The sequence below is a fragment of the Desulfitobacterium sp. genome, from assembly GCF_982384815.1.
The window spans coordinates 1-47,535 of record NZ_CEVWNY010000011.1 but is presented as its reverse complement, the minus strand read 5'-3'; the positions used below and the strand labels follow the sequence as shown (position 1 = coordinate 47,535).

Annotated in this window: 48 protein-coding genes, 2 pseudogenes, 1 CRISPR repeat array and 2 riboswitches; of the genes and pseudogenes, 43 read left to right on the top strand and 7 right to left on the bottom strand. The window is 43.2% G+C overall.

The genetic code is table 11. From position 1 onward, the window contains the following. From AC1U9U_RS03660 to AC1U9U_RS03630, 7 genes are all read left to right on the top strand, one after another. The coding region (locus tag AC1U9U_RS03660; RefSeq protein WP_479959193.1) for a NosD domain-containing protein at positions 1-1,044 on the top strand (1,044 nt) is incomplete at its 5' end. A gap of 43 nt (positions 1,045-1,087) precedes the next feature. Then, the gene (locus AC1U9U_RS03655) at positions 1,088-1,627 is read left to right on the top strand and encodes a nitrous oxide reductase accessory protein NosL (protein ID WP_479959192.1); all 540 of its coding nucleotides are present in this window, start codon (positions 1,088-1,090) and stop codon (positions 1,625-1,627) included. Further along, a complete protein-coding gene (locus AC1U9U_RS03650) occupies positions 1,624-2,460 on the top strand; it encodes an ABC transporter permease (RefSeq protein WP_479959191.1) in 837 nt (278 codons plus the stop codon). The genes AC1U9U_RS03655 and AC1U9U_RS03650 overlap by 4 nt, the downstream gene beginning before the upstream one ends. A gap of 11 nt (positions 2,461-2,471) precedes the next feature. Next, positions 2,472-3,431: a heme ABC exporter ATP-binding protein CcmA gene (gene ccmA / locus AC1U9U_RS03645; RefSeq protein WP_479959190.1), complete on the top strand. Its 960-nt coding sequence runs from the start codon at positions 2,472-2,474 to the stop codon at positions 3,429-3,431. A 690-nt stretch (positions 3,432-4,121) separates the two neighbouring features. Continuing rightward, on the top strand, positions 4,122-5,456 hold the full coding sequence (locus AC1U9U_RS03640; RefSeq protein ID WP_479959189.1) for a metallophosphoesterase family protein: 1,335 nt from the start codon (positions 4,122-4,124) through the stop codon (positions 5,454-5,456). A gap of 56 nt (positions 5,457-5,512) precedes the next feature. Beyond that, a complete protein-coding gene (locus AC1U9U_RS03635; RefSeq protein WP_479959188.1) occupies positions 5,513-5,737 on the top strand; it encodes a DedA family protein in 225 nt (74 codons plus the stop codon). 19 nt (positions 5,738-5,756) lie between these two features. Next, positions 5,757-5,948 (top strand): anti sigma factor C-terminal domain-containing protein, encoded by a 192-nt coding sequence (locus tag AC1U9U_RS03630; RefSeq protein WP_479959187.1) that lies wholly within the window; start codon positions 5,757-5,759, stop codon positions 5,946-5,948. A 34-nt stretch (positions 5,949-5,982) separates the two neighbouring features. Here AC1U9U_RS03630 and AC1U9U_RS03625 read toward each other — a convergent pair whose 3' ends face one another. Further along, entirely contained in the window at positions 5,983-6,117 is a 135-nt protein-coding gene (locus AC1U9U_RS03625) for a hypothetical protein (protein WP_479959186.1), read from the bottom strand. 196 nt (positions 6,118-6,313) lie between these two features. On the opposite strand from AC1U9U_RS03625, the gene cshA reads away from it, so the two are divergent. The 7 genes from cshA (at position 6,314) to AC1U9U_RS03590 (ending at position 13,189) form a co-directional block, all read left to right on the top strand. Beyond that, entirely contained in the window at positions 6,314-7,792 is a 1,479-nt protein-coding gene (cshA, locus tag AC1U9U_RS03620; protein ID WP_479959185.1) for a degradosome RNA helicase CshA, read from the top strand. 209 nt (positions 7,793-8,001) lie between these two features. Then, positions 8,002-9,207, top strand: coding sequence for an MFS transporter (locus tag AC1U9U_RS03615; RefSeq protein WP_479959184.1), 1,206 nt, complete (start codon positions 8,002-8,004; stop codon positions 9,205-9,207). A gap of 148 nt (positions 9,208-9,355) precedes the next feature. Continuing rightward, a riboswitch (cobalamin riboswitch) is annotated at positions 9,356-9,542 on the top strand. A 118-nt stretch (positions 9,543-9,660) separates the two neighbouring features. After that, positions 9,661-10,392 (top strand): precorrin-6A/cobalt-precorrin-6A reductase, encoded by a 732-nt coding sequence (locus tag AC1U9U_RS03610; RefSeq protein ID WP_479959183.1) that lies wholly within the window; start codon positions 9,661-9,663, stop codon positions 10,390-10,392. Beyond that, positions 10,389-11,186, top strand: coding sequence for a cobalt ECF transporter T component CbiQ (cbiQ, locus tag AC1U9U_RS03605; RefSeq protein WP_479959182.1), 798 nt, complete (start codon positions 10,389-10,391; stop codon positions 11,184-11,186). The genes AC1U9U_RS03610 and cbiQ overlap by 4 nt, the downstream gene beginning before the upstream one ends. Positions 11,187-11,198: 12 nt before the next feature. Next, a complete protein-coding gene (locus AC1U9U_RS03600) occupies positions 11,199-12,029 on the top strand; it encodes an energy-coupling factor ABC transporter ATP-binding protein (protein WP_479959181.1) in 831 nt (276 codons plus the stop codon). A gap of 72 nt (positions 12,030-12,101) precedes the next feature. Next, positions 12,102-12,854, top strand: coding sequence for an energy-coupling factor ABC transporter permease (locus AC1U9U_RS03595; RefSeq protein ID WP_479959180.1), 753 nt, complete (start codon positions 12,102-12,104; stop codon positions 12,852-12,854). Continuing rightward, entirely contained in the window at positions 12,854-13,189 is a 336-nt protein-coding gene (locus tag AC1U9U_RS03590; protein ID WP_479959179.1) for an energy-coupling factor ABC transporter substrate-binding protein, read from the top strand. Before AC1U9U_RS03595 ends, AC1U9U_RS03590 begins: the two co-directional genes overlap by 1 nt. Here the strand turns inward: AC1U9U_RS03590 and AC1U9U_RS03585 are convergent. Next, positions 13,182-13,541, bottom strand: a complete 360-nt coding sequence (locus tag AC1U9U_RS03585; RefSeq protein WP_479959178.1) for a YopX family protein — start codon at positions 13,539-13,541, stop codon at positions 13,182-13,184. The genes AC1U9U_RS03590 and AC1U9U_RS03585 overlap by 8 nt on opposite strands. Positions 13,542-13,789: 248 nt before the next feature. Continuing rightward, positions 13,790-14,698 carry a hypothetical protein gene (locus tag AC1U9U_RS03580; RefSeq protein WP_479959177.1) on the bottom strand — a complete coding sequence of 303 codons (909 nt, stop codon included), beginning with the start codon at positions 14,696-14,698 and terminating at the stop codon, positions 13,790-13,792. Positions 14,699-14,961: 263 nt separating this feature from the next. Here AC1U9U_RS03580 and AC1U9U_RS03575 point away from each other — a divergent pair. The 4 genes and pseudogenes from AC1U9U_RS03575 to AC1U9U_RS03560 form a co-directional block, all read left to right on the top strand. After that, positions 14,962-15,333, top strand: a pseudogene (locus tag AC1U9U_RS03575) (GntR family transcriptional regulator); the annotation flags it as partial. An 89-nt stretch (positions 15,334-15,422) separates the two neighbouring features. After that, positions 15,423-16,337 (top strand): ATP-binding cassette domain-containing protein, encoded by a 915-nt coding sequence (locus tag AC1U9U_RS03570; protein ID WP_479959176.1) that lies wholly within the window; start codon positions 15,423-15,425, stop codon positions 16,335-16,337. Then, positions 16,318-17,079, top strand: coding sequence for a hypothetical protein (locus tag AC1U9U_RS03565; protein ID WP_479959175.1), 762 nt, complete (start codon positions 16,318-16,320; stop codon positions 17,077-17,079). The genes AC1U9U_RS03570 and AC1U9U_RS03565 overlap by 20 nt, the downstream gene beginning before the upstream one ends. A gap of 131 nt (positions 17,080-17,210) precedes the next feature. Next, the gene (locus tag AC1U9U_RS03560) at positions 17,211-17,831 is read left to right on the top strand and encodes a hypothetical protein (RefSeq protein WP_479959174.1); all 621 of its coding nucleotides are present in this window, start codon (positions 17,211-17,213) and stop codon (positions 17,829-17,831) included. 2 nt (positions 17,832-17,833) lie between these two features. Here the strand turns inward: AC1U9U_RS03560 and AC1U9U_RS03555 are convergent, their stop codons facing one another. Both AC1U9U_RS03555 and AC1U9U_RS03550 read right to left on the bottom strand, forming a co-directional pair. Next, the gene (locus tag AC1U9U_RS03555) at positions 17,834-18,052 is read right to left on the bottom strand and encodes a hypothetical protein (protein ID WP_479959173.1); all 219 of its coding nucleotides are present in this window, start codon (positions 18,050-18,052) and stop codon (positions 17,834-17,836) included. A 23-nt stretch (positions 18,053-18,075) separates the two neighbouring features. After that, on the bottom strand, positions 18,076-19,092 hold the full coding sequence (locus tag AC1U9U_RS03550) for a putative RNA methyltransferase (protein WP_479959172.1): 1,017 nt from the start codon (positions 19,090-19,092) through the stop codon (positions 18,076-18,078). Positions 19,093-19,331: 239 nt separating this feature from the next. Between AC1U9U_RS03550 and AC1U9U_RS03545 the strand changes: the two genes are divergently transcribed. From AC1U9U_RS03545 to AC1U9U_RS03465, 17 genes and pseudogenes are all read left to right on the top strand, one after another. Beyond that, positions 19,332-20,045 (top strand): hypothetical protein, encoded by a 714-nt coding sequence (locus AC1U9U_RS03545; protein ID WP_479959171.1) that lies wholly within the window; start codon positions 19,332-19,334, stop codon positions 20,043-20,045. 174 nt (positions 20,046-20,219) lie between these two features. After that, on the top strand, positions 20,220-21,815 hold the full coding sequence (locus tag AC1U9U_RS03540; protein ID WP_479959170.1) for a methyl-accepting chemotaxis protein: 1,596 nt from the start codon (positions 20,220-20,222) through the stop codon (positions 21,813-21,815). A gap of 69 nt (positions 21,816-21,884) precedes the next feature. Continuing rightward, complete coding sequence (locus AC1U9U_RS03535; RefSeq protein ID WP_479959169.1) at positions 21,885-22,979, top strand: acetylxylan esterase; 1,095 nt, start codon at positions 21,885-21,887, stop codon at positions 22,977-22,979. A gap of 126 nt (positions 22,980-23,105) precedes the next feature. Continuing rightward, positions 23,106-23,336, top strand: coding sequence for a helix-turn-helix transcriptional regulator (locus AC1U9U_RS03530; RefSeq protein ID WP_479959168.1), 231 nt, complete (start codon positions 23,106-23,108; stop codon positions 23,334-23,336). A gap of 54 nt (positions 23,337-23,390) precedes the next feature. Beyond that, positions 23,391-24,740 carry a DnaD domain-containing protein gene (locus tag AC1U9U_RS03525; protein ID WP_479959167.1) on the top strand — a complete coding sequence of 450 codons (1,350 nt, stop codon included), beginning with the start codon at positions 23,391-23,393 and terminating at the stop codon, positions 24,738-24,740. A 215-nt stretch (positions 24,741-24,955) separates the two neighbouring features. Further along, the gene (locus tag AC1U9U_RS03520) at positions 24,956-25,180 is read left to right on the top strand and encodes a DUF1659 domain-containing protein (RefSeq protein WP_479959166.1); all 225 of its coding nucleotides are present in this window, start codon (positions 24,956-24,958) and stop codon (positions 25,178-25,180) included. 126 nt (positions 25,181-25,306) lie between these two features. Further along, complete coding sequence (locus tag AC1U9U_RS03515) at positions 25,307-25,537, top strand: DUF2922 domain-containing protein (RefSeq protein ID WP_479959165.1); 231 nt, start codon at positions 25,307-25,309, stop codon at positions 25,535-25,537. 172 nt (positions 25,538-25,709) lie between these two features. Then, entirely contained in the window at positions 25,710-25,874 is a 165-nt protein-coding gene (locus AC1U9U_RS03510; RefSeq protein WP_479959164.1) for a YvrJ family protein, read from the top strand. Further along, positions 25,871-26,326, top strand: a complete 456-nt coding sequence (locus AC1U9U_RS03505; RefSeq protein ID WP_479959163.1) for a peptidoglycan recognition protein family protein — start codon at positions 25,871-25,873, stop codon at positions 26,324-26,326. Before AC1U9U_RS03510 ends, AC1U9U_RS03505 begins: the two co-directional genes overlap by 4 nt. 192 nt (positions 26,327-26,518) lie before the next feature. Then, on the top strand, positions 26,519-26,809 hold the full coding sequence (locus tag AC1U9U_RS03500) for a metal-sensing transcriptional repressor (protein WP_479959162.1): 291 nt from the start codon (positions 26,519-26,521) through the stop codon (positions 26,807-26,809). A 382-nt stretch (positions 26,810-27,191) separates the two neighbouring features. Then, the gene (locus AC1U9U_RS03495; RefSeq protein WP_479959161.1) at positions 27,192-28,298 is read left to right on the top strand and encodes an iron ABC transporter substrate-binding protein; all 1,107 of its coding nucleotides are present in this window, start codon (positions 27,192-27,194) and stop codon (positions 28,296-28,298) included. Beyond that, positions 28,273-29,361 (top strand): FecCD family ABC transporter permease, encoded by a 1,089-nt coding sequence (locus tag AC1U9U_RS03490; RefSeq protein ID WP_479959160.1) that lies wholly within the window; start codon positions 28,273-28,275, stop codon positions 29,359-29,361. The genes AC1U9U_RS03495 and AC1U9U_RS03490 overlap by 26 nt, the downstream gene beginning before the upstream one ends. Before the next feature lies 1 nt (position 29,362). Then, positions 29,363-30,142: an ABC transporter ATP-binding protein gene (locus AC1U9U_RS03485; RefSeq protein WP_479959159.1), complete on the top strand. Its 780-nt coding sequence runs from the start codon at positions 29,363-29,365 to the stop codon at positions 30,140-30,142. Positions 30,143-30,190: 48 nt separating this feature from the next. After that, positions 30,191-30,715: pseudogene (locus AC1U9U_RS03480) on the top strand (FmdE family protein). 324 nt (positions 30,716-31,039) lie between these two features. Continuing rightward, positions 31,040-31,414 (top strand): DUF134 domain-containing protein, encoded by a 375-nt coding sequence (locus tag AC1U9U_RS03475; protein ID WP_479959158.1) that lies wholly within the window; start codon positions 31,040-31,042, stop codon positions 31,412-31,414. Next, positions 31,311-32,228: an MBL fold metallo-hydrolase gene (locus AC1U9U_RS03470; protein ID WP_479959157.1), complete on the top strand. Its 918-nt coding sequence runs from the start codon at positions 31,311-31,313 to the stop codon at positions 32,226-32,228. Before AC1U9U_RS03475 ends, AC1U9U_RS03470 begins: the two co-directional genes overlap by 104 nt. Positions 32,229-32,945: 717 nt before the next feature. After that, positions 32,946-33,761 (top strand): hypothetical protein, encoded by an 816-nt coding sequence (locus AC1U9U_RS03465; protein ID WP_479959156.1) that lies wholly within the window; start codon positions 32,946-32,948, stop codon positions 33,759-33,761. A gap of 91 nt (positions 33,762-33,852) precedes the next feature. On the opposite strand, the gene nrdG is transcribed toward AC1U9U_RS03465, so the two are convergent. Then, positions 33,853-34,365, bottom strand: a complete 513-nt coding sequence (nrdG, locus tag AC1U9U_RS03460) for an anaerobic ribonucleoside-triphosphate reductase activating protein (protein WP_479959155.1) — start codon at positions 34,363-34,365, stop codon at positions 33,853-33,855. Continuing rightward, positions 34,365-36,734, bottom strand: coding sequence for an anaerobic ribonucleoside triphosphate reductase (locus tag AC1U9U_RS03455; RefSeq protein ID WP_479959154.1), 2,370 nt, complete (start codon positions 36,732-36,734; stop codon positions 34,365-34,367). The genes nrdG and AC1U9U_RS03455 overlap by 1 nt, the downstream gene beginning before the upstream one ends. Positions 36,735-36,935: 201 nt before the next feature. Then, positions 36,936-37,118, bottom strand: a riboswitch (cobalamin riboswitch). 399 nt (positions 37,119-37,517) lie between these two features. Between AC1U9U_RS03455 and cas6 the strand changes: the two genes are divergently transcribed. The 8 genes from cas6 to cas2 are packed head-to-tail and all read left to right on the top strand — an operon-like array spanning position 37,518 to position 45,790. Further along, positions 37,518-38,249, top strand: coding sequence for a CRISPR-associated endoribonuclease Cas6 (cas6, locus tag AC1U9U_RS03450; RefSeq protein WP_479959153.1), 732 nt, complete (start codon positions 37,518-37,520; stop codon positions 38,247-38,249). A 20-nt stretch (positions 38,250-38,269) separates the two neighbouring features. Continuing rightward, positions 38,270-39,991, top strand: coding sequence for a type I-B CRISPR-associated protein Cas8b1/Cst1 (cas8a1, locus tag AC1U9U_RS03445; RefSeq protein ID WP_479959152.1), 1,722 nt, complete (start codon positions 38,270-38,272; stop codon positions 39,989-39,991). Further along, on the top strand, positions 39,988-40,860 hold the full coding sequence (cas7i, locus tag AC1U9U_RS03440) for a type I-B CRISPR-associated protein Cas7/Cst2/DevR (protein WP_479959151.1): 873 nt from the start codon (positions 39,988-39,990) through the stop codon (positions 40,858-40,860). The genes cas8a1 and cas7i overlap by 4 nt, the downstream gene beginning before the upstream one ends. Beyond that, a complete protein-coding gene (gene cas5b, locus AC1U9U_RS03435) occupies positions 40,847-41,596 on the top strand; it encodes a type I-B CRISPR-associated protein Cas5b (RefSeq protein ID WP_479959150.1) in 750 nt (249 codons plus the stop codon). Before cas7i ends, cas5b begins: the two co-directional genes overlap by 14 nt. 14 nt (positions 41,597-41,610) lie before the next feature. After that, positions 41,611-43,974 (top strand): CRISPR-associated helicase Cas3', encoded by a 2,364-nt coding sequence (gene cas3 / locus AC1U9U_RS03430; protein WP_479959149.1) that lies wholly within the window; start codon positions 41,611-41,613, stop codon positions 43,972-43,974. Between the two features lie 38 nt (positions 43,975-44,012). Continuing rightward, positions 44,013-44,501, top strand: a complete 489-nt coding sequence (cas4, locus tag AC1U9U_RS03425; protein ID WP_479959148.1) for a CRISPR-associated protein Cas4 — start codon at positions 44,013-44,015, stop codon at positions 44,499-44,501. Between the two features lie 11 nt (positions 44,502-44,512). Then, positions 44,513-45,505 (top strand): type I-B CRISPR-associated endonuclease Cas1b, encoded by a 993-nt coding sequence (gene cas1b / locus AC1U9U_RS03420; RefSeq protein ID WP_479959147.1) that lies wholly within the window; start codon positions 44,513-44,515, stop codon positions 45,503-45,505. Positions 45,506-45,511: 6 nt separating this feature from the next. Beyond that, entirely contained in the window at positions 45,512-45,790 is a 279-nt protein-coding gene (gene cas2 / locus AC1U9U_RS03415) for a CRISPR-associated endonuclease Cas2 (RefSeq protein ID WP_479959146.1), read from the top strand. A gap of 186 nt (positions 45,791-45,976) precedes the next feature. Then, positions 45,977-47,521: direct repeats of the CRISPR family, unit length 30 nt; unit sequence CTTGGAATTTAGCCACAGTGGAATGTAAAG. Between the last annotated feature and the right edge of the window lie 14 nt (positions 47,522-47,535).

The window sequence follows — 47,535 nt, the reverse complement described above, 5'->3', positions numbered from 1 at the left end:
CTGATCCGCTATAATGAAATCATCGGCAGGCCGGCTAAGAACAAGAACGAGGATAAAAAAGAAAGATTGGCCAGAGAGGCCAAGGAAGAACTCAATGAAAATGAAGGATATGATATTAAATTTGAGGGAGAAGGCGGTGATGGGATCCATCTTTTTGCCGCATCCAATAATTTAATCGAGAACAACCGGATTCGCGACACCAGAGACGGAATTTATTTTAACTATGCCCACGCGAACCGTCTGCTAAGCAACCAAATTGATGGGGTTCGCTATGCTATTCACTATATGTATTCAGATGATAATTATTTCGAAGGTAATATCTGTACCAATAATGTGGCAGGGGCGGCGCCAATGTACTCCAAAAGAATCACCTTTCGGAAGAATGTCTTTGCGCATAACCGTGGCCATCGCTCCTTTGGGGTGTTGTTTGCTACCTGTAATGACTGCCTGGCGGAAGAAAATATCATATTCGATAATACCAGAGGGGCTATGTTTGACGTTTCTTATCATAACATTTTTCGCCATAATGTTGTTGCAGCGAACGACATTGGCATAGATTTGGTTTCAAGCTCAGGCTTCAACCAATTTGCGGCGAACAATTTCCTGGATAATTTAGAGCAGATTGCCTTTAGAGCGGGGCGTATCGGCGAAGGGAATGTCTTTTATTACGAAGGCAGGGGAAATTACTGGAATGATTATCAAGGGTTTGACCTTGACAACGATGGGATCGGCGATGTTCCCTATCTTACCGGTGATCCTTTTACCTACCTGATGAATAAGGCCCCGGCAGTGCGCCTTTTTTTAAACAGTCCTGCGGCCAAGGCTTTGGTGTTTGCCGAAAATATGTTTCCGGTGATCGCAATACCGAAAGCGAAAGATTTATACCCTTTGGTCGAACCGGTAATAGTGGAAACTACTCAATATCAATTCCAAAATAATCAGGCCTCCAGTAGGGTCTTTGGTATTTATTCTCTGGCTATGCTGTTAACCGCTTTGCTAATAATTGGGCGAACATTATTAATCCGTCACCGTGGCTTCAAATAGCAGGGACGGAACCTCCTTGGGTGCTTAGGGAAAGGGGAAAGAGATGAATAAAAAGGTATTAGTACTAATAATGTTATTTTTTTTCATGACGGGTTGCGCTACGGAGGTAGTGGATACGGCCCCCCGAAGCATTGATCCGACCTTAGATATTTGTCCTGTTTGCCGGATGAGTATCATCGATGAGCATTTTGGCGGCCAAATCATCGATACGGCTGGGGCGGCGGTGAGCTTTGATGATACCGGCTGTTTAGCAATTTATTTGCGGAGGTTGGGCTCCGAGACAAGTGAGAAAATCCTCGCTGCTTATGTTAAGGATTTCCGGACGATGGAGTGGATTGCGGCCAAAGAGGCTTATTTTGTCCAAGGGCAAATCGATACCCCCATGAGTTTTGGCATTGTAGCCTTTGCCGAGGAAAACACCGCCCGGGAATTTGCCGGGGAAGTGGGGGGTAAGCAGATGAATTGGGAACAGGTACTTAGTGAGAAATTAACCATCGGTTTGGATGTGGAGTTCGATATAGATAAGTTTGCTCCTGAGGAATTAAGCCCAGGGAAGTCTGTTCCAGGGGAGGGAGGCAAATGAAGATCACGAACCTGGTAGCAATAGCGGAAAAGGAGCTATTGGAGTCAATTCGTAGTAAGTGGCTGGGAACCTTCACTATTGTCTTTGCCCTGCTAGCACTACTAGTGTCCCTTTTTGGCATGTCAGGTCTGGGCGTCGGCGGACAACAAGGCTTTAATCGGGTTACGGCCAGTCTATTGAACCTGGTTCTTTATTTGCTGCCCTTAATCGCCTTAGTTATGGGTTCGGCAACTATCGCCGGGGAAAAGGAGGCCGGTTCCCTCCACGTCCTTTTGACTCAGCCCGTTCGCAAAAAGGAAGTAATCATCGGCAAGTTCTGCGGCCTGGCCTTAGCCCTGATGGCTTCGATTTTGGCAGGTTTTGGCGGCGCGGGGGTAGTCATAGCCTGGAAAACCGGGGCAATTAACATTACTGATTATATGTATTTTGTTGCACTTTCTATTGCGTTGGCGCTGGTTTTCCTTAGTATTGCCTTACTGATCTCCGTAATTGTTACACGAAGAGCTCAAGCCCTCGGATTGGGGATTTTTATCTGGTTCCTTCTGATTTTGGTTTATGATTTTTTAGCCATTGGGGTAGCAACGCTGCCTATGGGCGCCATGATAATTCCCTTGTTACTGGGGCTGTTATTGGCTAATCCCGCCGATATTGTGCGGGTGTTGATTATCCTGCAGCTGGGTGGAGAAGAAACCTTTGGGCCGACCTTGGCTGCCTTGACGAGAACGATTACCCAGGGCTCCGGTGAAATATTGCTGTTGGCTATGCTTATGATTTGGGTAGCCTTACCACTGCTAATAGCGATAGTATTATTCAGTCGCAAACAGGATTACTAGGAGGCCAAGCGATGGAGAAGAAAACCATTCTGGAAGTCAGGCAAGCTCGGAAAAATTACGGCAAGTTTCAGGCGCTTAAGGATGTGGACTTGGAAATTAAGGAAGGAGAAATTTACGCTTTATTGGGACATAATGGAGCGGGAAAATCGACCTTGATTAAAACGATTCTTGGCCTGGTAAAGCCTACCTCCGGAAGGATAGAGATAGAAGGTTTAACCTATAACGATAAGAATCGGGAAATAAAGCAGAAGGTCGGTTACTTGCCGGAGAAAATGAACTTTTATGATAATCTGACAGCCTGGGAGACCATTACTTTTTATGCCAAACTAAAGGGTGTTACGCGGGAAAAATGTACCGATGTTCTCGAACAAATAGGTCTGAGTGAGGCTAAACATCGCCGGGTCGGCACTTTTTCGAAGGGAATGCAGCAAAGACTGGGGTTGGCCCAAGCCGTAATTCATAACCCCAGCCTACTGGTCCTGGATGAGCCAACCACCGGCTTAGATCCGATCGGAATTCTAGAATTGAAGCAAATGATCAGAAAGTGGAATCAGGAGGGGACCACGATTTTGTTTTCCTCACATAACCTTAATGACGTAGAAGAAATCGCCCAACGAATCGGGATAATGAATCAAGGAAAACTTGTAGCCCAAGGTACTTTAGCGGAGTTGCAGGCTCAGCTGGGTCTGCCGGTGAAACTGGAAATCAGCTTGTCAAATACACCGCCAAACCTAAAAGTTAGGCTGGCATTACAAGGTATCCGGAAATTGCTCATTGAAGAAAATAAAATTATCTACTATTGCGCCGAGGAGCAAAAGGTAGCTGCTCTGCGGGTCTTTTTGAATGAAGGAATCAATATCCGGGATATTTCGCTGGAGAAGCCAAGTCTTGATCTTATTTATCAACGAGTAATGGAACAAGTACAAGCCAAAGAGGCGGATAGCTTGGAACCGGCTGCCAATTTGGGATGAGAGTGGCATCTTAGTATACCAAAAACCAAGTGCCCACGCGGATTTTTAGGTGTAGTGACAGACCTTATTACCATTTAACATGAATCTAATATCGAAAATAATTTATATCAAGGCATACCTCATCTTGCGGGGTATGCCTTTTATCATAATGTATCAATTGTTTTGTGATTAGCGAGTTCGAGAACAATATAGATTTTTTTCCTAAACTTATTTAAAACCTCGTCGTCTTATAAAGTGAGAGTTAAATGCAAAAGATTATAAGGGACGGTAGTTTTACCAAGATGGGCTGTACTGAATTTCAATATTTAGGAGGTACTGATAATGGGGCCACTGTGTGCACTAGTAGTAGACAAGTTAAATAGTCCATACTGGACTTAACCGCCCTTTGGCACCCGCCGCCTATAGAGGCGGGGGTCTTAGGGCGGATTAGTTCAGTGATAAATATAGTATAATAAGAATTATAAAGAGAACTACGAAGGTTTACAGATTATGATAAATTGTTTTTTAATTCGAATAGGAGGTATAGAAATTAAAAGGGTATTAAATTTTACAATAGTTATTATTTGCTTATGTCTTGCTATAGGTATCGGCGTATTTATCAAAAATACAATAGGTAGTTATAAAATCAGTAACGATTTTCTAAGTATTCCACTCCAATTTAACCCCGACGACTCCTCTTCGACTTATCAGATGAAAAATGCACAGGTAACCGTTTACGGCGGTTTTATCAAAGGTATTCAGAAGGGGAAAAATGGTGAAGAGAGCCTTATGGTAAGAGCGTTATCACCCCTACCGACTATCGGAGTAAAGGCTAACAAAGATACTGATATTTCGATAATGCTTGAAAATATCAACCCTGATTTTTATGCCAAAAGCATCAGTAGTGTTTATAACCAACCTATGACGAAAAAGTCGGTTAATACCTTAGGGCTAAATCTTTCAGTAAGTGCTGAGAGAACTATAAAGATTAAACCGATGCTGCCCTCTAGTGAAGACAAAACAGGAAAATATAAATATATCATCCTTGGCGATAATCGGGATGGATATGATACTTTTGAGCAGATTATAGAGCGGGTCAACGGAGAAAATCCGGTATTTGTCATTGGTAATGGTGACTTTGTTTTTAGCGGAAAACCGAACCAATATAGATTGTTTGACCAAATCGTTTCCAAAATCTCCACAACCTTTTGTACCACCCTCGGCAATCACGATATTCGCGACAGTGGGCGCAGCACCTATACAATGTTGTATGGTCCGGCATATTATTCTTTTGATTTTGCCGATAGCCATTTCGCTTTTGTGGATTCATCACCCGGATGGTCTGAAAAACAGGCTGTTTCTAACGAACAGTACATATGGCTTGAAAAGGATTTGAAAAAGGCGCAGGGTAAACGTATTTATGTTATTACCCATATTCCGCCCCATGACCCAAGAAGCAGTGTAACCCCCAATGAAATCCCAAACTATGTTAACGAAGTAAAAAGTGGTGATAACTGGGCTGAGCAAAAGTTAAATAATTACAATGAAAACAAGGATATGAAACATGGTTTCCAGGATCCACAGGAAGCGGCAAAATTCGAAAACCTCATGAGTACCTATCATGTAGATACGGTGTACTTATCCCATATTCACAGCTATTTTGATTATACAAAGGATGGTGTACGTTACCTGATAACGGGTGGTGCAGGGGCAGAGCTTTTGACTAAGAATAGCTATTACCATTATATAATCGCTAAAATTGGTGATGTTAAAACCAATACGATTGTGGAACTTCCATCACCGTTAAATAATTACCTTGCACGATATGCGGCAGCAGTACAACTATTTGCCGCTGCTATGTATGAAGAGAATCCTGTTTCAGTGATATTTGTCCTTGTAGGATTCGTGTTACTTATGCTTTTATTGATGATCAAGATTTATTTATGGAAAAAGCAAGCCTTTGACACCGTATGGAAATGGCTATATGACACTGGAAAATATGCGGCCAAGCGGTTTAAAGAACTGTTTGGAAATAGGAAGGACTAGAATACAACTACCTAAAAAAGGGAGGTCGGTTAAATTGGCTTTTCTGGAGGCTTATAATGAACTTCTTAACTGATCTGTTAAATAATTACGAATATATAGTATTATTTGTTGCCTTAATGCTTGAACTTATAGCTTTTCCGACACCAGGGCAAACCTTGATGGCCTACTGTGGGTTTCTTGTATTTCAAGGAAAGTTAAACTGGGGCATAAGTGTTATTGTAGCTACCCTGGGGGTTATATCAGGTATTACGATTTCCTACTATATCAGTCGTACTTTCTAGCTTTGACTATAATGAATTTTTGTTCGATCTAAAAACCTATCCCCAATATCAAAAAGTATATGATAGGTTTGAGGCCAAGGGATATACAGACCCGGCCAAAGTTCCTCTACTGGGAGTAGTCGTTCAGGGGACAAAGGAAGAGCTAAATTCACTAATAGAGAACCCTCATATAAAGGCTTCTTCATTCGGAGTGATAATTGATAAATACTAATATTGAAGGACAGCCTAGGCTGTCCTTTATAAGATTAGCTATTACTATGGTCTGATAAGGTGTCCGTTTTTTGAGCTATTTCATTAGTTTTTGGCGTTATTATCCCCGGCTTTGGGGCGTTTCCTTTTGGTACAAACTTTAAGTTATTTTTTTTACCTACGGTTGCCATAATTATTCTCCTTTGATGTTAATATAAATTTAGTTTCTTCAATAAACAAAGTTCTAACACGTTAATTTATTCCATTAAAGAGGTATCTCCCAACCGCTCTTCGTGGCATAATAGTTTATACTCAAGTATTTGGATTAGATTATTATACGATTGGGAAACTACTTTTAGTATCAACAATATAAGGGAGAGTCATGTAATGCCAACTTTTAAAGAACTAGGTTTATCCGAATCATTACTTAAATCTGTCATGAATATGGGCTTTGAAGAAGCCACACCGATCCAAGCCCAAACAATACCTCTGACCTTAGCCGGTAAGGATGTGATCGGGCAGGCTCAAACGGGTACAGGGAAAACAGCGGCTTATGGGATTCCTTTGATCGAAAAAATTACTCAGACATCTGAGGATATCCAAGGAATCGTGCTCGCCCCGACTCGAGAATTAGCGGTACAGGTGGCGGAGGAACTCAATAAAATCGGCCAATTTAAAAGTGTTCGTACGTTGCCGATTTACGGTGGACAAGAGATTGATCGGCAGATTAGGGCTCTAAAAAAGAGACCCCATATCATTGTGGCTACACCGGGACGTCTCATGGATCATATGCGTAGACGCACTATTCGCCTCCAAAATATTGAAATGGTTATTTTAGATGAAGCGGATGAGATGTTAAACATGGGCTTTGTTGAAGATATTGAAACCATACTCCAAGAGATCCCGGACGAAAGACAGACCTTGCTATTTTCAGCTACCATGCCTAAGCAAATTCAAAATCTAGCCCAGAAATTTATGAAGGACCCGGAGCTCGTCAGTATCAAGGCTAAGGAGGTTACGGTTGCTAATATCGAACAAAACTACATTGAAGTCACGGAAAAGATGAAATTTGATGTTCTTTGCCGCTTGCTCGATATTCAATCCCCTGACTTAGCCATTGTGTTTGGCCGGACCAAAAGCCGAGTGGATGAGTTAGCGGAAGCCTTGAATAAACGGGGGTATTCCGCAGAAGGTATTCATGGCGACTTGACCCAGAGTAAACGGGATAGCGTGATGAGAAAGTTTAAAGAGGGAACTATCGAGGTCTTAGTCGCCACGGATGTTGCGGCGAGGGGGTTAGACATAAGTGGGGTGACCCATGTTTATAACTTCGATATTCCTCAAGACCAAGAAAGTTATGTGCATCGGATCGGACGTACAGGAAGAGCAGGAAAAACAGGCTTGGCTGTAACCTTTGTGACGCCACGGGAAATAGGTCATTTAAGGCTTATCGAGCAACTGACGAAACGCAAAATAACGCGCAAAAATATCCCGACCATGATTGAAGCCATTGAGGGCCAGCAACGGATCACGGTTGAAAGGTTACTACGTGTCGTAGCAGAGGGAGACATCCAGAATTATAAGGGAATCGCCGAAGATTTATTGGAAGAATCGGATTCAGTAACTTTATTGTCGGCAGCTTTAAAAATAATGACCAAGGAACCTAATGAAACAGAAATCGAGTTAACTGGAGTAGCTCCCTTGAGAGTAAAAAGCAATCAAGGTCGGTCTGATCATAAAGGATATCGTGGAGATAGGCGTGGTGGTTATCGCAGAGAGGGCGGGCCCGGTGGTAATTATCGTGGCAGACAAGGCAAAGGGGATCACCGTGGGAGTTCGACAGGTGGACGCGGTTACAAAAAATAAATCCTACCATTGAACAAGTACCATATTATATACTAATACGGAGAGAAGACAAAAAGCCACTGGGGTAACCAGTGGCTTTTTCTAAGGTAGAGTAGGTCAAATCTTAAGGGGGTCAAAAGTGACCGCAAAAATTCTTAAAATTTCTCGATTAGAATTTATAAATATGCTACTATGTTTATCAAGTAAAAAATTTTTGGAGAAGAGAGTAGGTGGCTAAAACAATGAACCCGTTATTATGGATTTTAAGCTTGGGTCATCTGGTTGTTGATTTGGGTCAAGGGGTGCTTCCAATCTTGGCTCCCTTATTAGCCCTAAATTTTGGACTAAGCTATTTTCAAGTTGGTACCCTCGTATTGGCGTTTACTTTTAGTTCCGCGATTATCCAACCCATTTTTGGGGTTTTCAGCGATCGCTATAGTATGCCTTGGTTAATGCCTTTAGGACTTATACTCTCCGGTTTAGGTTTGGCCCTGACAGGATTCGTTAATTCTTATGAACTCCTGCTATTTGCAGTGCTCCTAAGCGGTATCGGTGTTGCGGGATACCATCCCGAGGGGTCTAAATTGGCTCACTTTATCAGCGAAGACAGGAAGGCCGGGTCTTCGATGGCGATTTTTTCTGTTGGAGGAAATCTTGGCTTTGGTTTAGGTCCGATGCTGGCCACACTTGTACTAAGCTTTGGCGGTCTGCAGTCGATTCACTGGGTAGCAATACCGGGCCTCTTAGCATCTTTGCTTTTTTTATTTGTAATGCCGAGGTTTAAGCGGATCTTAGGGGAAAGTTTGTCCAATCAGGCTAAGAAAAAGGTGCGAACGCACTCCGGTAGCAATCGGGTGGGCAGCTTAACATTATTAATGCTTTACGTAACAGTTCGTTCCTGGATCCAATCCGGACTAATTTACTTCATTCCCTTTTATTTTCCTGCCTTTAAAGGGATTGCAGAACCTCAATATCTAGTGAGCGTATTTTTAATTGCCGGAGCATTCGGCACGATTTTAGGCGGACCTTTTGCCGATCGTTTTGGCGGTCGCAGTGGGATGTTGGTTTCCATGTTAATCTCCTTAATGACAATTTTACCATTTCTAAAGTTAAACGGTCCGTTAATTCCTGTTTTCGCTTTTATTCTCGGTGCAGGATTAATTTCAACTTTTTCCACTACGGTGGTTTTTGGGCAGAGACTTTTGCCGAATAACATCGGCCTGGCTTCTGGTTTACTGCTTGGCTTTGGCGTCGGCATGGGATCCATTGGGGTTACTTTGCTTGGAGTTATCGCTGATCACTTCGGATTGCCTTTTACAATGAATCTTATCTGCCTTCTCCCGATAGTGGGGATTCTGCTTGCCTTAACCCTACCGGATATTAGAGCTCAGGAGCCGGCTGTCAGACATGAGGAGCTCATCGGGCAACAAGCATAGAAGAAAAATGTGCATAATTATGTATCAATCCGCGTTTCTTCGGCAGGAAGGATAATGCAGTGGATAATGGGGATTGGGATCCCCGGTCAACTGCCAATGTGTTAGGTACTAGACAGGGCTGCTAAGGTTATGCTAATATATAAGATAATTGAATATTTTGGGAATGAGTGTTTTTTCCTGAGGGAAAAATTTAAAAGGGAAGTCAGTAAAAGCTGACGCGGTGCCCGCCACTGTAAGAGGGAGTCGACTTACAAAGTGTCACTGGGGATTACCTGGGAAGACGTAAGTTGATGAAGATCTTGAGCCAGGAGACCTGCTTATACCAAACATTATAACTGCCTACGGGATGTTAGGGAGGTGAATGTTTGTATCTTTAACTTTGTTTTAGATGCTCATTATGACCCTAAACTCTTCCGTTGGTGAAGGGTTTTTTTATTTGGAGGCAAAAGCACTATGTTTATTCTATTGGGAGAAACTGCCGCAGCGCGTGAAGCTGGTGAAGATCTTCATAAGAGGGGAATTAAGTTTAAACAAATGTCATCATGGTCGGAAAAGGAAGTCGGTTCAATCCCTTCTGCCGTTCTTGATGCCAGTCATCCTTCCTGTGGTGTTAAATTTACTTCGTTAAGCCGGTGGTGCGAACAACGTGGGATTCCCTATCTCCGGCTGGAAAGACCTGAGACCAAGATTCCGATCAGTTCCTTGATTTCACCGGTACATAATTGGGAGGAAGCTTTGCGGCGTTTGGAACAATCCGTCGCGGAAGTATATCAAGAGGAAGGTCGACCGGCAACGGTTTTTGTGACGACAGGCAGTCATCAACTCGAAAGTATTGTGAACAGTTCCTTTGCCGGTTTTGCTCGTTTCGTTGTGCGCGTTCTTCCGGAAGGGCGGATTGTGCAGAAGTGTCAGGATATGGGCATTCACCCTAAGAATATTGTGGCCCTGCAAGGTCCATTCTCCAAAGATCTGAACCGGGTATTATTCAGGTCGTATGGGACAGATATTCTCTTAACTCGGGATAGTGGTAATGCCGGTGGAACAGATACGAAAATATCTGCCGCCTTAGAACTTGGGCTAAAAGTCATCCTTGTCAAAAAAAACCGAGTGCTCGCCGGGTTGACCGTGAATAGTGTGAAGGAATTATTAGACTGGGTAGATAAGTATGGAAGGAAAAACGAATGAGTACAATCAGACATAAGCATGGTGAAGGATCTTCCATCGACTTTTATGCTCATGCCTCCGGAATCAGACATTGGAATGCTGCATTTAAAGTCTCTCTCTCCATATCGACCCTAGTACTATGTATTGTCTTGAATAATCCTTACGTCTCCGCTGTGGTTATCCTGGCAATGGCCTATTTGTCCATCATCAAAGGTGGACTTTCCCTCCGTGCCTATTTGTCCATACTAATGATTCCAATTTCCTTTATTCTGTTGGGGACTGTCGCCATTGGCGTGGATTTTTCAACACAACCCATGGGACAGTATAATTTGAATCTTGGTTTTGGCTATGTATTTACTTCCCAAGCGAGGCTTAAGACCATGCTCTTTTTGATCATGAAGGTCTTGGCGGCGATTAGTGCCATGGAAATGATGACTTTATCGACTCCTTCTTCCGAGATTATTAGTGTAATGCGAAGGGCCCATATGCCAAAGCTTATTGTCGAACTGATGAATATTATCTATCGATACATATTCATTCTCTTGGATGTCGTTATCAAAATGAGGAATTCCGCAGACTCCCGTCTGGGCTTCCGTGATCTTAGGACTTCGTGGTTTACATTTGGCAAGATTGCCGGCAATCTGCTGGTTGTTTCGGTTAAAAAAGCTAATGCTTACTATAACGCCATGGAAGCCAGATGCTATGAGGGAGAGCTGCTATTTTTGGAGGAGGCCCGAAAAGTCACAACCATACAGATTATTGCGGCGGCAGTATTTATAATTTTACTGATTCTACTCTGGTACTTTACATGCTAGAAAGGAAAGATTATGGGAGAACCAATATTAAAGATCAGGGATCTGCACTATGCTTACGGAAACGGGACGCCCGCTTTGAGCAGAATCAATGCGGATATCTATGAAGGAGAAAAAATCGCTGTCGTTGGTTCTAATGGTGCCGGCAAATCCACGTTTTTCCTGAATGCGAATGGAGTCCTTACTCCCGACCAGGGAGAAATCAGCTACCGTGGTACGGTCATTAATAAAAAGAACATCAAAGAATTGCGTAAAAAAATCGGTATCGTCTTTCAAGATGCCGACAATCAGATCATTGCTTCCACAGTTATGGCGGAAGTGGGATTTGGCCCGATGAATTTAAAGCTTCCCAAAGAGGAAGTCTTAAGGCGTGTGGAGGAAGCCCTGACCTATATGAACATCCTTGAGTATAAGGATCGTCCCCCCCACTATCTAAGCGGCGGCGAAAAGAAGCGTGTCTGCATCGCCGATATCATCGCTATGAAATCGGAGATTATTATTTTTGATGAACCCACGGCAGGACTCGATCCCTTAAATACACAGATGCTGGAAGAGGTTTTGCACAAACTGAGTTCAGAGGGAAAGACACTGCTTATTTCCACCCATGATGTGGATTTCGTATACCGATGGGCTGAAAGAGTTATGGTCTTCTGTCAGGGGAAAATTATCGCCGATAGTACCCCCTTGGAAATCTTTCAAAAGGCCGAAGTTTTAAACCAGGCAAACCTTAAACGACCAACTTTACTGGAGATCTATGATTTGCTTGTGGAGAAACATCTCCTTGAAGATACCAAAGCCTATCCCGTAAGCGTTCAGGCCCTGAAGGAAATGCTTGAGAACCTGTAATAGGTAAGTATATTCGGTTGCGAGGGACAGCAGGCCGCTGTCCATAAGAAAAGGGCTTAAGGAGGAAGAAAAGTGAACAAGAGAGAGAAAGGGATTTTTGTTTGGGTAATAGCGGTGTCGTTGCTTTTCGGAATAGTTCCGGCAGCAAGTGCAATGCACATTATGGAAGGTTATCTACCGGTCGGACATAGTATAGCGTGGGGGGCTATCAGCATTCCCTTTTTGGTGTTAGGCTACCTAGCCATTAAAAAAACCCTTGCCGCAGATCGTAAATCCATTACTATTCTGGCTATGGCAGGTGCCTTTGTTTTCGTAATCTCATCTTTAAAGATTCCTTCGGTAACAGGAAGCTGCTCACATATGACAGGAACCGGACTCGGTGCAATTCTCTTTGGACCGCTGGCAGTCAGCGTCCTCAGTATGATTGTTTTGATTTTCCAGGCTATCCTGCTCGCTCATGGCGGGTTAACAACTCTTGGTGCCAACACTTTTTCCATGGGTGTCGCCGGTCCGTTTGTTGCTTTTAGTATCTACAAGTTATGCCGGATGCTGAAAGTTAATCGGCATGTCGGTATTTTTCTGGCAGCTTCAATCGGTGACTTATTCACTTATTGTATCACCGGTTTTCAGCTTGCAATGGCTTATCCATCTGAGACCGGCGGTTTTGCAGTATCCTTGGTCAAGTTCCTGGCCGTATTCGCACCGACCCAGTTGCCGCTGGCAATAATCGAAGGTATTCTAACCGTTGTGATCATTATGGGTCTTGAAACCTATGCTAAACCGGAATTGAAAAAACTCGGCTTTTTAAGTGGAGGTGCAAAATAATGACCAAGACGAGAAATAAAGTTATCATTTTATTGATTATTGCTGCACTGATTGCCGTTGTGCCGATATTCGCGCTAAAAGGCGCGGAATTCGGCGGCTCCGATGATGCAGGAAGCGAAGTAGTCTCAGAAGTTATAGGTACCCAGTATGTGCCTTGGTTTACCCCCGTTATGGAAACCTGGATTGGTGGAGAATTACCGGGTGAAATAGAGAGTTTGCTTTTTTGTGTACAGACAGGTATCGGGGTCGGTATTATTGCCTTTTTCCTAGGAAGATTTGTGGAGAGAACTAAGCTTGAGAATGAGAAAAAGAAAAACCAATCCTCTTTCATATGATATTTTCTCTTTGATAGATATTGCCAATAACTTTTCCCGAAGCAATAGCGCTAATCTCTTTTTTTTCGGTACTCCCCAGTCCATCAAGCTCGAAGGCGGATTGGTTCTCATTCCAATGAACCTTGTAAACCTCAGAGGAGATGAGCACCATGTCGGATTCATATACATCCCTTCCATCAGCATCCGCTAACCCTGTCCATTGCAGTAGTTCATACTTCCCGACAGGGTCCCAGGACTTCCCGGGAACACTTACGGCAAAGGGGTCACAAGTTTGAATATCAAAGCTGATAGCTTGAGGGATATGCATTTTCTTGGAAACTTTATTCCAGACGCGAAATTTTAACTGTCTCAACAGACTGCCTCCTTTTCTGCTTTAAAAATGCCTTCGTTTATTAATACGGGGAGAAGGCCGGTTTTTTAGAGATCAGGAGGCTGGTAATTATCGCCAAGAGATTAAAGCTTTATAACAATAATAAAGGGGCTGTCGCAAAACAGCCCCTTTTTCACGCGCGAAACTACATGGCCATAAGTTTTGCAACAGCCCCTTTTTCAAGGCAGAATATGTCGAATCTTTAGGGAAGCATACTACAGTCCCCAATATTAAATTTTCTTGATCATAGCACTTAAGGTGTTGGCATCTTTACTTTCACCGTAGAATTCGATTTGGAAACCATCAAAGCTATAGATCATGGTAAAGACGTTTTCAAAATCGGGATCTTGGCCAAAACTATCGGGCATTCCCAGTTTTTCGCTGATCTCATTGAAGGGGTCGCCGATTTTTACGCCCAGAATCTCCTGCTGACCTTCGAGGAAAATCTCGGAAGCAATATCTTGCTTGTTAAAAAGAATTATGACATTTTCCAAAGCGATCTCGGTAGCCATCATGCCTTTCACACCTTCAGAATCTTCCACAGGCACCTCTTTTGATTGAACTTTCGTTATTTTCTCCACTTCAGCCACAGGCTTGCCCAGTATGCTTAGGGTGGGATGATTTTCGGCATAGGCTTTTATAACGGCCTTCTTGGCTTGGTCGAGATCAGGATAGGTATTGTCGTTAACGATATAGGTTCCCCAAGTCATAACTTCCGGATCATTAACGGACTTCATCTCGATGTAATAGATATCTTTGTTTATATAGCTTTCGGTTTTATAGGGTTCCTTATTTTCAGTCAAATTGAAGATATCGAAAAGCAACTCTACACTATCATAGTAAACTTTGCCCGTCTTACTATGGACAAAATCAATGACCGGTTTTCCGCCATTGACCATATGCTGAAAAGCATAAATGGTATGCTCCCCAACCCTAGCTTCCCGAAGAAAAGCAACAGTGTACTCGGTCTTAGCTAAAAGCTCTTGGGATAGGACCCGAAGGGCTTCTTCCTGACTTAAACCGGAGGAAGTATGAGCGGGTGGATTAGTTCCCACCGGGGAGTCCACATCTTTACTTCCGCCGCAGCCTGTCATAAGTACAGTTATTCCGATTATAAGGGCTATGGATTTTTTTTTCACTTCGTCACCTTCCAGTCCTATTACCTAATCATAATTCGACAGACTTGTGATTAAATCCTTTATTCCTTAAGTATCCAGATGGCAGGTATCCGGCAAAAATTCTTAACAAGTATTCATTAGCGGGTAGTGCTTGTCAATGCTTTTGCCAATATGAAATTTATCCTGCTTCCCTCTTTACAGATAAATGGTTATCCTATATATTATAACCATAGTACATTACATGACCAATGCACTATGTTACTGGTGCTTCGGAGGTGAAGGCTATGATTTTTAACCCGGATAGTATCAAACCGATCTATGTTCAAATTGCGGAGTGGCTCGAGGCAGAGATATTAAGCGGAAAGCTTATTGAGGATGAACGTATTTACTCCCAGTATCAGCTGGCAGAGATGTTGACGATCAATCCTGCCACCGCGGCAAAGGGGCTTAATCTTCTGGCCGATGAAGGGATCGTCTATAAAAAACGGGGACTGGGAATGTTTATATCCCCCCATGCTAGAGAGTATATATTGACAAAGCGCAAGAACCAGATCCTTGGGCAGATGATAAAGGATCTGGTAGAGGAGGCACAACGTTTAGGGATGGGGAAAAAGGAACTTTTTCGGATGATTGAAGAAGCCTATCCGGAGGTAGACTACAGTGAGCACGTGGGAAGAAGTGCAGGTCTTGAACCTGGCGGGGAAGGTATTTACTACGAAGCAGGTGGGGAAGAGGAGGAAGAAAAATGAGTGTCATTGAAGCTTATGACCTAAATAAGACTTTTGGCAAAATCGAGGCTATCCACGATTTATCCTTTGCAATCGAAAGAAACACCATCACCGGTTTGATTGGAAGAAACGGTGCCGGAAAGACCACCTTACTGAAAATGATTGCCGGATACCTAAAGCCGACTCAAGGGGAGCTTAAAGTGTTTTCCCAAAATCCCTTCGATAACTTGACCGTGGCCGGAAACTTGATTTTCGTGGATGATACCATGGCTTTCCCGGATGCCTTTACTTTGGCGGATATCTTGGAAGAAGTGGCAGTCTTTTACCCTAATTGGGATAAGCAGATAGCCAAGGGTTTATTTGATTATTTTCGTCTTAATCCTGAGCAGCGGCATAGTAGTCTATCCAAGGGAACTAAAAGCATCTTTAATGCCATCATCGGAATCTCCGCCCGCTGTCCTCTTACTCTTATGGATGAACCTACTACGGGGATGGATTCGGCAGTGCGTAAGGATTTTTACCGGGCCTTGCTTAAGGATTATCTGGAGCATCCGCGAACCATAGTTTTATCCAGTCACTTGTTGGGAGAACTTGAGGATATCCTGGAGGATATTTTACTCCTTGATCAAGGGACAAAAAAGGTCCAGATGTCTACCTTGGATATGAAGGAGTACGCCATTGGCTTGCGTGGCAGTGCTCAAATCCTAGGGGAGCAACTTCTCCCCGCTCTCGGTGAGGATGCAATCCTTTATCGTGAGGAGTTTGCCAAAGGGAGTTGGTACCTGGTGGTCAAGTCTGAACGGCTGACCGTTGGGTATGAAAAAATTAAGACTCATAACGTGGAAATTATCCCGGTGCCTATGGATGATCTCTGTAATTACCTCACAGCTAAAACAAAGGGAGGGATCGATGATGTCTACAAACGCGGCTAATTTTTCACCCATTAGCTTTAAAGAGATTGTGCTTAAACAATACCTCTATAAGCTTAAAGGGCATTCCGGACTCTTATACTCCCTAATTTTTATCCAGCTGGTAAGTGCGCTGTTCTCAATGGGCCAAAGGAGTGGTATGTCCTCGGGCAGTGACTACCTTAGCATCTCTATCAACACTTACTCAGGGGATGTATTCCTGGTGTTCTCTTTTATATGGATGGCTGTGGTGACGGCCTCCCTGGGCTCCCGTTCTTATCGAAGTATGGATTACTCGGTTGTAACCGACCGGACCGCCGGCAATGCCGCCAATATAATGCTGATCATAACTTATGCTTTATTTGCCGGAATAACCGGTACTCTCATGAGTATACCTCAACGCATCGTCATCGCTTTAAGGCTTAAAGAATCCGAGTTTCTGTATAAGGGGTTACAGATAGTGCCCTCGGAGTTGCTTTTGGGGATGGTGGGAGCAAGTCTTTATCTACTCCTACTGGCAGCTGTTATTTATCTGATTCAGATGGTTAGCAACTATAACCAAGCTTTAGGAATTGTACTTTCAGTGGCTTTTTTCGCCTTTGCCTTTGGATTTTTCTTTATTTTCGGCTTCAGCTTCGGTAAGTTCATGACCTTTTACACGGGGGAGAGTTCTTTAGGAGTCTTTTTCTTAAAAGTAGTCTTTACCGCCGCCGTTTTCTTTGGGTTAAGTATCCTGGTATCCAAACGAATGGAGGTTAAGAGATGAGTAAAACAATACTTTCACTCCTAATAATACTTCCGTTTTTTATCTTAATAGGGGTCGTGTTTAGTGTCCTTTTAAAAAAACCTTTTCCCAAAAGTCTTAATAGAGTTTTTAAATGGAAAAATAACTTTTTTATGGCCAAAATTTACCTTGCAATGCTGATTCTACTGGTACCGCTTGCCATGTTATTGGATCAAAGCGGGCTATTGGAGTCAGGCAGTGGCGCCGGTAAGGAACTGCTGGCAGAGGCTCCTGGTAATTGGTCGGGCCCCGGGTGGGAAAGACAGATTGCAATGGATGGACGCTTTGAAGAGCAAGAGGGATTTTATAAGAATAGCAGTCAGACCTTTCCAGCCGAGGGCCCTCAGTTAAAGATAAAAAAAGATGGGATATCGGAATATGGGCAAATCTTTTTAGAGCGAAAAGAGCGTGCCGATGGCCTCATTGAAGTCAGCACCTATGTGGCTCCTCACTATGCCGGGTCTACTTCTGCCAGGTCGATTGATTATACAAAATTAGTAGCTCCCCCGCGGATAACCTTGGAAAAGGAGGTCTTAAAGATCGAAGCTCCTCCTAAACAGCAAATAGTTCTTAAGGAGTTCGGTGATACTTTTACGGTGATTCAATTTAAGAAGGGGGTAGGGAATGACTATGGGGGCATGATGACTACGGGCGCAAAAGGCATATTGATTCGAGTGCCCTCCGATCTGGAGATTGTCAGTGACGATAACGTACAGATCCACTGGGTGAAGTAGCTTTAGTCCTCCTCGGCAGATATCTCTTCAATAGAATCGATCCTCTGGATATTAACCGCGTCGCCGTCTGTCAGTGTTATAAGATATTCAGTATTCAGCTTACCGAGAAAGCTTTGCTCGATAGCCTCCAGGTCCTTAGCCGTTAAATAGGCTTGCCCTAAGAAGAGCTCATCGGTTGCCTTGGTTGTGTAAAGGGCGTATAGCTTTGACAAATAACTCATCCTTTCTGTATGAACTATTCGATCTAACCAATTGCAGTTTTCCGGCCGATCATTATTGCTAAGTCGACTGTGATTTTTAGGTTATCCAGCCGAAGGGCTTTGGCGACTTGCTCCTGCTTGGCTCCCCAGGTCAGGGGGGTCATGCGAACCAGCTGCTCAATGAGAGGCTGGTTTAAAGTGACTTGATATTGTACAGGTACTACCTTGAGAAGTTCCAGCTGATTGGCGAAAAGTTCTAAGGTGCTGGCGTTGGAATAATCCTCGCGTTCTGTTTCTTCATAGAAGAGAGTCCGCAGTTCCTTAAGATAATCTTTTTCCGGAATAACCTTAATGATTAGCCCATCATCGGCCAGGACTCTCGTGAATTCTGCATAATTGGCGGGGGATAAAATGTTCAGGATCACCGCAAAGCTCTCGTCGGCAAAGGGACATTTGGCAAGATCCCCCACACACCAAAAAATATCGTCGTAATCCCGCGCCGCTAAAATGATTCCTTCCTTGGCGATATCCATGCCTACCCCGACTATATTAACCCCGGCTTCGGCCGGAGCCAGTTCATCCATTATCCTTTCACCACTATCAACCCTTAGTTGACCGCGGTCATCATTTACCTTAAGATGGTCTGCGCCTGTCTCATCGGAGGCCCCATCATATTGATCTTTTAGCGTATCTTTGACTTTTTGCTGAATGTTCGCTAGATGTGATCCCTCGCCGCACCCGGCATCAAGAATCCGGAGTGTGCGGTGAGGGTTATTTATATATGTAGTGATTATTTCGCCGATTTGCTCGTTAAGTGGTGCAAAAAAACCACTTTGGGCAAGGGCCTTCCTGGCAGCGAACAATTGCTTATCATATTTGGTCTTAATGCCGTGGGTTAGCAAATTAACATAACCCTGCTTCGCCAGGTCAAAACAATGCCGTTCTGCGCAGACTAGACTCTTCCTGTCTGCAAGCTTCATGGAGTTTTGGCAAAGGGGGCAACGCAAAATAGCTTCATATTTACGAAAAAGGTTTTCTTTGGCTCCATTATTTATTGACATAAAGGCATCCTTCCGTATTCAGATAAGGGTGTTTCATATATAATTTAAGGTGGGAAATTACGGTTGATCAGGGGGGCGTGCTCATTATTATAATAACAAGAATTTATGCGCTTGGCTAATCCGACTTTCGTCTCCCATAGCGTCACCACTAATAAATGGAACCATTTTTGCGTTAGGTAATATTTGAACCGGATAAGGGATGGAGCAGAAAGTCCGGAAAAAGAAGGAGGGTTTTTAGGATGAAAAATAAGTGGATCCTGGCTACCTTGGCAGCGATATTGATGGCGGTTTTCTCCGCTGCTCCCTGCTTTGCTAATGCAGGCGAACCGCCCTCCATCGTCATCATCGTGCCCGATCCACCGGAGGACCTGGAAATTAAGCTGCTTACCGACTCAAACGGCAAAGCAACGGTTATTGACCATACCTTTGAAAGATATTATGCCTTTTACTATCGTGATTTAAAAGGAGCCGAGGATTACACTTTTGAAGTCACCACTTCAGAAAATTCCGTTCAGATTCCTTTGGAAAAGCCCGTCAAGACCTATAATAATATCTTCACCCTAGACCTCGATCGGCAAACCCTTGAGCCGGGGAAATCCTGGTCGCGGTCAGCTATCTTGGTGTCCTTAAGAGTTACCTTGACTTTGGCGATTGAAGCTTTAATCTTTTGGCTCTTTGGTTATCGGGAAAAAAGATCTTGGTACGCTTTTTTCGTGATTAACCTGTTAACTCAAGGAGCCTTAAATATCTGGCTTAACGAGCTTTCCCCATTGGCGGGCTATATGATACTTAACTTGATCATCGGCGAAGTTCAAGTCTTTATCGTAGAACTCATTGTCTTAATGGCCTTTTTGCGGGAACACAGCCGCTTGCGAACCTTTGCTTATGTCATGACTGCCAATTTCTTGAGTCTGATTGCCGGGGGATATATCATTACTTACTTACCGGTGTAGGAGGGATGTGAAGAGCTCAGGATGCAACGAGGGGGGTTGAAAAAGTATTGGCTTAGTCGATTAAATTAAAGTAGAAAGCTTTTTAAAAAATAAGTACCGAAAGTCTGAGATTTCTGATATGATATGGACAAAAGTCTGGTTTTCTTTACCATTCTAAGAGACAGGGGTGCCAAGATGACGATACGATCCACATTACGAATGATTGTTGTGATTCTTTTTGCTTTTACCCTTACTAGTACGGTAGTTACGTTTTATCAATTGGACAAAATTCAGCAGGACTCTGCCATAATTAATACCACAGGTGTTGTAAGGGGAGCGACCCAAAGACTAATCAAGCTGGAAATGGCAAAACAGCCCCACGATGAGATCATTCATAACCTGGATGGCATTATTGAGGGCTTGATTGCAGGGGATGCCGACCGGGGCTTACCCAAAGTAACGGACCCTAATTTTATCGGGGAGATGAATAAGGTCAAAAGCGAGTGGCAATCCCTGAAAGCCACCATTGCTTCGGCACGCCAAAGTGGGGATTTCGCAGCTCTTGTTGCTGAAAGCGAGTCCTATTTCACCACCACAAACACAGCTGTAGCGGCCGCCGAAGCATTTGCCACGGAAAAGGTCAGAAATCTAAAAATAATCCAAACTATATTGATGGCTTTTAATATATTGCTATTGATTTCGATTTGGGTTAATAGTTCGGCACGAATTTCACGGCCTATTTTAAAGCTGATTGAAATCGTGGAGCATCTTGATATTTCCAAGAATATTCCGGATGAGGTTATGAATCGCAAAGATGAGGTTGGCGGACTTTCCCGGGCCTTCCAAGGGGTAATCAATAATATCCGTACCTTGATAGAAGGGCTGGCCCTATCTGCTGAGAAGCTAGCCGAATCTTCCGTATTCCTAAAGAATATTAGCCAGGAATCCTCTCATGCTTCCATGGAGATAGCGCGGACTATGGAAGGAATCGCCCATGGGGCTACGGAACAGGCTACCGAGATTCAAAAAGGCGTTGAAGAGATGACAATCCTGGGACAATCGGTCCAGGAAAACCTGAATCAAGTTAAGGAGCTTCGTACAGCCGCTAACCAAGTCAATGACCTTAAGAATGAAGGAACCATGATCTTGGCAGACCTGATTGAAAAAACTCACCAAAACGGCAAAACCGTCCGTGAAGTCCAAGAGACCATTATCGAGACCAATGAAAGTGCTAAGAATATTGTCGAGGCTAGCCTGAAGATCAAAGATATAGCCAATCAAACCAATCTTTTGGCCTTGAATGCTGCTATCGAAGCAGCCCGAGCGGGTGAGCAAGGCCGCGGCTTTGCCGTGGTTGCCGATGAAATCCGTAAGTTGGCCGAAGAATCGAATCTTTTTACCACCGAGATAGAGAAGATAACCAATGCATTGACCCTAAAGACCCGGGAAGCTGTGAGCAAGATGGGAGAAATGGACAGCGTTGTTAGAATCCAATCGGCAAGCGTCACCGACACTGAGACCAAATTCACCGGGATCGCCGAGGCTATCGATAGGATTGAGAGCTATATTGAGATTATCAGCGATTCTACCGGGGAAATCGCTAACAAGAATAACGGCATCATGAATATGATCCAAAGCCTCTCGGCTATTGCCGAAGAAAGTGCTGCAGGCACGGAAGAGGTTTCGGCTTCTGTGCAGGAACAGACTGCAGCCATGGATCAGATCGCCGAAGCCAGTCAGGTCTTGGCAAGTTTGGCAGTGAAGCTGGAGGAAAGCATGGAACAGTTTTAGAAATAATAGGTAAAAAACAGAGTGCAAAATCTGCTTGATTTGCACTCTGTCTTATTCGGGGTGAAACACATGACGATCATAGAAGATAGGCTAAAACAATTAGAAGACTCTTTTTATCTAGGAAGGTACCCGGAGGATTTTCAAGAGTTCTGGCTGGCAGGCCTTAGGAGTGACCATATGGTTCAGGCCCGCATTGAATTGGAAAAGATCCCATACCCATTAGCGAAGGTGGAGGTGTTTTCCGCTATCGTTCTTGCCGGAGACGGGGTTGAACTTAAGGGATACTACCTAAGACCGGCCTTATCTACTATTAATGATAATAGCTCAGGCTGTAGGAATGTGCCGGATGCCGGCCTACAGGGGAAGAAGCCTATGGAAAAATCATCTACGCCTAAGTTATTCCCGGGCCTGGTGCGTTTTCATGGGTATTCCGGTAATCGCGGCCGGATTTCAGAGCTCCTTTTCTGGGCTTTGCAAGGATATGCCATCCTAGCCTTGGATGTCCGAGGGCAGTGTGGTGAAACCCCCGACCAGCGAGTTTACCCTTCCGGAGGCTTTTCCGGATGGCTGACCCTGGGTTTGGAATCCCCCCATCGGCATTATTTACGCCAAGTCTACCTCGATGCGGCGCGGGCGGTAGAAGCTCTGGCAAATCAGCCGGAAGTGGATAAGAAGCGGATCGGCTGTATTGGTAAAAGTCAAGGAGGCGGTTTGGCGATCGCAGCCGCCGGACTTATTAATACTTTAGGGGAAGAAGTGGGGCTCGAAGGCCGGGTCAAAGCGATTACCGCCGCGATTCCCTTTCTATCGGATTTTCGCCGGGCTTATCAGCTCCAAAGCGGCGGACCTTTGGATGAGCTCGCCTGGTATTTTCAACTGCATGACCCGGAGCATCAGCGGGAGGAAGGAATCTTTAGAACCCTGGACTATTTTGATGCTGTCAATTTTGCCCCCTGGGTTGGTTCAGCCAGCCTAGTATCTATGGGTTTAAAGGATACGGTCTGTCCCCCGCCCACTATTTATTCCCTCTATCGGGCTATCAGCGGTGAAAAGAAACTCCTCGTTTATCCGGAATACGGACATGAATCTCCAGATGAGTTCGTAGACCGGCAGATTGAGTTTTTGGCTAGAGAGCTTGAGGTAAACAATTCAATAGTATATTAAGTCAATGATCTTAGTTGGTAATATTTTATTACCAACTTTTCTCTTTTTGCCCAGGAACACTTGTTCGTTTTATTCGGGATAGTTATAATGTTAATAAAAGCCAATAATTGGAGCGGAGGGATTAGTGTGGAAAAACCGGCAAAGTATCAAGTGGGTAATCAAATTCGAAGATATCGCCTGCGGGCAGAAATCGCCACCCAAAAGGAGCTGGCGCAGCTGACAGGTCTTTCCCAAAGTATTATCAGTGATTTAGAAAGAGGGCGGCGCAATCTTACCCCGTCCTGGGCAATGCTTATCGGCGAAGCCGTGGGAACCCCTTGGCAGATATTATTGGAAGATGAGGCCGTTCGGCGATAAAACGAAGGAGCTATTTTTCGGAAGGATTTATAAAAAAGTAGAGGGGATGCAGGAATGAAGGAATGGAGCGGACTTGAGAGAGTTTATCGTTTATCACTAGGTGTTGAAATTGGTGCCCATGCCCTGGCGTTACTGGCAGCATTGGAGTTTAAGAGACTCTTACAAAAGGATGTGATGGCTGGAGCAGTAGAAAATGAACAAGTCGGCCAGGTCATCAATCTATCCAGTGCTGAATGGTGTGCCCTAGCAGGGATATTTGATCGTAAAGCCTATGACCGTGCTAAAGCTAAATTAGAGGAATATGGCATCGTGGGGGTTCAGCGGGAAGGGAGAGTCCTGCGGATTACCCTGTGGCCGGAACTTAGGAATAAAGCATCAATGAGTACAGAGAAGGACCCGGCGAAGGACTCAGAGAAGCAAATGGAAAGTAATATCGGTAATCATGCCAAGGAAGAGGTCGGTGATGCCAACCACACCTTTGACAGTAGTAGTCCTAGGGCGAATCATATTAGTACAATTGATGGGTCAGATTCTAAGGTAGAGAATGGGACAGGGTGTAGGATAAGGAATGGTACGGCTAGTCGGACATCCCGCGAGACATGTAATAGGACATCAGGTGGGACAGCAGATGGGACAAATCATGGGACAGCGGGTGGGTCAAGTGATGGGGTAACTCCTGAGACAATCAGGAGTACTTTGCTGCGGCAGAAAGCCGGGAAAAAGCGTCAAGAGCCTAGTAACAATGCTGTTTTAGGGCGTATTTGTGATAACTACCTACCCTTTAGTCAATCTCAAGATATAACTTACAGAGTTGGCAGATATAGGTTAAAGCGTTATTCGTTATATCGTTATTCCTTAATCCGTAATTCATTATTGATTAATATAATGAATAATAATTCTAATTCTAATTCCTCTATATCTAATAATAATAACGAGCAACGAAATAACGGATTGATGTTTATCCACAAACTTATCCACAAATCTGTGGATAAGTTAGCTAAAGAGGGGGAATTTGGGGATAAAAAGACTGTGGACAAAAAATCCCCAGTTATAAAAGCTGTGGATAAAAAGGCTCTGGATAAATACGCCGGATTTCTTAACAGCCAAAAGAAAACGATCGGTTCTAGGTTTAAGCGGCTCTGGCAGGGGGAGATGGGCTATGAACTTACCGCCTATCAGGAAGAAGGAATACTTAGATTTATCCGCTGGGGATTTTCCGAAGAAATCTTGATTGAGGCCCTGCGCTGTGCTGTTATGGCCGATCGCAAACATATGGGTTATGTCTTAGGTGTTTTGCGAAATTGGTACAACCAAGGCGTACGCGAGCTTAAGGACATTTCCCATGTTCAGCAAAGGTGGCAAGATCAGCGTTTTTTACAGCGTAGCGTAAGCCGGGTGGTGTAATTTTATTACCAACTTTTGGGGAAACCATTGACAGGTTAATAGTCATTCGCTAAACTGATATTAGAACAGATGTTCTCGGGCAGGAGAACGGTTCGTACTGATTCTTCCTGCCCGAAGCAGTACGAATACGAACTCTTGTAAAAGCAGTCGGCAGGGCCGGCTGCTTTTTATTGTAGAACAGGTTCGAGTCCAAGCATAGAAAGGAGGTGACAGGAATGGCTGTCTTAGCAAATCCCATCGAATCCGTACTGGTAGTGTCTTACCAAGTCGGGTTGACGGAATCCGGAGCACCGAAGCTTCGTCAAAGAAGCATCCCCAATGTGCGCTCTAACGCAGCGGACCAAGATGTTTACGACGTCGCCGCAGCACTTTTCGGCTTGCAACAATACCCCTTAACCGGCGTCCGCCGCGACAACCGGGTAAATCTTGCCAACGAGTAAGCACAAAAGGACGGTTAAAAAGACGGATTTGTCATCCGGCACAATGCTGGCATGCACTGAAGGAATTTCTAGTAAGTGAACGGCCTTTGGAGATGACAGGTCTAATCAGGAAAGGAGGTGAAATAAATGGCAACAACTAGCAGAAAAGTACTGCGGATGGTCTTCAACACCGGCATGGGCGGTACCATGACTCTCACCCTTGCTGATCCTAAAGACGGGATTACTCCTGCTGAGATCGAAGGGGTCATGGATCAGATCATCAGCAAAGACATCTTCTCAACAGCGGCAGGGTCTCCGGTCTCCAAGAAGGATGTGAAGATTATCGAGACTGTCACCGATGATCTCTATGAGGCATAAATAAAAACCCTGGGCATAAGCCTAAGGTGTTAGTAGATCCGGCCGGCTTAAACTATTAGTTAGAGAATAGCATAAAGCGGAATCGGCAGAGCACGAAGTTGAGTGTAAGGAGTGGGGGCGAAGGGAACTCTTCGCCTCCCATTAAATAAGATAGAGGAAGGAGGTTAGGTCTATGGAAGATATCCTCAATCTTGTGGGGAATTTTGGCTTTCCTATCGCAGTCAGTGCCTATCTTTTGGTCCGCATCGAAGGAAAGCTCAACGAACTCACCACAAGCATTATGGAACTTGCCAAAGTCATAGCCGTCCTGGAAGTGAGAGGAGAGGGAAGGCAATGAATTGGCAAAAGATTGTCGTACATCATTCGGCAAGCCCCACCACCGTGAGGAGAGGAAAGAATACCTTGCCCGTGAACGCAGCCATAATTAGGGGGTGGCATCTAACCAAGGGGTGGAGCGATATTGGTTACCACTTTGTAATTCTTCCCGATGGCCGCTGTGAAGAGGGGCGACCTTTATTTAGGCCCGGTGCTCACTGTGTAGCCGGACACCGGAATTTCATCGGCATCGGCATCTGCTTAGTGGGTAATTTCAGCCAGCTGGATGTAATCCCCGAGGCCCAGATGGAGGGATTAGTGGATAAAGTCATCTCACTTATGCAGGCCTACCATCTGGACATCGAGGATGTAGAGCTCCATCGGGAGATCCCCGGGGCAGCCACGGAATGTCCGGGAAGGTTTTTCCCGGAGGATTTATTCCGCAGGGAGATACGGGAGAGATTGGGTGTGTAAGGGTGAAAACTTTTAATCGAATATATGAAAAAACGGCAATAAGAAAAGAGGAAAAGGCTGATTCACATTGAATAACCTACATTATAAGAAGTGAATAAGGTCAATTAAACCATGGAGGTTTAGCCCAAAAGGGGTTAATTCTGTGGTTTTTATTTTTGGGCAGATTCCCAAATTTCGCCAGCAAAGGGGTGAATGATTATTGTGAGCCAAAAGGAACATGGACATCACCATAATACTAAAGCCGTGCTCAACCGCTTATCCCGGGCAATTGGCCATCTGGAATCCGTTAAACGAATGGTCGAAGAGGAAAAGGATTGCAGCGAAGTATTGATTCAGTTATCAGCAGTTATAGCCGCTCTTAATAATACCGGTAAGGTTCTTCTTAAAGATCATATTGAGCATTGTATTGTTGATGCTTGGGAGCACGGTGATGAAAAGGCGATTAAAAATCTGAATAAGGCTATTGATCGCTTTATTAAATGATGGGCACCTTATAATATCGTGAATATTGAAAAAATATCCCCCTAGGGGGCTTGTTAGATAAGGAAAGAATTGTTAGGCTATACATAGCATTAGGGGTGAATCGCCGATTGGCTCACTCCATTATAGTATAACGAAGGCCATGGAGGTCTGCTTTCCCTAATTATGGGGAGGACGCTCCATGTTTTTTTTATTTCTTTAATTGGTTATCCTCGAATATTTGATATTGGATTTCCTTGGCAGGATTCAATATACCTTCTCTTTTTACTCATTTTTGGTCCACTTGGATCGGGATCAATTTAATGAGTTTCTTTTAAAAGAATCGGCTTAACTGCTGCTTATTAAATAAATAGAAATGATAAAGGTGAGAAGGGAGACGAGTGTTATGAAAAAGTGGCTATTGTTTTTGATGATCCCCATTCTTATTCTAACTGTTGCAGGATGTACAAGTCAGGAGTCCCCGGCTCCTCTCGGCCAGATGGAAAAGACAAGTCGGGTAGTCACAGATATGATAGGAAGACAAGTGGAGATTCCTAATAAGATCAATTCCATCGTTTGCACAGGGTCCGGTGCACTGCGCTTAATTGCATATGCCCAAGCTACCGATCTGGTGATTGGCATTGAGGATATCGATAAAACTATTGAGATAAAACGAGCCTATAACTATGTCTACCATGATCGCTTTAAAGACCTTCCCAGTATCGGTAAGGGCGGTGGCCGGGGTTATACCGCCTATGAGGAACAGATTATTGCTTTACAGCCGGATATTATCTTTACCTTTTATAATAGCGAAGCCCTTGAGCAGCTTGCTAACAAAACAGGTATTCCGGTAGTTTCCATTGCGACTCAGGCGAATCTCTTCGGAGAGGATACGGCTCAAGCTCTAAGATTGATCGGGGATATCCTGGGTAAGGAGGAGCGCTGCGTTGAATTGGTCGCTTATCTGGACCTAGCAAAAAACGACCTCAATAACCGCACCAGGGATATTGAGGATGCAGATAAGCCGAAGGTATATACCGGCGCAGTAACTTATATCGGTGCCCATGGCTTTGCTGGAACTTATGCCAACTTTGGTCCGTTAAAGGCTATTAATGCCATCAATGTGGCCGACGAGACCGGTCAAAAGGATGGCTTCGATGTGGACTGGGAAAAAATCCAGGTCTGGGATCCTGATTATATCTTCCTCGATCCCGGCAACATGAATCTAGTGAATGAAGAATATGCCAAGAAGCCGGATTATTTCAACTCTTTACGGGCAGTTCAAGAAAGAAAGGTCTATTCTATGATTAGTTTTAATAACTACTCCACAAACTTGGAGGTGGCTATTGCTGATGCTTATTATGCTGGTTCAGTGCTGTTTCCCGAAAAGTTTGCCGATATTAATATAGAGACCAAGGCCGATGAGATAATTGGAAAGTTTTTGGGCAGAGGGATCTATGCCGAAATGAAGGAGGCAGGGTTAACCTTTGGAAAAATTACACTTGGTCAATAACTCCGGTAAATTTCATTATCGGGATGCTTACGGGAAATATATGGCTAGAAAGCGTCTGGTTCTCCTTATCCTCATAGCGTTATTGATTGGTGTAGGACTGTTTTCTATTACGGCCGGCTCTGCAGGTTTAACTATGGGAGAGGTTTTAAGGACGCTTTCAGGTGCGGGCACGGCCCAGGCCGACGCAATTGTCTGGAATGTACGCTTACCCCGCATCATGACGGCGATAGTGGTTGGAGGTTCCTTGGCCTTGGCGGGCTGCGTCATGCAGAGCGTACTGCGGAATCCTTTGGCCTCAGCCTCAACCTTAGGGATATCTCAGGGGGCAGCTTTCGGTGCCACCATCGCTATAATCTACTTTAGTGCTGGGGGGCAGCATAATGCCACAGGAAGTGGAGCGATCAGTATTAATAACCCCTACCTAGTTACACTATGCGCTTTTGGTGGGGGAATCATTTCCGTATTAGTAATTTTGGTTTTATCCCGGATCAAAATCGTTACACCTGCCTCCATGGTCTTAGCCGGAATCGCGCTTTCTTCGTTGTTCGCCGGAGGAACCACGCTGGCACAATACTTTGCCGATGATGTGGTGTTGGCCTCGGTGGTCTATTGGACTTTTGGAGATCTTGGGCGTACCAGTTGGAATGAAATATTACTTATCTTTATCGTCCTTTGTCTGGCTTTCACTTATTTTATGTTTAATAGCTGGAGCTACAATGGGATGCAAAGCGGACTGCAGACAGCACGAAGCTTGGGAATCAATGTAGATCAGCTGATTCTAGTTAGTATGGTGGTGGCGGCTTTATTGGCGGCCAGTGCTGTATCTTTCGTGGGCATCATTAATTTTGTGGGGTTGGTAGCACCCCACATGGTGAGAAAATTCGTGGGTAGCGATTACCGGTTTTTGCTTCCTGCTTCCATGTTGGCTGGGGCTTGCATATTGCTATTGAGCGATCTTTGTTCCCGAACCATGGTGGCGCCGGTGGTTCTGCCCATTGGAGCTATAACTTCTTTTCTCGGTGCGCCGCTGTTTTTATATCTGATTTACAAAGGGGAGAAATAATTTGCTAAAAGTTCACGATCTTGTCTTTCAATATGGACCCCAACTTGTACTGGAGGATGTAAATTTCGAAATTCCCTATGGACATTGTGCCGCCATACTGGGCAATAATGGTGCAGGAAAAAGTACTTTAATCAAGTGCCTCAATAAAATTTTACCCCCGCGCTCCGGTCAGGTTTGGCTAAATGAGCAGAATGTGTTGAGTATGTCTCGGACTAATGTGGCCAAAGAGATAGCATATGTAGCCCAACATAGTGAAATCTCACGTTTTAATGTTTTCGATGCAGTGATGTTGGGACGTAAACCCTATATCAAGCTTAGCCCCTCGCCAAAAGACTATAAAGTCGTAGAAAATATGATTGAAAAGTTGGAATTAACCCACATAGCTTTAGCTTATATTGATGAGCTATCCGGCGGTCAATTGCAAAAGGTAATGCTGGCTCGGGCCTTGACTCAACAGCCAAAAGTACTGTTGCTGGATGAACCTACGAGCAATCTGGATCTGAAAAACCAGCATGATATGCTTAGGCTTGTTGGTCAAATTGCCAAGGAGGAAGAAATCTGTGTCCTCATGGTCATTCATGATTTGAATCTTGCCCTCCGTTATTGTGACCGGTTTCTTTTTATTAAAGATGGAGGGATTTACGCTTATGGCGATGACCAAATAATGAATGCTAAGGTTATTAGCGAAGTGTACGGTATACCTGTAGCGGTGGAATACTCCCATGGGGTTAAAATGGTGGTGCCCTTCCCAAAGCTAGCTATAAGGACCACAGGCGGTTAGCAATGGAAAAGGCATAAAACTAATATATAATGGAAGGAATAGATGATTATGGATAAACGGTTATGGGAAAAAGCAGTGGCCTTTCATGGTCATGAGTGTCCGGGGTTAGCCATTGGCTTCAGAGCATGTGAAACAGTTCAAGAAAAAATGGGCCTTAAGTTTTCTTAGGATGAGGAAATTGTTTGTGTGACGGAAAATGATGCCTGTGGAGCTGACGCCGTGCAGGTTATTACGGGATGCAGCTTTGGTAAAGGTAATCTTATCTATCGCGGAACCGGAAAAATGGCCTTCAGCTTTTTTAATAGAAGCACTGGGGAAAGCCTACGAATCGTTCTGAAGCCCCCTTCAAGGGAAATGAATCGTAAGGAACGGCAAAATTATATCTTAGCCGCTCCGGTGGAGGAAGTCTTTGAGTTTAAAAAGCCTGGTTTTACATTGCCTAAACAGGCCCGGCTATTTAAGACTGTGATCTGTGAAATCTGCGGGGAAGGTGCACCTGAACATAAAATGAGGCTCCAAGAGGGGAAAAAGGTCTGCCTTGATTGTTTTGAGGATTATTCAAGGGGATATTGATAATTCGTTGATTCTCCAAAATTCCCTTTCCCAAATCATCGCAATTCCCAATATAGATGAATAGGGTGATAAAACGAAAAAAGTGAATATCCAATGTACCATATTTTCATGGTAGAGGGCAGAGGTTATTGACATATGTCAAAAAAGTAGTAGAATAATAAGCATAAATGACATATGTCATAAACTACGAGGAGGTGAAACACATGCCTTGAAGAGATGGAACCGGCCCACTGGGTTATGGATCATTAACCGGAAGAGGGTCTCGGACGTTGCGCAAGCCCGAATGGCTTTCAGCGTGGTGGCGGCGTGGAAGGGGGGGAAATCATGCCAAGGCCAATGAAGTGGAGAAAAGTGTGCTGTTTACCTGAAGCAAATAGATTTGGCCCACTCAATCATACTGCACCGACGCAGAGTCATGTGAAGATGACTGTCGATGAGTATGAGACTATTCGACTAATTGACCTTGAAGGACTAAAACAAGAAGAGTGTGCCCAGCAGATGAGTGTTGCCCGGACAACTATACAAGGCATTTATAATGAGGCGAGAAAAAAACTGGCCGAATCCTTGGTGAATGGAAAAGTTTTAGTTATTGAAGGTGGAGAATATCGGCTTTGCGACGGCTTTCGCGATAATTGTAGTCGTGGCCATTGCCGCAAGGGTAGATGTGGTAGAGGTGGTGGGATCGGCGATGCTGATTAAAGTTCTTGTGGAAAACATTTCGATAAAGAATGACCTAAAAGGTGAGCACGGTCTCAGTCTTTATATTGAGACCAATAATCATAAAATTCTCTTTGATGTGGGGGCAAGTGGGCTATTTCTTGAGAATGCACAAAAGTTGAATGTAAATATCGCTGAGGTTGATTATCTGATTATTTCCCATGGCCATTATGATCACGGAGGGGGGCTGGAGAGCTTTATACAGGTTAACCGGAAAGCTGAGATTTTTTTACATCGTAAGGCCTTTGAAGATTATTATGCACTAAGCGAGAAGGGCAGTATTGAGTATATTGGATTAGATGAAGCTATTAAGAACAACAAGAAAATTATCTTTACATCGGACCGGTTCTTTATTCATAAGGGAATTCAGCTATTTTCCAATATCAAACATAAAGAGCCACGTCCGTCATCTAACCATAATCTGCTTATGAAAAATGATGGACAGGTAGTTAAGGATACGTTTTCACATGAACAAAATCTTATCATTGAAGAAGGTAAAACAGTCTTGTTCACAGGCTGCGCCCATAATGGTATTATTAATATTCTTGAACATTTTCGCAAAATAAGAGGCCATATGCCTGATTATGTTATCGGGGGCTTTCATCTTAACGGTCTGGAAGCTAGGGACGGTGAAAAGGATGAGATGCTAGAGAAAATCGGCAAATACCTTATGGATACTCAAGCGAAATTCTATACCTGTCACTGCACGGGTATAGAACCTTATAATCAGCTGAAAGGTGTTTTAGGCAATCGGATTGAGTATCTGTCAACAGGCTGTGAACTAGTTATTTCATAAAAAGGGGCCTATTGAAAAAGCTGAAGATCACAAGTAAAATGGTCATTCGGCTTTTTATTGATTATATAGTCTTTATAAGAGATTTGTCGATTTCAATAGAGAAGATATAGTGGCTGCATACGGTGGAGATGGCGAATTCAATCGTTCTGTGATGAAACGCACGTTAACTGCGTGCAAAGGTGCCTGATAAAGTGGGCTATGTGCAAGTACAAGAATTTTCGGGGACACCGCCGAAGAGCCGAAGAATGACTATGTCAAGTAAGAAAAAGAGAACCCAACATGTTTGCACATTGGCATATCTGGGGGAAATTTTAGTATGAGTGAATGAAAAGAGCCGTATGAAACGGGAGGTTCACGTACGGTTCCGTGGGAGCATCGGAGATGAATCTAGTCTTTGCTACTCGACTGGGAGGTCGGCCACTTAAATAACGGGTGGCCTCCTACTCGATTTTAGGAAGGAAATGGAGGGGAGGTTGGAAATTTTCCTGCCTTTTCATAATGAAATTAAAACTAAGGCTGAGTTATACTTTGGAATAGTATATGGAGGTGAAAATTATGAGAGTTTCTAGAAGCTTTGCGATATCTAACTATGACGATATACTAAGGGGAAAAATCATATCTTACTGAGAGCGGCAAGGAGCGAGGTTTACTCAAGCAGAGGACAATGAGTTTAGTGCTAAAAGAGGGAATTTGCTCGGAAATTTAACCTCTTTTAATATGAGTAAATTAAAATCCCGTATTTCGATTACGGTGTCGGAGAATAAGGTTACATGCATTTTAGAAGTGAACACTCTATTCCAGCAGATTACAAACTGGAACAGAGAATATTGGGATTTAGAACTCGAGACTTTCGAGAGTTTTCTGCTTTATGATGATCTAAAAGGGCAAGAATGGCAGGAGTTGCTCAAGAAAAGTAGAAAGAAGGATCTTCTTAAAACCCTAGGAGTAATAGTTACAACAGGACTTCTGACCTTTTATTTAGTTACTAATCTATTTGAGGGCGGCATCCTTTTTCCAACTAGCGAACCGGTCGAAGGTCATAGCTCAGTCGAGACAGGAGAGTTGTTTACCAGCGAGGGTGGTTCTGTCCAGCTCACAGTCCCTAAGGATTGGAAAGCGATTAATAACCTCCATGAAGAAGCCATATTACAGCTCGGTAATCAGATAAAAAACAAGTATCTTATTGTTCTCGATGAGCCAAAATACGATTTCTCTAGTGACATTACAATTAATGATTACGCTGCATTGGTTTTGGAGGGAATGGAGCAATCCGCTCAAAACGCATCCGTAAGTGAACCCGTAGAAGTGACGATTAATGGCTACAAAGGACTTCAATATGAACTTCATGGTGAAGTAAAGAAGATGAAAGTTGCGTACCATATTACGCTGATAGAGACTACGAAAATCTTTTATCAGGTCATAGGTTGGTCGCTTGAAAGTAATTTCACGAAAAATAAAGATGAGTTCATTGCCATAACTTCAACCCTTAAAAGTCTTGGGAATGAGGAATCTTCCTACCTTCTAAAACAATAGAATATATTTACAAACTGTCCAACCAGGAACACCAAAAAGGACCATTGCCGTGAAAAGCTTCACCGGCAACGGTCCTTTAACTTTTGCGAATTTAAGCGAAGGCCAGAATAACTTTTCCCTGTTTCAGACTTTCTTGCACATCAATAATCCGTTGATTCTCCGAACCTCTAAAAGGTAAAAGGAGATTTCTTTTAGCTAATTCAAAAGGTCCGTCCACAAGCAAATCGGTATGTTCAAGTAAGAGAGCCCAAGCGGGCTCTCTTTTGCTTAGGGCGGTGAGTTCTTCGTAGGTATACCCTGTGTAAGTCATGACCTGGAAGCCCTTTTCCTTAGCGGATTGTGCCAGTTGGGCAAAGCCTTCGGCCTGGGCAAAGGGTTCACCACCGCTAAGGGTGATGCCGTCAAGGAGGGGATTCGTCTCCATTCGCTTGAGAATCTCTGAACTGGAAATCAGTTCTCCGCCCTCAAAGGAATGGGTCTCCGGATTGTGGCAGCCGAGGCAGCGGTGCGGACACCCCTGGGCAAACACCACCAAGCGTATGCCGGGGCCATCGACAATGGACTCTTCAATGATGCCTGCGATGCGGATGTGGGAATCTATCATCAGACCGACCCCTTTTCGGTAAAGGAGCGGCGGCAATTCAGGTGTTTAACCCGATCCCGGACTTCGGCCTTTTTGGCATCGTTAAAGCGCTCCAGGGTGCCGACCAGATAGCCGGTGATGCGGCGGATGCGCTCAAAGGGTTGGGTGCCTTCTTCTCTGCCGCAGCGGGGACACTGGTTACCGATAATTCCTGTATACCCGCAGACAGAGTCCCGATCTACAGGGTGATTGATGGCACCGAAGCCGATGCCGGATTCTTTCATGCAGCGGATAATTTTTTCAAAAGCCTCAAGGTTTTGGGCGGGGTCACCGTCTACCTCTACATAGGTAATATGGCCGGCGTTGGTTAGCTCATGATAAGGGGCTTCAATCGTAATCTTTTGGAAGGCACCGATGGGGAAGCCGACGGGGATATGGAAGCTGTTGGTGTAGTATTCTTTATCAGTAATACCGGGGATGCTGCCGAAAAGCTCCTGATCCATTTTGATAAAGCGACCGGAGAGGCCTTCGGCAGGAGTGGCTAGAAGCGAGAAGTTTAGTCCATATTCTTGAGCCGCTTCATCCATGCGTTGGCGCATATGCTTAACTATCTCCAGTCCCAGTTGGCGTGCCTCTTCTGATTCCCCATGATGTTGTCCGGTTAAGGCAAGAAGGCACTCAGCCAGTCCGATGAAGCCAAGGGAAAGGGTTCCGTGCTTCAGTACTTCGCGAATTTCATCATCCCAACCTAGTTGGTCGGAATCCAACCAGATACCCTGTCCCATCAGGAAGGGAAAGTTCTTAACTTTTTTGCGGGCCTGAATCTCAAAGCGTTCCAAAAGTTGATTGATGACCAGGTTGATTTTCTCATCCAGTTTGGTGAAGAATTCTGTCCGGTCTTTGTGGCTATTTAAGGCGAGACGAGGGAGGTTAATAGTAGTGAAGCTAAGATTGCCCCGGCCAAAAATGGTTTCCCGTGAGGGGTCGTAAACATTGCCGATGACCCGGGTGCGGCAGCCCATGTAGGCGATTTCGGTCTCGGGTCTGCCGGGGACATAATATTGCAGGTTAAAGGGGGCATCGATAAAGGAGAAGTTTGGGAAGAGTCTTTTGGCACTCACGCGGCAGGCCAGCTGGAATAAATCATAGTTGGGATCGACCGGATTATAATTAATCCCTTCTTTCACTTTGAAGATATGGATAGGGAAGATTGGAGTCTCACCGTTACCTAAGCCTGCTTCCGTGGCTAGCAGTAGGTTTTTAACCACCATGCGGCCTTCCGGGGTAGTGTCCATGCCATAATTGAGGGAGCTAAAGGGGATTTGGGCTCCGGCACGGCTGTGCATGGTATTGAGATTATGGACCAGGGCTTCCATAGCTTGATAGGTTTTTTTATCCGTCTCGGCGAGGGCTTTTTTGGCGGCAAATTCTTGGGCTTTTTGGATGGTAGGCTTGTCCGGTTTAAGGGCGGGGAGGCTTTGGAGCAGAGCAGCTTCTTGTGCGAAATATTCCGGGTCAGCGGCAAGGGTGGGTGTAAGTCCGCCTTGGTTTTCCAGAGTTTTGAATACATCCTGGAGATGGGCGGCCAATTCCTCCGAATCCAGATCTTGTGCGATTAAAAGCTCGCAGGCTTTGAGCAAATTTTGTCGGTAGAGTTTTAGATAGGTTTTGGCCACCCCTGGTGCCATGCCGTAATCAAAATTAGGGATGCTTTGGCCGCCGTGCTGGTCGTTTTGGTTGGATTGAATGGCGATACAGGCCAAGGCACTATAGCTTTGGATATCGTTGGGTTCTCTTAAAAAACCATGGCCGGTTCCAAAGCCCTCTTTGAAGAGTTTGAGAATATCAATCTGGCAGCAGGTGGTGGTGAGGGTAAGAAAATCCATATCATGGATGTGAATATCCCCTTCTTTGTGGGCTTTAGAGTGCTCGGGCTTTAAAACAAACATCTCGTTAAACTGTTTAGCTCCTTCGGAACCGTAGCGCAGCATGGTGCCCATGGCGGTATCCCCGTCAATATTGGCGTTTTCCCGCTTCATATCATTATCTTTGGCCTCTTTAAAGGTGAGATCCTCATAGACCTTCATAAGCCGGGTATCCATTTCCCGGACTCGGGTCCGTTCCGCCCGATAGAGGATGAACTCTTTGGCTGTGCGGGCGTGTCCTTTTTCGATGAGGACCTTTTCTACGGCGTCCTGAATTTCTTCGACAGCGGGGACTTTTTTATGTAAGTTGATCTCCAGGTAATTGACCACTTCTTCAGCCAGAAGAAGGGAGGCTTGATAGTCCTTGCCCCCTGTGGCACTGGCCGCTTTAAAGATAGCGTTAGCTATTTTTTCGATGTTAAAGGGAGCTTCTCGTCCGTCGCGCTTACGAATTTTAGTAATCAATACAATCTACCTCTTTTCTCAAATGATCTCCTCGATTAAAAAATTATCATTTTCAATGTTATGCCCACGAAGTGTAAAATGGGTAAAATCCTTTCGATGGACTTAGGATGACACCGGAATACAAAAGCTTCTCAACAGAAATGTCGAGAAGCTAAAAACAGCATGCCATTAGCAGTCCAACATCCTCTATCTTCCGTAGAGTTGATGGTATACACATAGGCAGGTCTTCTGACTTAGGGTCATCATACTTCTTACCTTCCCGAAAATCTTTCCAGTGGTAATGCAAAGAAGCATATCCCCCTTACAGCGGCGGGACCGTGCCGGATTCTAACCGGCTTCCCTTTTCAACTGTGGTTCACAGTCACCTATGGGAATTCCTATATGAGGTTTGATAAAATCATAACCTAAAACTAAGGGGGGTGTCAACGATGTAAATTGTACTAATGATAATAGGTGATGGATACTTTACTTGAAATAATTTTGAAGGGGTTAGACGACGTTGACAGTTACAAAAATAGTGAAAGTTAAATGTCGTTTAAAGTTTATTTAGAACGAAAAACGTAGATATATAAAAGTCGGACAAGGAAAATAAAGTAATTAATCGAAAGAAAAACCTGTTAAGTATGTAAAGCAATGGTATTATAAAGGTAAGTATTTTACATTTCAATTAACATTGGTAATGAAAATTAAACCAGTTTGGAATGTGAAAATGTTGATTGTAATGCCTTTTAATTTACCCATTATGGAATTTTGAAACTAAAAAAGTTATAGGGAGGTGAAAATATGCGAATTAAGGTTGAGTTCGAAACAAAAACTGAAGCAATACCTATCGAGTATCGAAGAAAGTTTATCTCGTATTTGAAAGGCTCATTTAAAGAATACAATGAGGATTTATACGCAGAGTTGTACGAAAAAGGACATGCGCAAAAGTCCTTCTGCTTCAGTATCTATTTTTTACCTGAAGTCGTCGTTGCAAAAGAAGGGGTTACTCTTCATAGTAAGCGTTTTATAGTATGGTTTACCACACGAGATGTTATGATGGGCGTTCATTTAATAAATGCCTTTATGACTAGAAATAACAAGTGGCGGCCTTTGGCAGATTGCGGAAATTTATTAAAAGTCACATCGATTACAAAGGTCCAAGAATACCCCATAACGACCGATGAGGTCGCCTTCAAAATTCTTTCTCCTATTGTTATAAGAGATCATGATGAGAAGACAGGTAGAGACTGGTACCTTACTTATGAGGATGAACAGTTTGAAGCTGTTTGGAAACGCAATCTAAAATCTGAGCTAAAGAATACGCTTGGCAGAGATGCTGGTAGCGATGTTGATGCCCTACAATTAAAGCCAATTCAATTAAGAAAGGCGATTGTTATGAATTACGGTGTGCACATACCTTCTACCCTAGGCAGCTTTGTCCTTGAAGGAGAGAAATATCTGCTGGAATACCTGTATCAAGCAGGATGTGGAAGTAAGCGCGCACTTGGGTTTGGATGTCTTGATGTGATGTAGGGAGGAGGGAAGGAAAAACAGTGAAAAGTGATGAGGGTATCCTGCGTCTGACTTTAGGGGATTGGCAATGGAATGCATCGATTATAGGGTTTATCAACATTGTGGGGAAGAACAATGTTCGCTTTGATAGGGATGCAATAGAGTTTCCGGCAGAGTTACTGCAGGGGTTTGAAGAGAAATACTTTGCTTATTTTATCAAAGTCTATGCGAAAACTCTGTCATGGTATAAAATCGTTGCTTTTAAGGACCAGTTGGAAAGTTATAAGAATGATGAATTTGATAGTTTCGGATTACCTGTTTTAAGAAGCTTGAATAATTATATTAAGGACGTGAAGCGATATCTAAAAAGTAACAGTTATAAAGCGGCCTATGAGCTCATCGACTTGGAAGTGGACATGCTTTCCTTGGAAAAGCAATTGGGTACAGTCAAAGAACCTAAAAATGAACAGAGCTTTGAGGCGGATAAGGTGAGGATAATAGCTGAGGTAAAAGAAACCTTTGCTTTATTAGAGAAAATAATCAATTATTGTGCTAGTAAAGAAGGAAAACGCTACATTGCCGCTAAGAACGTAATCTATACCATTATTAAAAACGGCTGGAGTGGAGTTAGTATTCTTAATCCACAAACTAAAGAAAAGGATGTCTATCTCGACTATAAAAAATACTTTGTGGATGGTGCTGTGAACTATCTTAAGCAAGATAAAAGCAAGTTTAAGTATAGCTGTTTTATTTGTGATGGACCTATTAAAGACATGGGGCATGATTTAAGCTTTTTAAATGCCACTGGCTTTGACGTGGTACGAAAACCATCTCATGTCTGGAACTTTCAAAATGACATTGCTATTTGTCCATTATGCAAATTGGTTTATTCCTGTTTGCCCGCCGGTTTTACTTACGTTTATGATCGAGGGGTTTATGTCAACGCCAACTTAAGTGTACAGTCGGCTTACAGTATTAATAACAATATACACCATACCATTTTGCAGTCTAAGGAGGGATCAATCCGTTCGCTCTACCCAGCATTAGTAGGGGCTCTGCAGAAACAAGATAGTGATACGGCAAAATACGAATTAGCAGATATACAAGTTGTACGATACGAAAATGAGAGTTACCGTTTTAATATTTTATCTCGCAAAATGTTGAAAATAATTTATGATTCCAAGGAAAGGCTGGATAGTCTAATCAGAGCAGTATTAGTGGAAAACGATGAAAGCATTCGTATATATGATGAGGTCATTACCCGTATATTCAACAATCAGAATTTATTCACCCTTATTCATCGTCTGCTCTACCATAAGCTAGCTAATCCGGAAAAATGCTATTTCCACTTAGCATATATTACTCATTTGTTGAGAATTAATCAGGAGATTTATCTGAGTTTAGGAGGGAAAAAGGTGGGAAACACAGATGGATATTTGAAGGGGAAGTCCTTGGTCAGGGAGGCTAGGGAAGCAGGTCAAAAGTTAAAAGGTAGATATATCGGAAAAGAGGCCAATCATAAACTTCCTGGAATTTGCCACCGCTTACTTAATGCTCTAAAAACATCTAATCAGGAGATGTTTATGGATGTAGCACTGAACTGCTATCTCTATGTGAAATCACCAGTGCCCGAAGTAATTACTAACGCCTTAAACCATGAGAAGGATTTTAGTACCATGGGTTATGCCTTTGTAGCAGCCCTAATCGATGATGATAAAAAAGATAGTGTGGTATCATCAAGTGAGGAGGAAGAAACCGTATGAAAAGTAAAGGATTAACAATAACTATGATATTCCAAGCCGAAAGTGCTAATTATGGGGAGAGTGTGGGCAATGTAGCCTCCCTTAAGAAAATGTCCAGAGGACAAGGAGATCAATATACTTATATTTCCAGGCAGGCTTTACGTTACAATATTGCACAACAATTGGGAGAGGAATTGGCACCAGTTAAGGCTGAAGGCAGTGGAGAGAAAAAGGTAGTGCAATTTAGTAATGAGGCAACCATAGACAAATATCCTGAGGTTGATTTTTTTGGATACTTAAAAACAGAAAAGGGTACGGGCGGCAAGAAACGTAGTGCCAAAGTTCGCCTCTCTAATGCCATTTCTATGGAGACCTTTAAAGGAGATTTAGATTTCCTAACGAACAAGGGTCAGGCGGATAAAATCAATGAAAATATGAATATTGCCCAAGCAGAAGTTCACCGCTCTTATTACAGGTATACAATTACTGCTGATCTGGACCAAATCGGGGAAGATGAAGTTTATGATATCAGTCTAGAGCCTCAAGAGCGGGCACGAAGAGTTAAACGCTTGTTGGATACATTGGCTTTTCTGTACAGAGATATCCGTGGCCGCAGAGAAGATCTGAAACCTTTATTTGCTATTGGTGGAGTATATGACATTAAGAATCCTGTATTTCAGAATGTGGTCAGTGTCAAGAACAACACTATCGATGTTGCGGAGATTCAAGGAGTCTTATATGACAATATTAAGGGAGACACATTCTGTGGCGTTGTAGATAAGACCTTTAATAATACCAATGAGTTAAAAGAGAGGCTCAGCGCAGTATCTATGCCTGAATTCTTCGCCAAGCTGAAAGATAAGGTGGATCTTTATTATGAAGGCCATTAGAGTAAGGATGCATCAGGATATGGTTAACTACAAAAAACCAACCAGTTTTCAACTTAAGGAGACTTATCCTTTGCCACCATATTCAACAGTGATTGGTATGGTGCATAAACTGTGCGGTTACACAGAATATCAACCCATGAAAGTAAGTGTGCAAGGGAAGCATTTCTCAAAAGTTAATGATCTCTATACTCGCTATGAGTTCAAAAATGGGATGAAATATGAGGAAGCAAGACATCAATTGCGAGTAGGGGATTACGGAGTTAGCCAAGGTATAGCAACAGCTGAGCTATTAGTGGATGTGGAGCTCTTGCTCCATATCGTCCCTGATGACCAAAGCAAAGTTGAAGAAATCTACTATGCTTTGGTTAATCCAAGGGAGTATCCTTCCTTAGGCAGGCGGGAGGACCTGGCAACTTTTTATGAAGTAAAGATTGTAAGCTTGACAGAGCTCGAACTCGACCGTCAAATCGATGCTCCGGAAGATTACTATGCCTATATTCCATACAACTTACTACAAGACAAAAGCGTTCGATTGGGTCACGGTATGAGTAGTGTTAAACCTGGGACGCGGTATAAGTTGACGAAGAATTATGAGTTAGTTAATCATGGTACAGAAAAAGCCCCCAAAATATTTAGGCAATGGAATAAGGTGGAGGTGATTTACGGTAGTGCTACAGGCTTAGAAGAAGGAACATTAATACTGGATGAAGATGATTATATTGCTTATCTAGCATAGAGGAGTGTCGGGATATGGATAAATGCAGGGATGTTGACAGATATGCTTTAGCAAAATCCCATCCAGAAGAGGATATCCAAACCCATACCAATTCTTTGCTGAATAACTTGGAGTGCCTAAAAGCAATTTATCCCAATCTGCTTGCAGATTGGGATAAATTGTATGAATTATTGCGGTTAGCTTGCATTTATCATGACATGGGCAAGTTATATCCAAGGTTTCAGCACTGTATAAGGAGAGAAATTCCCTATGATGGTATTCCTCATGGATTCTTAAGCTTAGCATTTATTGATAATAAATTGTTAAGAAAAGAGAGGGGTTTGGAATCTACTGAATTGGAGCTTCTATCTCAAGCGGTTGCTTATCACCATGATAGAAAAATGCCTTATGAAAATGGTGAAATAGATAAAGAGTTATCTAAGCTTCAAGAGCCATTTGATAGGTTTACTTATGAAGAGTTGCCTTCAAGATTTTGTTCGAAGGAAATTGATCAGCGGTATTTTTCGGTTGGAACACTATTTTCTAAAGAGGATGGAGAAGAGTTTTTTCGCTTTATCATGCTTAAAGGGCTCTTGAATCGACTGGATTATGCAGCAAGCGCTCATGTGGAAGTGGAACATCCAAATACCTTTTTAGTGGATGCTATGAACAATCTAATGGAACGCTGGCAAAAGGAACGGCCAGATAGTCAATGGAATGAAATGCAAAGGTACATGCTGGAGAATAGGGAGAAAAACGTAATCGTAATTGCTCAGACCGGGATGGGCAAGACGGAAGCGGGACTGCTCTGGCTAGGGAATTCGAAAGGCTTTTTTACCTTACCTCTTAAAAGTGCAATTAATGCTATCTATGCCCGCATTGTGGATGATGTAGTATTGGGTGAAAAGGATAAAAGGGTAGGGATGCTCCATTCGGAGACATATACCAAATATCTAGAAAGAAGTGAACAAGAACAGAAAAAGACTAACGGGGAATTAGAAAAGGAAGAGATTTCTACTGAGCTTTATTATACCAGGACCAAACAACTCTCCTTGCCATTGACGGTTTGTACGCTAGATCAGCTATTTACTTTTGTCTTTCTATATAGGGGTTTTGAGCATAAATTGGCTACCCTAGCTTATTCGAAAATCATCATTGATGAGGTGCAAATGTACTCGCCTAAGTTAATGGCTTATTTGGTACTCGGTTTACGTTATATTTCGCGTATGGGAGGAAAATTTGCGATTTTGACAGCTACCCTACCCGCCTTCTTCGTGGATCTGCTGAGAGAGCAAGATATACCTTTTGAAGTGCCTCGTACTTTTACTGATAGCCGAATTCGTCATAGTCTAAACGTTATAGACAAGGGGATTAACGCAGAGGACATCGCTTCTCTGAGTCAACAGTATAAGGGAAAGAAAATACTTGTGATCTGCAATACAGTGAAAAGTGCAGTAAACCTTTATAATCAGCTCCTATGGGATGATGAGAAAAAACAGATAAAAGTTAGGGAATCTCTTCAAAGTAATTGCGAATCTGATGGGGATCGAGGGGAAAGACAAGGAGTCTACTTGTTTCATAGTTGTTTTACTAAGGCAGATCGGGCCAGGAAAGAGACACATATCTTAAGCATGGGGCAGAGTAAAAGTGATGAAAGTGGGATCTGGATTGCGACACAAATAGTCGAGGCTTCTTTAGATATTGATTTTGACTTGCTTTTTACAGAGCTGTCCGATCTGAACGGTTTATTCCAACGAATGGGACGATGTTACCGGAAGAGAGATCTGATAGATCAGAGTTATAACTGTTTTGTGTTTACTGGTGGACATAAGTTGTGCAGCGGGGTAGGAGCATTTATCGATAAAGAAATCCATCAACTCTCCAAGAATGCTTTATCTAACGTCGATGGTGTAATTAGAGAGAAAGAAAAGGTAGACATGATAGAAAGGCTTTATACTAAGGAGAACCTTCCAGAGTATTATGATTTGATCAAGGACAGCTTAGAATATGTTGATTCTCGTATGGTTGGGGAATTAGGTAAAGCGGAAGCACAAGAAACATTTCGTGATATCGATACTGTTAGCATCATCCCCCGAAAGGTTTACGAGGCTCATCAAGGGGAAATCGAGAAAGCCATGGAAATATTACGGCAGGACTTTAAAGAAATGGAGCGTGATCAGGTAAGAGAATTGAGGGCAAAAGCAAGGAGAGTTATTACAGATCAAACAGTTGATATTTCGAGGTATTTGTTTAGAAGCATAGAAACAAAACCGGTGCGAATCAATGATTATGATCAATTCGTGATTGCCGAATGTGATTATGACAGTCAAGTCGGGATTATCCGACCTACCTTAGTGAAGGATTCCGAAATCACAGATTTTTTATCCCATTCGTTTTAGGTTGCTCTTTACCCTATGGAAAAGGAGGATGAAAGACTATGCGTGTTACGGGTACAATGTTTTATTACTACTTTGTATGCCAACGTAAGCTCTGGTGCTTTTACAATAACATTAAGTTGGAAAATGAAAGCGAAAGAGTTTTGCTGGGGAAGCTGCTCGATGAATCATCTTACAAAAGAGAGCACAAGCATATATTGATTGATGAAACAGTGAATGTGGATTTTATAAAGGATTGGAAAGTACTTCATGAAGTCAAGAAAAGCAAGAGTATTGAAGAAGCTTCTATCTGGCAGGTTAAATATTATCTTTATTTCCTGACTCAAAGGGGGATTAAGATCGAGAAAGGGATACTCGATTATCCCAAGATAAGGAAAAGGGAAGAAATTATTTTAGAAGAAGGAGATAGGGAAAGAATTGAAGAAATATTACAGAATATTGAAGATATAGTCTCTCAAGATATGATGCCACAACCTATAAACTCAAAGATATGTAAGAGCTGTGCATATTTCGAATATTGTTATGTGTGAGGAGGGTTGGCATGGCAGAGAGCTTTTACTTATTCTCAAACGGTGAGTTGCAACGAAAAGATAATGTTTTGCGAATAACTGCTTCTGATGGACGCTTTAAAGACATTAAGGTGGAAATGACCAGAGATATTTACCTGTTCGGAGAGGTTGAGCTTAATACAAAGTGCCTTAATTATGCTGGTCAATTGTCCATCCCTATTCACGTTTTCAATTATTACGGGTTTTATACTGGAAGCTTTTATCCGAAAGAAGAAAATGTCTCGGGGAAATTATTAATCCAGCAAGTTCAACACTACACCGATTCTGAAAAACGCTTAGAGATTGCCAAAGCTTTTATCGAAGCGGCTAGCTATAACATTCTAAGAAATATTCGCTATTACAATGAACGAAATAGGGATCTTGAGTCATGCATGAAAGAGATCAAGGCGTTGAGGCGAGGAATCGAACAGGCGAAGGATATCAATGAACTTATGGGAATCGAAGGTAGTATTCGCCGAGCTTATTATGGCGCCTGGCAGGAGATCATTAATCAAGAGATTAATTTTGAAAAAAGGGTTAAGCGCCCACCTGACAATATGATTAATGCGTTGATTTCCTTTGTAAACTCTCTTGTATATACTACCTGTTTGGCGGAAATTTACAAAACTCAGCTTCATCCCGCGGTGAGCTATTTACATAGTACGGGAGAACGTCGATTTTCTCTTTGTTTGGATATTGCAGAAGTATTTAAACCACTCATTGCTGACCGACTGATTTTCTCTATGTTGAACAAAAAAATGTTGACTGAGAAGGATTTTGAGAGAGAATCAAACTTCTGCTACATGAAGGAAGCAGGACGTAGACGTTTGTTAGAAGCCTATGATGAGGATCTGAAACGTACCATACGTCATAAGGGCTTGAACAAGGATGTTTCTTATCGATACTTAATAAGGCTAGAGTGCTATAAACTCATTAAACATTTGATGGGCGATAAGAAGTACGAGGGGTTTACAATTTGGTGGTGACGAGTAATGTATATTATTTTGGTCTATGATATTGAAATGGACGAAGGCGGTGCAAAGGCTTCCAGGAGGATCTTCAAAACATGCAAAAAGTACTTAACACATGTACAGAAGTCAGTTTTCGAAGGCGACATTACACCTGCTTTATTGAAAAAGCTTCAAGTAGAATTGAGTCCATATATACGAGAGGATAGGGATTCAATACTTGTGTTTAAGAGCAGAGAGGAAAGATGGCTCCAAAAGGAATTCTGGGGAAAGGAGGATGATAAAACCTCAAATTTCTTTTAGATAATTTACTGTCGATAGCCAATAGGGTTATTTTACCGATAGAACGACAAAGTCTTATATATTAAGGTTTTGGGGCTAATTTTACTAAATATTTATACAAGCCTTATGTTTATTTTTGTAGAGGATAATTGGTTCGACAGAAACACCTATCAAGAGATAGGTGGTAAGCCCATTGCAGGATGTAGGCTTGGAATTTAGCCACAGTGGAATGTAAAGTTGTTTTATCAAGACGAATCCGTTTCATTCCATAAACTTGGAATTTAGCCACAGTGGAATGTAAAGAAGCAAATTGCACAATCAAACCATGAGATACCTTCTTGGAATTTAGCCACAGTGGAATGTAAAGAGCTCTCTAATTTTTAGTAGACGATACATATCTTCTTGGAATTTAGCCACAGTGGAATGTAAAGTTTAGTGCCGGTTCGGCGGCCGCCCTTGATTCTCGCCCTTGGAATTTAGCCACAGTGGAATGTAAAGCGATAGTATACTTCGTAGTCAGCGCCGACGGGCTGTACTTGGAATTTAGCCACAGTGGAATGTAAAGAAAGACAAATATGTTCTCAATTTTAACATTGTTGGCTCTTGGAATTTAGCCACAGTGGAATGTAAAGATAGATTAGCAGGGAATGATCGCTATGAAACATCCAACTTGGAATTTAGCCACAGTGGAATGTAAAGCGAGAACACTGTCGTGGAACTCACCGACGCAAGGCATCTTGGAATTTAGCCACAGTGGAATGTAAAGACGGCTACACCCGCAATGATAACAGCCCACTTTGCACTTGGAATTTAGCCACAGTGGAATGTAAAGGTAGTTGTATCATCACCTAGTGCCTGATATACATCTTGGAATTTAGCCACAGTGGAATGTAAAGATAACGGAGGGACCAGTTGGCAATATGATTCCGGAACTTGGAATTTAGCCACAGTGGAATGTAAAGTACTGTTATTGCTTTCATCTCTCCACCCCTTTCATCTGCTTGGAATTTAGCCACAGTGGAATGTAAAGAAAGGTTCAATTGGATCAATCGACATCGGAGGGATGCTTGGAATTTAGCCACAGGGGAATGTAAAGGGAGATTCATGGTAATGCATTGAGGCAGCTTAGAGCTTGGAATTTAGCCACAGTGGAATGTAAAGGAGGTACTTCGTTTTAATTATCTTAACTGCTATGGCCTTGGAATTTAGCCACAGTGGAATGTAAAGACTTGATGCCGCGATAAACGGACAGGAAACCTTACACTTGGAATTTAGCCACAGTGGAATGTAAAGGATGACCACCGGGCAGCCACAGGCCCGGTAATGCTGCTTGGAATTTAGCCACAGTGGAATGTAAAGGAGAGCTTTGTTAACCAGGGAACAGGACGCTGCTCAACTTGGAATTTAGCCACAGTGGAATGTAAAGTTTGGAGTGGAAAATGTATACCTCACCATATGGTCATCTTGGAATTTAGCCACAGTGGAATGTAAAGCCTGATAGATCTGAGGCAAGTTTAAAATAAAGCCTCTTGGAATTTAGCCACAGTGGAATGTAAAGGTCCAAGGATTAGCGGTTTATTTCTATTCCCTAATCTTGGAATTTAGCCACAGTGGAATGTAAAGTAGACCAAAAGGGCCAGATAGTTTACAAAATGGGCACTTGAATTTAGCCACAGTGGAATGTAAAGATCTTTGACATAGCTTTCGATGCGGATTTGGCGGCTTGGAATTTAGCCACAGTGGAATGTAAAGTTGGGATTACGGGT

Excerpts from the sequence above, each read along its gene's own strand:
- AC1U9U_RS03535 (WP_479959169.1), top strand. The coding sequence starts at position 21,885 with ATGACGATCATAGAAGATAGGCTAAAACAATTAGAAGACTCTTTTTAT.
- AC1U9U_RS03590 (WP_479959179.1), top strand. The coding sequence starts at position 12,854 with ATGACCAAGACGAGAAATAAAGTTATCATTTTATTGATTATTGCTGCA.
- AC1U9U_RS03510 (WP_479959164.1), top strand. The coding sequence starts at position 25,710 with ATGGAAGATATCCTCAATCTTGTGGGGAATTTTGGCTTTCCTATCGCA.
- nrdG (WP_479959155.1), bottom strand. The coding sequence starts at position 34,365 with ATGATAGATTCCCACATCCGCATCGCAGGCATCATTGAAGAGTCCATT.
- cas7i (WP_479959151.1), top strand. The coding sequence starts at position 39,988 with ATGAAAAGTAAAGGATTAACAATAACTATGATATTCCAAGCCGAAAGT.
- cbiQ (WP_479959182.1), top strand. The coding sequence starts at position 10,389 with ATGAGTACAATCAGACATAAGCATGGTGAAGGATCTTCCATCGACTTT.
- AC1U9U_RS03550 (WP_479959172.1), bottom strand. The coding sequence starts at position 19,092 with ATGTCAATAAATAATGGAGCCAAAGAAAACCTTTTTCGTAAATATGAA.
- ccmA (WP_479959190.1), top strand. The coding sequence starts at position 2,472 with ATGGAGAAGAAAACCATTCTGGAAGTCAGGCAAGCTCGGAAAAATTAC.
- AC1U9U_RS03635 (WP_479959188.1), top strand. The coding sequence starts at position 5,513 with ATGAACTTCTTAACTGATCTGTTAAATAATTACGAATATATAGTATTA.
- AC1U9U_RS03465 (WP_479959156.1), top strand. The coding sequence starts at position 32,946 with ATGAGTAAATTAAAATCCCGTATTTCGATTACGGTGTCGGAGAATAAG.
- AC1U9U_RS03560 (WP_479959174.1), top strand. The coding sequence starts at position 17,211 with ATGGCCAAAATTTACCTTGCAATGCTGATTCTACTGGTACCGCTTGCC.
- AC1U9U_RS03650 (WP_479959191.1), top strand. The coding sequence starts at position 1,624 with ATGAAGATCACGAACCTGGTAGCAATAGCGGAAAAGGAGCTATTGGAG.
- AC1U9U_RS03640 (WP_479959189.1), top strand. The coding sequence starts at position 4,122 with ATGAAAAATGCACAGGTAACCGTTTACGGCGGTTTTATCAAAGGTATT.
- AC1U9U_RS03515 (WP_479959165.1), top strand. The coding sequence starts at position 25,307 with ATGGCAACAACTAGCAGAAAAGTACTGCGGATGGTCTTCAACACCGGC.
- AC1U9U_RS03525 (WP_479959167.1), top strand. The coding sequence starts at position 23,391 with ATGAAGGAATGGAGCGGACTTGAGAGAGTTTATCGTTTATCACTAGGT.
- AC1U9U_RS03545 (WP_479959171.1), top strand. The coding sequence starts at position 19,332 with ATGAAAAATAAGTGGATCCTGGCTACCTTGGCAGCGATATTGATGGCG.
- AC1U9U_RS03570 (WP_479959176.1), top strand. The coding sequence starts at position 15,423 with ATGAGTGTCATTGAAGCTTATGACCTAAATAAGACTTTTGGCAAAATC.
- AC1U9U_RS03555 (WP_479959173.1), bottom strand. The coding sequence starts at position 18,052 with ATGAGTTATTTGTCAAAGCTATACGCCCTTTACACAACCAAGGCAACC.
- AC1U9U_RS03600 (WP_479959181.1), top strand. The coding sequence starts at position 11,199 with ATGGGAGAACCAATATTAAAGATCAGGGATCTGCACTATGCTTACGGA.
- cas4 (WP_479959148.1), top strand. The coding sequence starts at position 44,013 with ATGCGTGTTACGGGTACAATGTTTTATTACTACTTTGTATGCCAACGT.
- cas5b (WP_479959150.1), top strand. The coding sequence starts at position 40,847 with ATGAAGGCCATTAGAGTAAGGATGCATCAGGATATGGTTAACTACAAA.
- AC1U9U_RS03505 (WP_479959163.1), top strand. The coding sequence starts at position 25,871 with ATGAATTGGCAAAAGATTGTCGTACATCATTCGGCAAGCCCCACCACC.
- AC1U9U_RS03475 (WP_479959158.1), top strand. The coding sequence starts at position 31,040 with ATGCCAAGGCCAATGAAGTGGAGAAAAGTGTGCTGTTTACCTGAAGCA.
- cas6 (WP_479959153.1), top strand. The coding sequence starts at position 37,518 with ATGCGAATTAAGGTTGAGTTCGAAACAAAAACTGAAGCAATACCTATC.
- cshA (WP_479959185.1), top strand. The coding sequence starts at position 6,314 with ATGCCAACTTTTAAAGAACTAGGTTTATCCGAATCATTACTTAAATCT.
- AC1U9U_RS03495 (WP_479959161.1), top strand. The coding sequence starts at position 27,192 with ATGAAAAAGTGGCTATTGTTTTTGATGATCCCCATTCTTATTCTAACT.
- AC1U9U_RS03520 (WP_479959166.1), top strand. The coding sequence starts at position 24,956 with ATGGCTGTCTTAGCAAATCCCATCGAATCCGTACTGGTAGTGTCTTAC.
- AC1U9U_RS03625 (WP_479959186.1), bottom strand. The coding sequence starts at position 6,117 with ATGGCAACCGTAGGTAAAAAAAATAACTTAAAGTTTGTACCAAAAGGA.
- AC1U9U_RS03565 (WP_479959175.1), top strand. The coding sequence starts at position 16,318 with ATGTCTACAAACGCGGCTAATTTTTCACCCATTAGCTTTAAAGAGATT.
- cas1b (WP_479959147.1), top strand. The coding sequence starts at position 44,513 with ATGGCAGAGAGCTTTTACTTATTCTCAAACGGTGAGTTGCAACGAAAA.
- AC1U9U_RS03655 (WP_479959192.1), top strand. The coding sequence starts at position 1,088 with ATGAATAAAAAGGTATTAGTACTAATAATGTTATTTTTTTTCATGACG.
- cas2 (WP_479959146.1), top strand. The coding sequence starts at position 45,512 with ATGTATATTATTTTGGTCTATGATATTGAAATGGACGAAGGCGGTGCA.
- AC1U9U_RS03610 (WP_479959183.1), top strand. The coding sequence starts at position 9,661 with ATGTTTATTCTATTGGGAGAAACTGCCGCAGCGCGTGAAGCTGGTGAA.
- AC1U9U_RS03540 (WP_479959170.1), top strand. The coding sequence starts at position 20,220 with ATGACGATACGATCCACATTACGAATGATTGTTGTGATTCTTTTTGCT.
- AC1U9U_RS03500 (WP_479959162.1), top strand. The coding sequence starts at position 26,519 with ATGATTATTGTGAGCCAAAAGGAACATGGACATCACCATAATACTAAA.
- cas3 (WP_479959149.1), top strand. The coding sequence starts at position 41,611 with ATGGATAAATGCAGGGATGTTGACAGATATGCTTTAGCAAAATCCCAT.